Origin of the sequence: Aeromonas sp. EERV15 (assembly GCF_900079845.1) — a bacterium.
In the GTDB taxonomy this organism is placed as follows: domain Bacteria; phylum Pseudomonadota; class Gammaproteobacteria; order Enterobacterales; family Aeromonadaceae; genus Aeromonas; species Aeromonas sobria.
In genome coordinates this window covers 1-55273 of the sequence record NZ_FKKY02000005.1, presented here as the reverse complement: position 1 = coordinate 55273, position 55273 = coordinate 1, and the positions used below count along the sequence as shown (strand labels likewise).

Below are 55273 nucleotides of genomic sequence, written 5' to 3'. Positions count from 1 at the left end.
TCGGGGAGGGAGGTTGCTCCGGATCAGAGGTGCTGGCGCATCTCCTTGTCGATCTCCTCACGCAGGGCAATCAGCTTTTTGGCGTACTGCTGCAACTGCAGATCGCTCTCGCTCACCGGCTGCCACTGGGGCACCGGGGTCGGTTTGCCCTGCTCATCCATCGCCACAAAGATGATGATGCAGTGGGTGGTCTTGTGGCGCTCGGTGTCGGTGGGGTGGCGGCTGTAGACATCCACCGCCAGATGCATGCTGGTGGTGCCGGTGTGGATCACCTGAGCGTGCACCTCCACCAGCTGGCCAATCTGGATGGGGCGCAAAAAGCGGATCCCCCCCACATAGACGGTCACCGCATAGCCGCCACACCAGCCAGCGGCGCAGGCATAGCCCGCCTGATCGATCCACTTCATCACCATGCCGCCGTGTACCTTGCCGCCGAAATTGACGTCAGAGGGTTCGGCCAGAAATTGCAGGGTCAGTTCGCGATTGGGCACAGTCACATCCTTATTGCCTGAAAAGTTTCCCTGAGCTTTGCCCCATCGGGCAGCCCGGTCAAGGGTTCATCCCCGATTCAGGAGGGCAAGGTCACTATCTTGCTTTACGTATTCCGATTTCAGATTTCTTACCCGCAGGAGTGACACCATGAAACAGATGCTGGAACAGTTGCTGGGGGCAGGCAAAGGCTTGCTCAACGACGGGGGCGACAAGCGCAAGGGGCAGATGCAGGGGGCGCTGGCCGGTGGCGCGCTGGGTCTGCTGCTGGGCAACAAGAAGGTGCGCAAATATGGCGGCACAGCGGCTGCCGTGGGCGGCGCCGCCGCCCTTGGCGGACTGGCCTACAAGCTCTATCAGGATTGGCAGGCCAAGCAGTCGGACCCGGCCCAGCCCACCCATCCCATCAGCGCGCTGGAAGGCAATGCGCTGGATGCCCGCGCCACCCTGCTGGTGCGCGCCATGGTGGCGGCAGCCCGGGCCGACGGCCATATCGATGGCGCCGAGCGCCAGAAAATTCAGGAGTACCTGACCGAACAGGGCCAGAGCGATGCGGCCCGCTGGATTGACGCCGAGCTGGCCCGCCCCCTCGACCCCCACGCGCTGGCGCGGGAAGTGACCGACATGGAGCTGGCCACCGAGGTCTATCTCGCCTCCCTGCTTGCCATCGAAGTGGATCACTTTATGGAGCGCGGTTATCTCGACGAGCTGGCGCGCGCCCTCAAGCTCGATGACAACCTCAAAGGAAGCATCGAGCGGCAGGTGGCGCAGCTCAACGCCCCCGCCTGATATTGCTCACCGCCATGGATTGCCGATAACGCCCCGTAAGGGGCGTTGTTGTTTCTGCTACTTGTAAAAAGATACGGATGAGCCTCTGTTGATTGCGGGTCACAGCCTCTAAGATGGCGCAGGGTCACATCATCTTTGCAAGGAGCAACCGTTGGAGATACGCAAGGCAACCGAATTGGATATCGATGCCATTGTCGAGCTGAATCGGCAGATAGGAGAGATCCACTTTGAGCACTATCCCGAGGTGTTCTGCCCGCCATCACCAGAGGAGCGGGGTTTTTTACTGAGCGCCATCGGCGCAGAAGGGCGTCTATTCTGCGTTGCCGAGCAGGATGGCATGGTGGTGGGCTTTTTGACGGCGCGGATCGACATCAATGACTCTGTGCCGTTTCTCACCCGTGCGCCGATTTGCCGTATCGGCTCTGTGGTGGTGGATGAACAGCACCGCTCCCACGGGATTGGCAAGGGATTGATTGCCCATTGCGATGAGTGGGCCAAGGCCCGCGATGCCCAGCAAATCCGGCTGGAGGTGATGGCCTTCAACGAGCGCGCCCAAGCCCTCTACGAGGCGCTGGGGTTCCAGGTGCAGTCACAGATCATGGCCAGATGATCTGTTTGTTATGGCGAGCCAAGGCGCGTCGCTCCACAACCACAAAGGCCCGTTACGGGCCTTTGTTCGTCTCGCCAAGTTGAACGGAGATAAGTGAAGCCAGCCGGGTGAGGGCCTGCTCCAGCTGCTCGCTCCAGGGGTGGGAGCTGTTGAGGCGCAGGCAGTGGTTGTGCTGCCCCTGACTGGAAAAGAGCGCGCCGGGGGCCACTGAAAAACCGCTGCCAAGGGCTTGGGCGTGCAGGGCGCGGCTGTCGAGGTGGGCGGGAAACTCCAGCCAGAGGAAGTAGCCGCCATCGGGGGAGGAGATCCGCACTTCGCCCGGCAACAGCCGCAGCAGGGCGGCCCGCATCTGCTGCTGGCGCTGGGCCAGGGTGTGGCGCAGGCGGCGAAAGTGGGCATCCACCCCGCCCTGGCGCAGCATCTCGGCCAGTGCCAGCTGGCTCGGCACATTGGTGGAGAGGGTGGACATCAGTTGCAGCCGCTGCACCCGCTCGGCATGGGGCCCCGCCACCACCCAGCCGACCCGAAAGCCCGGCGCCAGACACTTGGAAAACGAGCTGCAGAGCAGGCTGTCGCCGCGCTGATCCCAGTGCCAGATCGGCTTGGGGCGCTCGCGGCCAAAGTAGACCTCGGCATAGACGTCATCTTCCACCAGCGGCACCCCGTGGCTGTTGAGCAGCGCCATCAGCCGCGCTTTGTGGCTATCCGGCATGGTGTGGCCCAGTGGGTGCTGCACATTGCCCATCAGCCAGCACGCCTTGACCGGCATGCGGGTGAGGGCGTCGGCCAGCAGGTCGAGATCGATACCCACCCCCGGGATCACCGGGATCTCCACCGCCTTGAGTTTCAGCCGCTCGATGGCCTGCAGGGCGCCATAGAAGGTGGGGGACTCCACCACCACCCAGTTACCGGGCTCGGTCAGCACCTGCAGGCTGAGGGAGAGCGCCTCCATGGCGCCGGCGGTGATGATGATCTCCTGCGGATTGACCGCCACCCCGTCGCTGGCGTAGCGCTGGGCGATGGCGCGGCGCAGTGCCTCGTTGCCGGGGGGAAGGTCGGCCACCGTACTGAAGGGATCGAGCTTGCGCATGCAGCTGGCCAGTGCCCGCCCGAGCTGGGGGTGGGGGAACAGGGTCGGGTCGGCCACCGACATGCCAAGGGGCACCAGCTCCCGCGACTTGCTCGCCTGCAACACCTCGAATACCAGATCGTTGATATCCACCGATCCGCTGTAGTGGGTCTGGCTCGGGGTGTGCTGCACCATCTTCGGCGAGGCCGCCTTGACGTAGTAGCCGGACTGGGGGCGGGCGAGGATCCGCCCCTGACTCTCCAGCAGTTGATAGGCCTGCAACACCGTCATGGGGCTGAGCCCGTGGGTCTTGCAGCTCTGGCGAATGGAGGGGATGCGCTCCCCCGGTTGCCAGATGCCATCGTCGATCTGGCTTTGCAGGCGGTCGGCCAACTGCTGGTAAAGGGACATGATCTGGATCAACTGTTATAGGTGTAATTCAATATAACTGCATCTGTTATAGGTGTCATGCTCCGTGGTGTACTTGTCAGACACGAAACGTGTAGAGCAAATACAACAAAAGAGAGTGACGCATGATCAATCCGGATGACGTGGTCAGCCTGTCTCGCCTGCAATTTGGCGCCACGGCTCTGTTCCACTTCCTGTTTGTCCCCCTCACGCTGGGGTTGTCCTGGATCCTGGTGATCGCCGAGTCGGCTTATGTGATGACCGGCAAGGTGATTTATCAGGACATCACCCGCTTCTGGGGCAAGCTGTTTGGTATCAACTTCGTCATGGGGGTCACCACGGGGATCACCATGGAGTTTCAGTTCGGCACCAACTGGGCTTATTACTCCCAATATGTCGGTGACATTTTTGGCACCCCGCTGGCTATCGAGGGGCTGATGGCCTTCTTCCTCGAATCGACGCTGGTGGGGCTCTTCTTCTTCGGCTGGGACAAGCTCTCCCGCGGCAAGCACCTGCTGGTGACCATGCTGGTGGCGCTCGGCTCCAACCTTTCGGCGCTGTGGATCCTGATCGGCAACGGCTGGATGCAAAACCCGGTGGGGGCCGAGTTCAATCTGCTGACCCAGCGGATGGAGCTGGTGGATATCGCCGCCGTGCTGTTTAACCCGGTGGCGCAGGTGAAGTTCGTTCACACCGTCGCAGCGGGCTATGTGGCGGCCTCCATGTTCGTGATGGGGGTGAGTAGCTGGTATCTGCTGCGCAAGACCGAGGTGCAGTTTGCCCTGCGCTCTTTCGCCATTGCCTCCGGTTTCGGGCTGGCGGCCATCCTCTCGGTCATCGTGCTGGGGGATGAGTCGGGCTATCGCACCGGTGAGGTGCAGAAGGTCAAGCTCGCCGCCATCGAGGCGGAGTGGGAGACCGAGCCTGCGCCAGCCTCCTTTACCCTCTTCGGCTTCCCGGATCAGAGTGCCGAGACCACCCACGCCGCCATCAAGATCCCGTATCTGATGGGGATCATCGCCACCCGCTCCATCGACGAGGCGGTGACCGGTCTCAAGGATATCAAGCTGCAGAACGAGGCGCGCATTCGCAGCGGCATGGTGGCGGCAGAGGCCCTCGACCAGATCCGGCGCGGTGATGACAGCCCGGCCAACCGCGCCCGCTTCGAGCAGCACGGCAAGGATCTCGGTTACGGCATGCTGTTGACCCCCTATGCCAGCAATATCGCCAAGGCCGGTGAGGCGGAGATCGCTAGGGCGGTGGATGACTCCATCCCGCCAGTGGCGCCGCTGTTCTGGGGCTTTCGGGTGATGGTGGGGCTCGGCGTCACCATGCTGGGGCTGATGGTGGTGAGCTTTGTCCAGCTCTGCCGCAACCGGCTGCAAAGCTCGCCACGGCTGCTCAAGACCCTGCTCTGGAGCATTCCACTGCCCTGGATTGCCATTGAGGCGGGCTGGCTGGTGGCCGAACTTGGCCGTCAACCCTGGACCATCAGCGATGTGCTGCCGGTCTCGGCCTCGGTCTCGTTGCTCCAGCCGGGCCAACTCTGGTTCAGCCTGATCGCCATCTGTTCTATCTACACCCTGCTGCTGGTGGTGGAGCTGTTCCTGCTGCGCCATGTGATCCGCAAGGGGCCCGCCATTCTCCATACCGGCCGTTACGCTGGTGAACAACCCGAACTTGCGAGGATCGCCTGATGGATTACGCAACCCTGAAACTCATCTGGTGGGGGCTGGTGCTCTTCATGATGGTCGCCTTTATCGTGATGGATGGCTTCGATCTTGGCATCGCCATGCTGCTGCCTGTGGTGTCGAAAGACGATGCAGATCGGCGACTGGTGATCAACAGCGTGGGGCCGGTGTGGGAGGGCAATCAGGTGTGGCTGATCGCCGGAGCCGGTGCTCTGTTCGCCGCCTGGCCGCTGGTCTATGCCGCCGCCTTCTCGGCGCTTTATATCCCCATGGTGGTGTTGTTGCTTGGGCTCTTTCTGCGCCCGGTCGGCTTTGACTATCGCAGCAAGCTGGCCGATCCGGTGTGGCGTCGCTGGTGGGATCGCGCATTGGTGGCCGGTGGTCTGGTGCCAACCCTGATCCTCGGCGCAGCCATCGGTCTGGTGATGGAGGGGCTGCCGTTTCGTTTCGACGAGGGGCTGCGGTTGCACTACGGGGCATTCAATTTCCACTGGGGCTGGCTGCTCTCGGTGCTCGCCACCGCGATATCTCTGTTGCTGCTCCATGGTGCCAGTTTTTTACAGGCCAAGGTGACGGGTACCCCCGCCTTGCGCTCACGGGGGCTGGCCATCTTGTTAGCCCCGCTGGTGACCCTCTGTTACCTGCTGGCCGGTTGGCATCTGGTGGAGCTGCCGGGCTATCAGCTGAGCGGTCTGGGCACTGCGCCCTTTGACCCCAATGCAGCTATCACTCCCTTGATGAAAGGGGTGATCCCCCAGAGTAATGGCTGGCTGCAGAACTATCTGGATTATCCGCTGCTGTGGCTGGTGCCGATCATCGGGGCGCTGGCGCCGCTGGTGAGCGGAATTGCCGCCTGGCTGGAGCGGGGCCGGATTGCGCTGCTGGCCAGCGGCCTGGCCTGCGCCACCATGCTCTGCTCGGTGGCCATCGCCCTGTTCCCCTTCGTGCTGCCCTCATCCCTTGATGCGGTCAGCAGCCTGACCCTGTGGGACAGCACCTCCAGCTACAAGACCCTGGCCATCATGTTCGGCATCGTGCTGGTGCTGCTGCCGGTCAACCTGGGCTACACCGGCTGGGTCTATCGGGTGGTGCGCGGCAAGCTCGACCGCGCCCGCATCAAGCGCGACAGCCATCAACTCTACTGACCATAAGGAGGACGCTATGTGGTACTTCACCTGGATTTTGGGCCTCGGCTTCGCCCTGCTGCTGGGGCTGTGCAACCTGCTCTGGCTGGAAGCCCGCTGGCAGGCGGACGAACGGGACGGCAACTGACAGCGGGGGGCTCGCGCCCCTCCCTACGGCCAGTGGCTGGCGCACCAACGCAACCACCGGCCCCTCTCCCCCTGTAAACGATACAAACGACACACTTTCAACCGACAACCAACCGACAGGTAATTGTGATGAAACAAAGATTGAAAGCGGTGGCGCTGGCCATCGGGTGCGCGCTGACCGTCGCCCCGGCCTGTGCCGAACCGGTACAACTGACGCCACTGGATAAAACCTTCACCCTGCAGGTGCTCGGCAGTGGTGGCCCCATCTCCGACGATCTGCGCGCCTCCTCCAGTGAGGTGATCTGGTGGAAGGGGAAATCCCGCATCCTGATCGATGCCGGTGGCGGCGTCTACCTGCGCTTCGGCCAGGCAGGGGCCAAGCTCGAAGAGGTCGATTTCATCGGCATCAGCCACTTTCACACTGACCATGTGACCGACCTGCCCGCCCTGCTCAAGGGGGCCTACTTCTTCGAACGCAGCGATCCGCTGGATTTGGCGGGGCCCGAGGCGGGGTCGGCCTTCCCCAGCATGAGCGGCTACTTTGATGCCCTCTTCAACAAGGAGAAGGGAGCCTATGCCTACCTGAGCGGTTTCAAGGATGGCAGCGATGGCCTCTTCCCCATCACCTTGCACGATGTGCCCTACCAGACACCCCAGCCCCACACTGTCTATCAGCAGGATGGGCTGACCATCACCGCGCTTGGCATCCCCCACGGTGACGTGCCCTGCCTGGCCTATCGCATCGAGAGCGCCGAGGGGACCATCGTCATCTCGGCAGATCAGAACGGCAGCAACCCGGCCTTTGTGCCGTTTGCCAAGGGGGCCGACATTCTGGTGATGCCGCTCGCCATCCACGAAGCGGCCGACCCGGTCTCCGCCTCGCTCCACGCCAAGCCGTCTGTGGTGGCCAAGATTGCCGCCGAGGTGAACCCCAAGCTGCTGGTGCTGAGCCACTGGATGGGGGTTGGCCTCAATCACAAGAAAGAGGCGATGGCCATCGTCAAACAGCAGTTCCACGGCCAGATCGTGGCTGCCCGGGATCTCTCCAGCTACCCCGTTTCATCCGTCAAGGAGTCCGCTCATGAGTAACTCAAGCAGCAACAAAACCACCGGCAAACTGACCCTCTCCATCGCCATGACCAGCCTGATTGCCCTGACCCCGGGGCTGGCGCTGGCGGCCACCCCGAGCGATGCGCCGGTCAAGGCCGCCACCAGCGAACAGCACGGCGGCAAGTGCGCGGCGGGCAAGTGCGGCACCGAGAAACGCTTCGAAAAGCAGGCTTTAGAGAGCGATCCGCAAGGTCGATTGGTGCGCGCCCGTGACGGCAAGTGCGGTGTGGCGGAGCAGGGAATTGATGGCGACAGATCCAGTAAGGGCAGCAAGATGACGGAGGGGGTATGCGGCCAATAAGCTCCCGCAGTCGGGGGATTGGGCTGCGCCAAGAGCATCTGGATGCGCTCTGCTCCGGCCCCATCTGCTCCGGCATCGACTTTCTCGAGCTGGCACCGGAAAACTGGATGGCCATCGGCGGCGCCAAGCGGGCGCAGCTGCATCAGCTGGCCGAGCGTTATCCGCTGGTGGCCCACGGGCTCAGCCTCTCCCACGGCGATTGTCAGCCCCTTAATCGCACCCTGCTTGGCCAGATCCGCACCTTTCTGGACGAGTTCGGCATCGAGATTTACAGCGAGCACCTGAGCTTTTCCCGTGATGACAAGGGTTATCTCTACGAGCTCTTACCGGTGCCACGGCAGTGGGAGAACATCCCCTATCTGGCCGAGCGGATCGAGCAGGTGCAGGAGGCGCTGGCCCGCCCGCTGGTGCTGGAAAATATCTCCTACTACCACGGCTATGACCACGAGATGCCGGAGGAGGGTTTTCTCGCCGAGCTGGTGGCGCGCAGCGGTTGCGAGCTGCTGCTCGATATCAACAACGTTTTTGTGAACAGCCGCAACCACGGTTACTGCCCCAAGCGGATGATCGCCGGGTTGCCGGGCAATGCGATCCGCTATTTCCATATCGCCGGCCATCTGGAAGAGGCAGACGGCACTTTACTGGATACCCATGGCAAACCGGTGTGCGAGGAGGTGGTGGCGCTGGCCCGTTATACGGTGCAGACCCATGGCCTGCGCCCCCTGCTGCTGGAGCGGGATCACCATCTGCCGTCGTTGCCTGAGTTGGAGGCCGAGCTGGCGTGGGTGCATGGCGCCTGTTGCGAAGCGCTCGACCATCAGGTGCGGGAGGTGCGCTATGGATAGACGGTTATCACTAATTAGCGCGGCCAAAGCGGCCCCGCAGCGGATGCAGCAGCAGACCGCCTGGCTGGCAAGCCGGGTGCGGCTGCCGCAGGATGGCATCGCCAGTCACTATGCCCGCAGCGTGCGTGCCAATGTGGCATCGGTGCTGGAGAGCGCCTTTGTGCTCACCCACGGCCACTGGGCGCCGGTGGACAGAGGGCAGCTGGTGGAGGGCTTTGTCATCGCGCACGGCGCCGAGGCCCCCGAGTTTCACCATATTGCCACCGAGTTTGTCCGCTATGTGCAGCATCGCCACGGCGAGGGCACCCTCAACTGGCCCAAGCAGCGGCTGGCGCTGCTGGAGTACGAGTGGGCCTGCCTCTGTGTCGAAATTGACCAAGGGGTGGTGCCGCCAGTGGTGCCGGGGGAGGAGGTGACGGCGGAGAGTCCGCTCGGTCTCAATCCCACCCTGCAACTGCTTGAACTCCCCTTTGCCATCCATCGCAGCGGCGTGGTGCCGACCCGGCAGGGCAACCACTGCTATGGCCTGTTTCGCAGCCCGGATCATCAGGTGGTGACCCAGCGGTTGCGCGAATGGGACGTGGCGCTGATCCAATTGCTGCAACAGCAGCCGGGGATCACCCGAGCGGCGTTCCAGCAACAGGTTCAACAGGTTCGCAGCGACTTTGATCTGACCGAGTGGGCGCGCCATTTTCACCGGCTGGGTCTGCTGACGCTGCCCGTTGGTGAGCGCCAGTCTGGCGCCCCTATGCCCTGACGTAGGCCCTCATTTAACAAACACCAAGGAGAATTCCCATGAACAACACCCTGATCCAGTGGTACGAGCGGGCGGTAGCCCAGTGCAAGCGGCTCGATTTTCTGGCCCTGCTGGCCATTCGCCTCTATCTGATTCCGGTCATCTATGTGGGGGCCCACTCCAAGGTGGTGGGCTTTGCCGGTACCGCCGCCTGGTTTGGTGCGCCGCTCTCGGAAGGGGGGCTCAACCTGCCGTTCCCGACTCTGCTCGCCTTTCTGGCGGCGGGCACCGAGGTGCTGGGCTGCATCTGCATCGCCCTTGGCCTCTTTACCCGCATCATGGCCATTCCCACCATCTTCCTGATGAGCGTGGCAAGCGCCATGGTGCACTGGAAGCACGGTTGGGACGCCATCGCCACCGGCAGCATGGAGGCCACAGTGCGCCTCAACGGCTTTATCGAGTGGCTGGCCGCCAACTTCCCCGGTCGCTACAACTACATCACTGAGCTGGGGGATCCCGTGATGCTCAACAACGGGATGGAGTTTGCCGCCACCTACTTCGTGATGCTGCTGGTGCTGCTGGTTTACGGCGGAGGTCGCTACGTCAGTCTCGACTACTGGCTCAAGCGGGCAGTGAACAAGGGGGACGTGGTTTCTCGCACGGCATAACAACCAACAAAAATAACAGAGCGTGAAAAGAGACGAGCGGCATAAGCCGCTCGTTTTTATTTGATGAAGGGAGGGGGAGTGCGGCCTGCTGGCGCTGCTTATGCCTGACAGGCGGCGAGCCGGACGGCTTCGCGCCGCTCGCTGACATGGGTCAACCCATAGGCCAGCAGCACGATAAGGGCGCCGATCCAGGGAGTGTGGATCAGGCCAAGGTGCTCCACCACCAGACCACCGACGATCGATCCCAGCGCAATGCCGACGTTGAAGGCGGCGATATTGAGGCCCGATGCCACATCCACCGCCTTGGGGGTGTGACGCTCGGCCTGCTGCACCACCAGCACTTGCAGGCCCGGCACGTTGCCGAAGGCAAAGGCGCCCCATACCAGCACGGTCAGTACCGCCAGCACCGGATGGGGTGCGGTGAAGGTGAGGGCCAGCAGCACCAGCGCCAGACCGGCAAACAGCAGCTTGAGGGCGGGTAGAGGGCCCATCTTGTCGGCCAGCTTGCCACCCCAGATATTGCCGACGGCGACCGATACCCCGTAGACCAGCAGGATCAGGCTCACCGCACCGGCGCTAAAGCCGCTCACCTGCTGCAGGATGGGGGCGAGGAAGGTGAAGGCCGTGAAGGCGCCGCCGTAACCGAGGGCGGTTTTGGCATAGACCAGCAGCAGCGGCTTGTTGGTCAGTACCGAGAGCTGCTCGCGGATGGTCGAGGCCGCCCCCTTGGGCAGGTTGCTCGGGATCAGCAGCAGGCTGCCCACCATGGCGATCACACCGAGCAGGCTCACTACCAGAAAGGTTTCCCGCCAGCCAAAGACCTGACCAATCCAGGTGCCAAGCGGTACGCCGGTCACCAGCGCCACGGTGAGGCCGCTGAACATGATGGCGATGGCGCTCGCCGCCTTCTCTTTGGCCACCAGCCCGGTGGCGATGGTGCTGCCCACCGAGAAGAAGACCCCGTGCGCCAGCCCGGTGAGGATGCGGGCCACAATCAGGCTCTCATAACCGGGGGCCTGCCAGGCCAGCAGGTTACCGGCGGTAAAGAGCGCCATCAGCCCCACCAGCAGCCACTTGCGCGGCACCTTGCCGGTGAGCGCCGTGAGCACGGGGGCGCCGATGGCTACGCCAAGGGCATAGAGGCTGACCAACAGGCCCGCCGAGGGGAGCGAGACATTGAGCTGCTGGGCGATGGTGGGGATAAGCCCCACAATCACAAATTCGGTGGTGCCTATCGCAAAGGCACTCAGGGTAAGGGCAAATAACGCCAGTGGCATAACAACTCCTTGGATAGGGACTCCCGATGGGAGAATGGCGCCAGTATGCAGGGGCAGTTTGTTGGCAAAAATGACGGTAACAGCAAATGACTTTTGATAAATAAGCATCAATGGCGGTGAGCCGCAGGGGGTCTCGTTACCCTCTGTGCGACCGCTAGTCAGTGATCGCCATCCCAGAGTGGAGTGGCTGTGAACCCTTTTGGGACTCGCTTAAGCTCCAGTACAAGATGGCCCGCATAGGATTGCCTTTGATGATCCCTCTTGTACCGGTCGTGTCACGGCCGTCTCTTGTTTGACAGGTAACATGATGAAATTAAACCGACTCTCCTCTCTTTTGCTGTTGTGCGGTGCCTTTGCGGTACAGGCTGGTCAGAGCGATCCCCTGTCTGCCTGGAATGACACGGCGGCCAAACAGGCGATCACCCGCTGGGTGACCAATGCCACCGATCAGCAGCAGGCCACGTTTATTCCCCAAGAGAAGCGCCATGTGGTGTTTGACAATGACGGCACCCTCTGGCCGGAAGCGCCCATGACCTATCAGCTGCAGTTTGCGATGGACGAGATCAAGCGCCTGGCGCCGGAACATCCGGAGTGGAAGGCCGATCCCATTGTCGCGGCAGTGCTGAACAATGACCTCAAGGCCGTGGCCAAATCGGGAGAGAAGGGGCTCGCCAAGCTGGTCGCCCTGACTCACAGCGACATGACCACCACCGAGTTTGCTGAGCGGGTCAGCCGCTGGATCAACAGCAGCAAGGAACCCCGCTTTGGCTGCCATTACGATCAGCTCGGTTATCTGCCGATGAAGCAGCTGCTGAACTACTTGCGGGACAATGGCTTCCAGACCTGGATTGTCTCCGGCGGCGGCGTCGACTTTATGCGAGTGATGTCCGAACAGATGTATGGCATCCCGCCCCAGCAGGTGATTGGATCCTTCACCCTCGGCGAGTTTGCCCTGACCGGGCAGGGCAGCGAGATCCGCAAGACCATGAACGGCGCCTTCTTTGATGACGGTAAGGCCAAACCGGCGGCCATCCACCTCTTTATGGGGCAGCGCCCGGTTGGTGCCTTTGGCAACAGCGATGGCGACGTGCCCATGCTGCAATACACCTCGACCAATCCGGATTACCACACCTTTGGCCTGCTGGTGCACCACACCGATGCCAAGCGCGAATATGCCTACGACAGCCATCCGCCAGCCAGCGGCAAGCTGATCGACGGACTGGCGCAGGCAAAAGCACGGGGCTGGGTGGTGGTCGATATGGAATCAGACTGGAATCAGGTGTTCGATCCCGCCCTCTGCCAGAACGCGCTCTGATTGCGGGGCTACGTTTGGCCTTAACCGGCCGGATAAACGTGAAGTAGGGCAAGAAGAGTGTGAAGCAAGACAAACAGACAGGGAGAGCATGATGCTCTCCCTGTTTAATTTGGCTTGCTGGCGAGCCAGCCTTTCTTTCGCGTTAGTCTCACGCCTTTCGCGTCAGTCCCACGCGGGGGCAAAGTCGGGATTGGCGCAGCGCTCGCCCCGATCCAGCGTGGCGATGGCGGCCATCTCCTCGCTGCTCAAGGTGATATCGAGGGCTGCCAGATTGGCGGCCTGATTCTCCCGCTTGGTAGAGCTCGGGATCACTGTCATGTCCTGCGCCAGCAGCCAGGCCAGCGATACCTGCGCCGCCGATACCCCGTGGCGCTGGCCAATCTCCATCAGCAGCGGCTCGCTCAGCACCTTGCCATAGGCGAACGGCATATAGGCGGTGACGGCGATACCGTGGGCTTTGCAGAACTCGACCACCTTGCGGTTTTGCAGCAGCGGATGAACCTCGATCTGCTGATGGGCGATGGCCCCCGGCCCCAAAATATCGATAGCCTGTTTGAGCTGGGCCACGGTGAAGTTGGAGACCCCGATCTCCCGGGTCAGGCCACGGGCCTTGGCCTCAGCCAGCTGCTCCAGATAGACCACCATCGGCACCTCATCCTTGGGGGAGGGCCAATGGATCAGCGCCAGATCCAGATAGTCAGTGCCCAGTTTTTCCAGGCTTACCTCCAGGCTCGGGATCACCTTGCCCGGGCCAAACTCGCTGGTCCACACCTTGGTGGTCAGGTAGATCTCGTGGCGGGCAACAGTGCTGCGGGTCAGCACGGCGCCGACCTCGGCTTCGTTGTCATAGATCTGGGCGGTATCGATATGGCGATAGCCCAGCTCCAGACCGTTGGTCAGGGTGGCAAGCAGCGGCTCGCCCTTCAGGCGGAAGGTGCCCAGACCCATGGGTGGCATATTGATCATCTCGTTCCTCAATGGGGTGGTGGTTGGCCCTTAGACGGGCTGAATGGAAAGCGGCTGATAGCGGCGAATGGTGCTGTCGGCAAACCAGGGCTCGGCCTTGGCAACAAATTCGGTAAAGTGGGGCTGGCCCTGATGGGCGGTGAGGGCAGCTTCGCTCTCCCACACCTCGTAGAGCATCCAGCTGTGTGGATTGTCCAAGTCTTGGTGCAGCTGATAGCGCTGGCAGCCCGCCTCTTGCAAGGTGGCCGCAATCAGCGGCTCAAGGGTGGCGCGAAACTGGGCGGCGAATTCGGGTTTGGCTTCAAGCTGGGCAATCACAATCACGGGTGATGACATCTGAACCTCCTTGGCAAAAACGAAGGGTCAGTATGCATGCCGTGACGTGATGGAAACAGTGCGCTGGTCGCAAAACAGTATTGAGGGGAGAGCAGCAATCCGGCAGCAAAAAATACACGGCGCAAGTGCCACTGGAGCATGAAATAAAAGGGAAAAGGGGCGGGCGTACCGCCCCGTATCATCAGGCGTGGGAAGGCTCTGACCAGACGGCAAACTCATTGCCACTGGGCTCAACGAAGTGGAAACGGCGACCACCGGGGAAGTCGAATCGTGGGCGGTTGATGGTGCCACCGTGTTGGCTCACCCTGGCTTGGGTCGCTTCAATATCTGCGCTGTAGAACACCAGCAGGGCGCCGCCCTGAGCTGTCTGACTGCACTGATCCGCCCGATAGAATCCGCCATCCAGCCCCTCATCGGCAAAAGCACAGTAGTCGGGGCCGTAATCGACAAATTGCCAGCCAAATAGGGCCTGAAAGAAGGCTTTGGTCGCCGAAAGATCCCGCGCTGCAAACTCCACATAGTGCAGTTTTTCATGGGCTTTCATTCAGTTCGTCTCCCTCATCAGCATCGGTGGGCTCAGCAAGTTGCTCCCACGGGGTCAGTTTAAGTTGCTTGTGCCGTAACCTGAGGACACTGGCCATAATGAGGCCGATTAATCCCGCAAAAAAAGCGGTTTGACGTAGAGCAAATAGCAGATCCATTCCCATGGGTTGCCAGCTGAAAAACCACAACAGTATGCTCCAGATCAGTCCAAGGCCGATGCCAAATACCAGAAAGTTGGTAAGCCAGCTCTCGTAATGTGGCGGTTTGACAGACCAACCCAGTTGGCGCAACAACCAGAACAAGGGGGGATTGTAGTTGGACTGCCATACCCCTTTGTTAGCCAGCTCCTGATGGGCGGCGGCCAGCCGTTCTTCAAATGTCATGGTATTCGTCCTTATGAAATGAGTGGTGCCATACGGTACTTTTCTGGCTGCATTGTACTGAAAAATCGTGAGCATGATGTGGGCTCGCGGTCACGTTATGTCTTTGTGGAAAACAAAAGGTGGCGCCACAGCGCACTTGCCAATCCCGAGCAGCTGCGCCTATAAAGGCCCATTACTCTTGTCCGGATAACAGCAATGAAGACCCATTCTGATGAACTGACCCTGTTTGTGGCGGTGGTGGAGGCGGGCAGTTTTCGCCAGGCGGCGGAGAACCTTGGCATGGATAACTCGGTGGTGAGCCGTGGCATCAAGCGGCTGGAGGAGAAGCTCTCCACCATGCTGCTCAATCGAACTACCCGCCGGGTCAGCTTGACCGAGGAGGGGAGCTGGTTCTATCTGCGGGCGGTGAAGATCCTGACCGAGATGAGCGAGGCGGAGGGACATCTGCTGATGCGCCGGGAGCAGCCGGAGGGGATATTGCGGGTCGATGCGGCCACTCCCTTTATCCTGCACCGGCTGGTGCCGATCATCGGTGAGTTTCGCCGCCGTTACCCCGCCATCGAGCTGCAGCTGCACAGCTCGGAGGGCTTTATCAATCTGATGGAGCGGCGGGTGGACATGGCTATCCGCATCGGCGAGCTGATCGACTCCTCCTTGCGTGCGCTGCCGTTGGGCCGGTCGCGGCTGCGGCTGCTGGCCTCTCCCGCCTATTTGAGCGAGCGCGGTACCCCGCGCCAACCGGCAGATCTGCTGAGTGGCCACGAGCTGCTCGGCTTTTTGCATCCCGATCACCTCAACCATTGGCCGCTGCTCAGTGCCGAGCAGGGGGATCGCTTTGCCATCACCCCCAGCCTGCGTGCCAGCAGCGGCGAAACCTTGCGCCAGCTGGCGCTAGCGGGGCAGGGGATCGTCTGTCTGTCGGACTTTATGACCGGGCCGGATCGGGCGAGCGGGGCGCTGGTGGAGGTGCTGGCGCGCAGCAACAGCGGTGCCTCGCGCCCCATCAATGCGGTCTTCTACTCCGATGCCCAGCGGGATATCCGGCTGCGGGTCTGGCTCGATTTTCTCAAAGAGCAGTTGGGCAGCCATACCCTGTAGCACAGGTTGGTTTGTGCGGTTTGTTTGAGCGGTTCGTCGCTGCGGTTTGCTAATTGAAGAACAAGTCGCTCATTCGCCGTAGCCAATCAGCATCAGCCAAGCGGCGGATAAACCGACGGCCGACTTGAGGGTCGGCCGCCGGTTCGGGAAGGTGTGCGAGGTGAAGCGGAGTTAGCGGGGCAGCTTGCCCCAGACCCGGCTGAGCAGGGCGCCGCCGATCACCGGTGGAATGGCCAGCAGCAGGGTCCACTGCCAGGAGAGGCCGCCTACTGTGGCCGCCAGTACGATGCTGATGAGTACCACCAGTTGGGCCACCATCATCAGGAAGGTGCCTTCGCGGGGGGTCAGTGTCTCTTTTTGAGCGGTGGTCGGTTTCATGGCGATATCCCTTTGTTGAGTCTGATATCACTAAGCAATGGCCGTTCCATATTTTTTTAGGTTAATTATCAATAGGTTGCACTATTACTCGTCATTCCCGTTTCGAGAGCGCAGGCAAAATGATTTGCAAAATGAAAACGCCACCGGAAGGTGGCGTGTTGGTTATTGAGAGGGAGAGGGGAAGAGTCGGGCCTAGCCAATCCGGTATTGGCGGATCTGCTCGTCGATGGCCTTGGCCAGTTCGAACAGTTCGCGACTGGCGACATTGCTCTCCTCGGCGTGTTCCCGCTGGTGTTCGGCCACCATGGCCAGCTCATCCAGCGCCGTTCTGGCTTGCCCCATCTGCTGATTCTGAGATTGCGCCAGCGCGCTGATCCCGTTGATCTCTAAGGCTGTCTGGTTGATCTGGCTGGTGGCATCAACCAGCACCTCTCTGGCCTGATTCATCCGGTTGTATCCCTCTTCGCTCAGGGTGCGTGAATCCGCCATCGAGCTGCTGGCCTGCCGGGTTCCCTCCTGCAGCCGCAAGATAAGATCCTGTACATCCTTGGTGGCGGTCTGGGTGCGTACCGCCAGCTGGCGTACCTCGTCGGCGACGACCGCAAAGCCCCGTCCCATCTCCCCCGCCCGGGCCGCTTCGATGGCCGCATTGAGGGCCAGCAGGTTGGTCTGGTTCGAGACATCGCGGATGAGGTTCATGATCTGGGTGATGTTGTTGCTGTCCTTGACCACCTCTTCGAGCAGGGTAGAGGAGCTGCCGATGCTGCTGCGCAAGGAGTCGAGCTGAACGGCGCTCTGGGTCACATCCTGTTCGATGCTGAGCATATGGTCGGCTATGCGCCGGGTCACCTCGTTGACCCCTTCAGAGCGGCTGGCGATCTGCTCGGCATTGCTGCCGATGGTGGCGACCACATTGGTCAGCTCCTGAATGCTCTGGGCCTGCTGGCACGCTTCCCCTGCCAGAGCCTGCGCCTGATGGAGGGATTGCGAGGATTGGGCCGAGAGGGCGCTACCCGACTGCTGAAAGCGGGAGAAGCTCTGGTTCAGGCTCTGGATCAGCCGGTTGAAGCTCTGGGCCATCAGCCCCAATTCCGACTCGTCGGAGAAGTCGAGGCGGGTCGCCAGATCCCGATCGGCGGTGATGTGGTGCATGCCATCCGCGGCTTGCCGGATGGGGCGACTGATGGAGTGGGCCAGCCAGGCCGACGCCAGCATCGCCAGTCCACCAATAGCCAGCGATACCATGATAATGAGCTTGCGGGAAGCGAGCAGCCCCTCTTCCAGCTCGGCGCCATTGATCTCGCCGATCAGCAACCGGTTGAGGGTGGGGATGTAACGCACCGCGATGAGGTAGGTTTGCCCCTCCAGCGTCAGTGCTTGCACGGCCACTTGATCCCGGGCGTTGGGGGTGAGCCGTTTGACGGTATCGAGGAAGGATTGCTGGTGGTGGGCGGCTCCTTCCTGCTCTTGCTCGGGGTGGATTTCGATCTTGCCCTCCATGTCCGCCAGATAGACCTGCCCGCTCTTGCCGATCCGGTAGCTGCTAATGAGCTTGCTCAGGGCGCTCATGTCGATGGAGGTGCCCGCCACCGCCAGGGTCTTGCCCTCACGGGTGACGGCGGTGTTGATATAGAGGGAAGCGCGCTTGTCAAAGTCGGAGATATCGAGGTTCAGCTCATAGGGTTTGCTGCGTTTGAGAAAGCCGTAAAACCACTCATCTTTCGGGTCTGATCCGTTCAGCGCTTTCTGGGCGGTAGGGCCGCCGCTGAAGTTGAGCAGGGTATTGGTCTGGCGAGGAGCGATAAAGACGTTGCCGCCGATCCGCCGCTGCAGATCCTGAAAGTAGCGCTCCATCTCGGGCCACTGCGCCTCGGGCATCCCCTGGGCCAGCCAGTCAATGACGAAGCTGTTGCTGGCCAGCGCCTGCGCCTCGGTCAGGTGCTGGATCAGCTGGGCGGTTAGCTGGTTGGCAATCCGATCCACACTGCTTGGCAGCTCATAACGCTCCACCCGCTGCTGGGCTTGCGTGTGGGAGATCTGCTCGAGGATCAAGGTGATGCAGCTGATGGCGATGGCCATCAGAATGGCTACGCCGGAGAGGATCCGTGTGCGGATCCCGAGCCCCGACCAGAGTGAGTGCAGTGTAAAACGGTGTATCGCCCTCTCCATATCCCTCTCCTGTCATAAATCAGGTCGCATATGCGACCCAGAAGATGATTATAGATAGATAAGTCAATTGTGTTGCGTTGGGGATTGGTAACAGGTCGCAGCAGCAAAATGTGGCGGTATCAGCACGAGGGAAGGGGAGTGACAACATCAAGGGCGCAGGCAAAAAGAGAGGCCGACATCGCTGTCGGCCTCATTAGTTATGTATGTCAAAGGGGAGTCGGTTGCCCGATCAATCCTCTTCAGCCCAGCGGCGTGAACGCTCAACCGCTTTTTGCCAGCCGTGGTAGCGCTTGTCGCGATCGGCGTGATCCATCTGCGGGATGAACTCGCGATCCACACTGAACTTGTCTTGCAACTCGTCAGAGCTCTTCCAGAAGCCAACCGCCAGACCGGCCAGGAAGGCGGCGCCCATGGCGGTGGTTTCGATGCGGGTCGGACGTACCACCGGGGTGTGCATCATGTCGGACTGGAACTGCATCAGGAAGTCGTTGGCCACGGCGCCGCCGTCTACCTTCAGCGCGGCCAGCTTGATGCCGGAGTCCTGCTGCATTGCATCCAGCACATCGCGGCTCTGATAGGCGATGGATTCCAGCGCGGCACGGATGATGTGGTTACGGTTGGCGCCACGGGTCAGACCGACCATGGTGCCGCGAGCATACGGATCCCAGTAGGGCGCACCCAGACCGACGAAGGCTGGCACCAGATAGACACCGTTGGTGTCGCCCACTTTGGAGGCGAAGTAGTCGGTATCGCGGGCATCGTGAATGAGTTTCAGCTCGTCACGCAGCCACTGGATGGTGGCGCCGCCCATAAACACCGCACCTTCCAGCGCATAGTTCACTTCCCCTTTCGGGCCGATGGCGACTGTGGTCAGCAGACCGTGGCTGGAACGAACCGGGGCGGTGCCAGTGTTCATCAGCAGGAAGCAGCCGGTACCGTAAGTGTTCTTGGCCATCCCTTTTTCAAAGCAGAGCTGACCAAACAGGGCCGATTGCTGGTCACCGGCAATACCGGCGATGGGGATGCGGGAGCCGCCGCCACGGGTGGTGTAGCCGTACACTTCGGAAGAAGGTTTGACCTCTGGCAGCATGGACATGGGGATGCCCAGCTCGTCCAGCATCTTCTCGTCCCACTTCAGGTCGCGGATGTTGTAGAGCATGGTACGGGAGGCGTTGGTCGGGTCAGTGACGTGCACTTCGCCGTTGGTCATCTTCCACACCAGCCAAGTGTCGATGGTGCCGAACAGCAGCTCGCCGTTCATTGCCTTCTCGCGGGCACCTTCAACGTTATCCAGAATCCATTTGATCTTGGTACCGGAGAAATAAGCATCCAGCACCAGACCGGTATTTTCGCGCACGTACTCTTCCAGGCCGCGCGCCTTGAGCTCTTCACAGATGGCGGCGGTGCGGCGGCACTGCCAGACGATGGCGTTGTAGACGGGCTTGCCGGTGGCTTTTTCCCATACCACTGTGGTTTCACGCTGGTTGGTGATACCGATGGCGGCGATCTCTTCGCTGCGCAGGCCGGTCTTGGCCAGCACTTCGGTAAAGACGGAAGATTGGGTCGCCCAGATCTCCATCGGGTCGTGCTCTACCCAGCCCGCTTTCGGGTAGTGCTGGGTGAATTCGCGCTGGGAGGTGCCGACGATGTTGGCATCCTGATCAAACACGATGGCGCGGGAAGAGGTGGTACCCTGGTCCAGAGCGACGACATATTTCTTTTCTGCAGACATGATGTTCTCCACGTTTCTATTTTCCACGTTGTTACACGTTGGAGGGGGCCGCTCTTATGCGGCAGCCTCTTCTTTGGCGGTTTGGGTAGCAGCTTGCTCGGCGGCGGCAACACGGTTGCCCGGCACACAGGGAGCCAGCACTTTGACATACAGAGCGGTACCAATCTGGGCGCCAACGATGGGGCCAAGGATCGGAACCCAGAAGTAGGGGTTGTCACGACCACCGGTCAGGGCAACATCACCCCAGCCAGCAAAGAACGCGAACAGTTTCGGACCAAAGTCACGGGCCGGGTTCATGGCGAAACCGGTTAACGGGCCAAGGGAGGCACCGATCACCGCGATCAGGATCCCGATCAGCAGGGCGGCAGCGAAACCTTTGGGTGCGCCGTTGTTGTTGTCACCCAGCGCCATGATGCCCAGCATCAGGACGGCAGTGATCACCAGCTCGACCGCGAAGGCTTGCATGTTGTTCAGTAGGGGATTGGGGTAGGTGGAGAAGATCCCGGCGGTGCCAAGGCTCTCGACGCTGCCGCGCACCACGTTGTGGGTCACTTCCCACTGGGTGAAAAGGTTACCATACAAGAAGTAGACAAGGGCCGCGAAGCAGAAGGCACCGGCGATCTGGGCGATGATGTAGGGCACTACCTTGCGCTTGTCAAAGCCAGCGAAGGTCATCAGCGCCAAGGTCACGGCCGGGTTCAGGTGGGCACCTGAAATACCGCCGGTCACATAGATGGCGATGGCGACACCCAGACCCCAGGTAATGGAGATTTCCCACTGCCCGAAGTTGGCGCCTGCCAGCACCAGTGCGGCCACACACCCGACGCCGAAGAATATCAGCAGGCCGGTTCCGATAAACTCGGCGATGCATTCGCCAAGCAGGGTATTGGGTCTTTGTATGCTCATACGTTTGTTCCTTATATCCACCCAGAGTTGAAGTGATGTTCTGTTTTGTTGTTTTTCAGGCCGAGCAATGATTCCGAAAACGTTTTTTCTTGTTTTTCGAGCTAGCGCAAACGTTATGCTCGTTTTCGCTCGTTATCGGACGTGACAGAAAATAACCCTTCTCGCGGATTTCACCATCCCCCCGCCATAGGAAATGTGGACAAGATCCCACTCATTGCTAAGGAAATGTGACGTAAAGCAACTTGAAAAAGGGTTAATACCCCTTAGGTGGTAGCTCAAACCCTTGTGGCATAAGGGCTGGCGCTTGCTGAGTAACTGCTCACTTGGAGCTTTTATTTGTAATAAAAATGCAATATTTGAGCCTTCATCACAGATTGAATGTTCACTTGTGAGCACAATAGGCTCGCTTACGAATCAGTGGACTCACATGGTTCGTGGTTATGATCAGGGCATCCTCAACCGCCCATAACAACAATAAGGAAGCAGAACATGCTTAGTCTCTTCAAGCCTGCGGCGCACATCGACAGGCTCCCGGCTGACAAGGTCGATCCCTTCTACAAGCGCATGCGTTGGCAGGTGTTTTTCGGGATCTTCTTCGGTTATGCCGGTTACTACCTGGTACGGAAAAACTTCAGTCTGGCGATGCCTTACCTGATCGAGCAGGGATTCTCTCGCGGTGATTTGGGTCTGGCCCTCTCCGGTGTCTCTATCGCCTATGGTCTGTCCAAGTTCCTGATGGGCAACGTATCTGACCGTTCCAACGCCCGTTACTTCCTCTCTGCCGGTCTGCTGTTGTCGGCCGGTATCATGTTCATGATGGGTACCATGCACTGGGCAACCTCCAGCATCGCCATCATGTTCGTGCTGTTGTTCCTCAACGGTTGGGCACAGGGCATGGGCTGGCCACCTTGCGGTCGCACCATGGTGCACTGGTGGTCACAGAAAGAGCGTGGCGAAGTGGTTGCGGTCTGGAACGTGGCGCACAACGTGGGTGGCGGCATGATTGGTCCGCTGTTTATCCTCGGGATGGGCTGGTTCAACGACTGGCGCAGTGCCTTCTATGTGCCTGCTGCGGCCGCTGCGGCCATCGCAGTGATCGCCTTCTTCGTGATGCGTGATACCCCGCAATCGGTCGGTCTGCCTCCTATCGAAGAGTACAAGGACGACTATCCGAAGGATTACAACGCGAGCCACGAGCAGGAGTTTTCCGCCAAGGAGATCTTCGTCAAGTACGTGCTGCACAACAAACTGCTGTGGTACATCGCCATTGCCAACGCCTTCGTTTACCTCATTCGTTACGGTGTGCTGGACTGGGCGCCTACCTACCTGAAAGAGGCCAAGCACTTCACTGTTGATAACTCCTCCTGGGCTTACTTCCTCTACGAGTGGGCCGGTATTCCGGGCACCCTGCTGTGTGGCTGGATCTCTGACAAGATGTTCCAGGGCCGCCGTGCTCCGGCCGGTATCCTGTTTATGGTACTGGTGACTGTGGCCGTGCTGGTCTACTGGCTCAACCCGGCCGGCAACCCCACTGTGGATATGCTGGCGCTGGTGGCCATCGGCTTCCTGATCTATGGTCCGGTCATGCTGATTGGTCTGTATGCCCTTGAGCTGGCACCGAAGAAAGCAGCCGGTACTGCGGCAGGTTTCACCGGTCTGTTCGGTTATCTGGGGGGCGCTGTGGCAGCCAACGCCATGCTGGGCTATACCGTTGACCATTTCGGCTGGGACGGTGGCTTCATGGTATTGACCGCCTCTTGCGTGGTTTCCATCATCCTGCTGGCGATGACCCTCAAGCACGAGAATATTGCCGTTGCGGCCAAGAAAGCGGCTGCCGGTAAGGCATAAAACGTGATCCTCAGCTTATTGATCCCAAAGGGGATCAGGTAAACTGCCAAAAGGCCCCGCACCTGCCGGGGCCTTTTTTCGTTTCATCATCGGAGTGCAAGCGTGAAGCAAACCCAACGACATCTGGAGATCCTGGACGTCCTGACGCGGCAGGGCTTTGTCTCGACCGACGATCTGGTGACCCATTTTGATGTCAGTCCCCAGACTATTCGCCGGGATCTGAACGATCTCGCCGAGCAAAGCAAGATCCGGCGCCATCATGGCGGTGCCTCCCTGCATTCGAGTACCGTCAATACCGCCTACAGTGCCCGCAAAGTGATGCAACTCAAGGAGAAAGAGCGCATTGCCCGTGAGGTGGCGGCCAATATTCCCGACGGTTCATCGCTCTTTATTGACATTGGCACCACCACCGAAGCCATTGCCCGGGCTCTGCTCGATCACCGGGAATTGCGGGTGGTGACCAACAACCTCAACGTGGCCAGCATTCTGACGGCCAAGGATGACTTCACTGTGATCATCGCCGGTGGCGAGATCCGCAACCGCGATGGTGGCATCGTGGGGGAGGCGACCCGTGACTTTATTGGTCAGTTTCGCATGGACTATGGCGTCATCGGGATTTCGGGGATCGACAACGACGGCTCCCTGCTCGATTTCGATTACCACGAGGTGAAGATCGCCCAGGCCATCATTGCCCACTCCCGTCAGGTGTTTCTGGCTGCCGACCACACCAAGTTTGGTCGTAACGCCATGGTCAATCTGGGTAATCTCAACCAGATCCACGCCCTCTTTACCGATCAGGAGCCACCGGAAAGCCTGACGCGATTGATGGAGCAACACCAGATCGCCTGTCACATCTGCTGATCGTGGTGTGAACCAGCGCTGTGCCGGTCGCCCGTTCGGGCGGCCTCCTTTCTTTATTGTTTCTCTCATTACATCCCTTTCTGGGTATTGCTAAAACCCGTATTCAATCTGGTTTTTTTGGCTATTAACTCGCCGATTTCAGCCCGCCACCTGTTGCTCACCTGACGAGCCCCCTTTGCCGCCTCTGGCGGGCTGTGGCGATCACACTTTCGTTAAAAAATGTTCGTTTGTTGTATTTTCATGTTCTAAAATGAGCGAAATCAAACATTGCTGTTATAGCAATCATAAAAATGAAAGTAGGTGAACATGAGCGAACATTATGATCTGGTTGTCGTCGGTGGCGGCATCAATGGGGTCGGCATCGCAGCCGATGCGGCAGGACGGGGCCTCAAGGTTGCCCTGTTTGAGGCGCAAGATCTCGCCTCTGCCACCTCGTCCAACTCCAGCAAGCTGATCCACGGTGGTTTGCGCTATCTCGAACATTACGAATTCCGGCTGGTGAAAGAGGCGCTGGCGGAGCGTGAGGTGCTGCTCGGTATGGCGCCGCATATCGCCCGCCCCATGCGTTTTCGCCTGCCCCATCGCCCGCACCTGCGTCCAGCCTGGATGATCCGCGCCGGCCTGTTCCTGTATGACAATCTGGCCAAGCGCGACAAGCTCAAGGGGAGCTGCGGTGTGCGCTTGCTGCCGCAAGATGGCTTGGTCGCCGGCATCAACAAGGGGTTTGAATACTCGGATGCCTGGGTCGACGACGCCCGGCTGGTAGTGCTCAATGCCATGATGGCCCGTGACAAGGGTGCCGATGTGCAGACCCGCACCCGCTGTATCAAGGCGGTGCGCGGTTCCAAACACTGGACCCTGACTCTGGAGCGGGAAGGGGGCGAGCAGTTCACCGTCACCTGCCGTGGTCTGGTCAATGCGGCCGGCCCCTGGGTCAAGACCTTCTACGACGAGAGTCTGCAAGAGAAATCCCCTCGTGGCATTCGCCTGATCAAGGGCAGCCACATCATAGTGCCGCGCATCCATGAGCGCGAAGAGGCCTATATCCTGCAAAACGAGGACAACCGCATCGTCTTCGTCATCCCTTATCAGCAGGACTATTCGCTGATTGGCACCACCGATGTGGAGCATCACGGCAGCCCGCGGGAAGCGAAGATCAGCGAGGCCGAGATCACCTACCTGTGCAAGGTGGTCAACGCCCACTTCACTCGCCAGATCGCCCCGAAAGATGTGATCTGGACCTATGCCGGGGTGCGTCCGTTGTGCGATGACGAGTCAGATTCACCGCAGGCGGTGACCCGCGACTATACGCTCGAACTTTCTGGCGAATCGGACGGTGCGCCGCTGCTCTCGGTGTTTGGCGGCAAGCTCACCACCTATCGCAAGCTGGCTCAGGCCGCCTGCAACAAGCTCAAACCCTGGTTTAGCCAGATGGGGGATGACTGGACTGCGACCAGCCGTCTGCCCGGCGGCGAGTTTGACTGCACTGTGCGCGAGCTGGCTCGCGCCTTTGCGCTGGAGTTTGACTGGCTCGACGATCGCAGCGCCCTGCGCATTGCCGAAGCCTATGGCGCCCATGCCCGTCTCTGGCTGAAAGAGGATCGCGGTATTCACTTTGGTGGCGGTCTCTACGAGTCGGAAGTGCGTTATCTCATCGAGCGGGAGTGGGCCTGTTCACTGGACGATATCCTCTGGCGCCGCAGCAAGCTGGGGCTGCGCCTGAACGAGTCAGAGCAGCAGATGCTGAACATCTGGCTCGACCAATATCATCACGCCCTGCGCAAGGCGAGCTGATGAGTGACGGTGGGTAGTGCGCTGCTGCCCACCGCTATCCACCGCAAATATGCAATAAACCTCTGATAGAACAATTCCCTACACACAATAATAACGAGCATCACATATGAAAAAACTCGCCGTTTCCCTCATCGCCTTGAGCCTTGGGGCATCCCTCTCATTACCCGTATTTGCTGCCGATGAAGGCAAGGTGGTGATCGCCCACCGTGGTGCTTCCGGCTACCTGCCCGAGCATACCCTGGAGTCCAAGGCGCTGGCCTATGGCATGGGGGCCGACTATCTGGAGCAGGATCTGGTGATGACCAAGGATGACCAGCTGGTGGTAATGCACGATCACTTCCTCGATGGCATCACCGATGTGGCCGAACGTTTCCCTGGTCGTGCCCGTCCGGACGGGCGTTACTATGTGGTGGATTTCACCCTGGCCGAGGTGCGCTCCCTGCGCATGACCGAGCCGTTCCAACTGGTGGATGGCAAGCAGGTGCCGGTCTATCCGGCCCGCTTCCCGCTCTGGAAGTCGGACTTCAAGATCCACACCTTCCAGCAGGAGATCGAGATGATCCAGGGGCTCAACAAAAGCACCGGCAAGCACATCGGCATCTATCCCGAAATCAAGGCCCCCTGGTTGTTCCGTCACGAGGGCAAGGATATTTCCAAGGCGGTGCTGAAGGTGCTCAAGGAGTACGGCTACACAGGGAAAGATGACAAGGTCTATCTGCAGTGCTTCGATGCCGATGAACTCAAGCGCATCAACAGCGAGCTGATGCCCACCATGGGCATGGATCTGAAACTGGTGCAGCTGATGGCCGAGACCGACTGGAACGAGACCATGGTCTATGACGCCAAGGGTAAGGCGACCCCCTACAACTACGACTGGATGTTCAAGCCGGGAGCGATGAAAACCATCGCCAGCTATGCCGAAGGGATAGGCCCCTGGAAGCCAATGATCGTCACTGAGCCGGGCACCTTGGGCAAGCCGGTCTTCACCGGCATGGTGAAAGAGGCCCACGCGGCGGGTCTGAAAGTTCACCCCTATACCTTCCGTCAGGATGAGGGGCAGATCCCGGCCTATGCCAGGGACTTCACCGACCTGCTCAATATTTTCCTTTATCAGGCCGATGTGGACGGGGTGTTCAGTGACTTCCCCGACAAGGCGGTGGCCGTCATCAAGGCCCATGAAGGGGCGGCTAAATAACCGCCAGGCGCCATTTGAATGCAAAGCGAGGCCCATGGGTCTCGCTTTTGTCTTTCATACCGGTTATTGAAGTGTGCGCCCTGTCAGAAAATAGCCAGATCACGTCATGGTGTGCCGGATCTGCATCATTTTACGCAGTTTTTACCTAGCAGACCGCTGGCATGAAATCGGCAGAGCGGTTAGTCTAGCGGCGTTGAAGCAACCCCAAGAGGTACAGATGAAAACCGTATTGCGTTTTAGCCTGCTGGGCGCCTTGTTGTTGGGTGGCCATGCCTTCGCCGCCGAGCCGAAAAAATTTGATATCAGCATGTTCCCAGCCGCTGACGTGAATCAGGAACGTGTGGTGATCCGCCTGCCTGAAGTCGAGAAAGAAGCCGACATGATGGTCGAGCTGCAGGTTGGCAAAAAGATGATGGTTGATTGCAACGTGCCCCGTTTTGCGGGCAACCTTGAACAGCACAGCGTGAAAGGCTGGGGCTACAACTACCTGAAACTGGGTAAGATCTCTGATCCCATCAGCACCCTGATGATGTGCCCGGAAAATCAGCAGAAAGAGACCTTCGTCCAGATTTATGGTCAGGGTTTCTTTGTGAACTACAACTCCAAACTGCCGTTCGTGATCTATGTGCCGCAGGAGTATGACGTGCGTTACCGTTTGTGGCGTGCCGATAACCTGGCACAACCGGCCATGATTGAATAAGTGCATGTGAACCTGAAATGACATTGGCATCGCTGATGTGATAAATAAAGCGCCGTATGGCGCTTTATTTTTACCTGAAAATCCAGAAAGTGGCCGTGTCGGATGGCGATGAACTTACATAAGCCTGTTATTTATCAACGATTTTTGTGTGTTCTGCCACAAAATCGGCGCAAGCTATGGGGCAAATGGACTTCGATAAAAGATATTTATTAATATAGTGAGAAAATTGATTTTGCACTCGGCGATGGCCTGATGATACTTGCCCGCAAAGGTCAAACTAACCAGAAAAAGAGCACTATGAGCTTCGAATCAGACAAGCGTTTCAATGACTTCAAACATTTTCCCCGTGGCCTGCGTCGCAGTGGTGAATTCACTGTGGCCGAAGCGGACAGTCTGGAAAAATATGGTTCAGCCATGCTGGCACTCTATCAGGGCACGCAGATCGCCCGTGACGATGTCGAGACGGCTTTCGTCGAGCAGGTCAAATCCGGCGCAGCAGGCACTAATCCCCACGCCAAGGTATGGTTCAAATACCTCAAGGTGATCGGTCCCAAGCGGGTGCATCGCCTCTGTACCGTGGTCGGCGGTGCCAACGAAGAGAGCAGTGGCGGCGCCAGTTTTGATGTCGGTGGCGGTAGCGGCAGTGGCCGCAGCAGTGACGAGTCCATGGATTAATGGATACCGAGCTGCTTCGGACTTTTATCGAGGTCAGCAAGACCCGGCACTTTGGCAGGGCGGCAGAAAATCTCTACCTGACCCAGTCGGCGGTCAGTTTCAGGATCCGCCAGCTCGAGCAGCAATTGGGTGTCAGTCTGTTTGCCCGTCATCGCAACAACATTCGCCTGACCGCTTCCGGCGAGCGTTTGTTGCCTTATGCGGATGCCATCTTGCACACCCTTGGCCGTGCCAAGCAGGATGTGGCGCTCTCGCCAGGGTTCAGCCAGCAGTTGGCCATCGGTGCTCCCGCGGTTTTCTGGGAGCTCGATTTCAACGACTGGCTCAATCACATCTATGCGCTGGCGCCCGGGTTGGCGGTGCGGCTGGAAACGGCCTCTCGCGAACACCTCTGCCGCCAGTTGCTGGAGCGCTCCCTCGATCTGGCCCTGCTCTCCGAGCCCACCAAAATTGACGAGATTGCCCTGCATCCTATTGGTGAGCTGGTGTTCGAGCTGGTGAGCCGTGATCCGGCGGCCAATGCCGATAACCTGATGCAGATGCCTCATATCCACCTCGATTGGGGCACCAGCTTCGAGCCACAGCCGAGCCGCCTGCAGAGTCTGCAAAAGACCCCGGTGCTGCACTCCAGCTCCGCCAGCATGGCATTGCAGTTCGTGCTGGCCAACGGTGGCGCCGCCTATCTGCCCCGGCGGATGGTCAGTCCCTTCCTCGAGCAGGGGGCGCTTCATCTGGTTGAGGGTGGCCACGCCTTGAGTCGTCCGCTCTATCTCGCCTATCTGGAAAAATCCGATCGGCGGGAGCTGATTGATCAGTTGTTGACCCTGCCACTGGGTTGGCACGATGCCGAGCTGCGGCTCAATATCGAATAAGCGTCGCACCGTTATCAAGCAAGAGCCCACCACCATGGTGGGCTCTTCTGTTAGGACACAATTGCAGGGAGCAAGGTCACGTAATTGGCGCGGAAGGCTTGGCGTCATCAGCGGGTAACGGTACCTTTTCAGGCTGTTTATCCGATTGGCTGTTTACAGGGATGGATTGCAATTGATCGACTTTAGTCACCCCGAATGGCGGGCGTTGGCGCAGCAGTTGCTGGAACACGCGCCAGCGGTGATCCGTGGCCGTCAGTGGCAGCCGCTGGTGGGCTTGCTCAGGGACAACCAGCTGCTGCTGGCGGTGGGCCAGCATCGCTATGAGCTGACCCCGGCCGGTCGGCGCTATCTCACCCGCGAGCTGATGCTGGCCGAGATAGCGACCGCCCCCCCTGAGCCCGAGGAGTGGCTGCATGCTCAGGGCTGGCAGCTGGGGGAGCTGGTCAACGAGCGGGTGCTGGCTGCGCTCTATCGCAAGTCAGATGTGAACTTCTCCCCCAACGAGCAGATCGACTTCGAGGACAAGGGGATTCGGCTCTGTGCCGATCAGCTGTTGCGCTTGCGCGCCGCCCAGCCGTTCAGCCTCTTTTTCAGCGGTGGTACTCTGATCGATGCAGCGCCCTGGTTACAGGCGCTGGGGGAGGTAGCCCTGCCGGAACGCACTCTGGCGAGTCTTGGCAAGATCCTGTGGGGGGAGGGGAGTATCGAGCGGGTGATCACCACCGACAGCGTTGGCGCCTTTGCCGAGCTTCCCGTTGATGCTGGCACCTTGCTGGTGTTTGCTCCCTCAACGGCCCCCCTTGCCTTGCAGCAGGTGGTGGCCGCCTTGCCGCCCAATGTGCTGTGGAGCCATCTCACCGCCCTCGACCCTGCCGGGGTGGATCGACTGCAGGCGCTGGCCCAGCGGCTCGGCCGTCCGGCCAGTTGGTGGTTGCCCCGTGATCTGGCACCCATCCTCAGCGCGTATGCCCAGCCCTTGGCGGATCCTCGGCCCTGGGAACCGAGCCGGATCCCCAAGTCATTGTTAGCAGTTTGTAGCGGTTTGGTTGAGTCCAATAGTGGCTTGTCGGCCGAGGTGTGCGCATTGGCGCCAGCCTGGCATGCGGTTGGTTGAAATTGGCCTGTAAGCGAGCCAAAAAGCGGTTTTCCCCCGTTGAACGCGATGATATAAAGAGTTGACGAAGCGCTTGCCATTGGCCGAATTGTGCTTCGCTTGCCAACATGTTCAGTCATCCAATGCACTCAACGGAATACAGGGAATACCATGTTTGAAAAGGTTGTTGCCGCCCCAGCGGATCCGATCCTGGGCCTGACCGAAGCCTTCCGCGCTGACTCTCGCAGCCACAAGATCAATCTGGGGGTCGGGATCTACAAGGATGAGACCGGTGCCACCCCAATCCTTCACTGTGTCAAGAAAGCCGAGCAGAAGCTGCTGACTGACGAGAAGACCAAGAATTACCTCGGTATTGAAGGCAATATCGAATATGGCCGCATCGTGCAGCAACTGCTGTTCGGGCAAAATTCCGCGCTGGTCGCCAGCGGTCGTGCCAAGACCGCCCAAGCGCCGGGCGGTACCGGTGCCCTGCGCATCGCCGCCGAATTCGTGGTACGCAATGGTCTGGCCAAGACCATCTGGATCTCCGATCCCACCTGGGCCAACCACGTCAGCGTATTCCAGGCTGCGGGCCTGACCGTCAAGTGGTACAAGTACTACGATGCGGCCACCAAGGCGCTCGACTTCGCCGCCATGCAGGCCTCGCTGGCTGAAGTGCAGCCGGGTGAGCTGGTGCTGCTGCACGGCTGCTGCCACAACCCGACCGGTATCGACCCCACCAGCGATCAGTGGCGCGCACTGGCCAAGCAGAGTGCTGCTGCTGGCTGGCTGCCGCTGTTTGACTTTGCCTATCAGGGTTTTGCCCGTGGTATCGAAGAGGATGCCGAAGGTCTGCGTATCTTCGCCGAGTGCCATGACGAACTGCTGGTGGCGAGCTCCTTCTCCAAGAACTTCGGCCTCTACAACGAACGGGTCGGCGCCTTCACCCTGGTCAGCGCGACCAAAGAGATCGCCGACGTGGCCTTCACTCAGGTCAAAACCGTGATCCGCGCCAACTACTCCAACCCGCCGTCACACGGCGCCGCAGTGGTCACCGCGGTGGTGAGCGATCCGGCTCTCTATGCCGAATGGGTCGAAGAAGTGGCCGCGATGCGGGTGCGTATTCGCGAGATGCGCGAGCTGCTGGTAGAGAAGCTGGCTGCCCTCGGCGTGAGCCAGGATTTCAGCTTTATCCGCGAGCAGAACGGTATGTTCTCCTTCTCTGGTCTCTCCAAGGATCAGGTTGCGCGCCTCAACAGCGAGTTTGCCATCTACATCGTCGGTTCCGGCCGGATCAGCGTGGCCGGTATTACCCGCGCCAATATTGATCCCCTGTGCGAGGCGATCGCCAAGGTGCTGTAACCGCATTGCCTTGTGCTTTGGCACTATGCGGCTCTTTGCGGCACTATGCCATGAAAAAGCCCGTCACCTTGGTGACGGGCTTTTTTGATCGCCAATCAATGGAAAGGACAATTTAGTGGTGGCGAGCGCCTTGCCACAGTTTGCGCAACTGCAGTAGCAGAGCGGTCAGGGCGCCGCCGCTCAGGGCGGTCAACACCGCCAGCAGCAGGCTGCCGAGCAGGAATGGAGGCACCAGGGTCACCGCCTCCTGCTCCAGCCAGTGGAGGGTCCAGCTAAGGTGGAAAGGCTCCGGCGTCTGGTGCAGCACCAGACAACCGGTGCGATAGGCGTAGAGATACATGAACGGCAAAGTCAGCGGATTGTTGAACCAGACCGCCAGCAGGGCCAGCGGCAGGTTGAGGCTGAACGCCAGCGCCAGTCCGACGGCGATGAGCGAATGCATCGGGATGGGGATCCAGCAGGCGAAGATCCCGGCCGCTACCGCGCCACTGAGGGCTCGGGAGCCCCCTTGCCACAGCGCGGGTGCCAGCAACCTCTCACCAAACAGCGCAAACCATTTTTGCTGGCGCAGGGTGTCGGGGTCTATTTTGAAGCGGGCAAACCAACGACTCAGCATGCGCGGGCCATCTTGCGCTTTTGCCACTGGCGCACCGTGCTGATCCGCCAGAAGGTGCGGATCAGGGTGTAGCCGATGAGGGAGCTCAGCAGGGCCAGTATCAGCGATCCCATCAACAGCGGCGGCGCTATCGTCCCCAGCACCGAGACCAGCCAATCCCAGGTGAACTCAATCTCGATCTGCTGCGCTGAATGTCCCAGCAGCTGGCAACCGACCAGATAGGCGCCATAGAGCAAGGGCGGCATGGTGAAAGGGTTGGAGAGCCAGACCAGCGCCACTGACAGTGGTAAGTTGACCCGAAACAGGATGGCACCCCCGGCGGCCAGCAACATCTGGCAGGGCAGTGGCACCCAGGCCATGAAAAGGCCAACTGCAAATGCCCCTGCAGCAGAGCGTCGATTGAGATGCCAGAGATTGGCGTCGAGCAGCAGTTTGCCGAACAGTCGCAAGTGCTTGTGTTCTTTCAGGGTTTGTTGATCGGGCATCCAGCGTTTTATGAGTCGTTTGGGCATATTGAAACCTTGCTAAATACTTATCCCATGGATCTGCGTCTATTGTCGTTTGCCCTGGGGGCAAGCTCCTCACTGCTCTGGCCATGGTTACCTTCACTCGCATGGGGGGGCCTGTTGCTGTCCCTGCTGGTTCCCCTTGCATATTACCGCGCCTGGCGGCTGCTGTTTCTCCTGCTTGGTATCCTCTGGATGCAAGCCAACCTTGCCTATCGGCTGACGTGGTTGAACCAGCTTGGAGAGCAAACAAGCCACATCATAACCGCGCAGCTGCAAAGTGCAGAGCCCGAGGGGGATAAATTTGTCCGGCTGCTGCTGCGGATGAGCACCCTTGACGAGCAACCGCTGACACCTGAGCCCCTGATCCGGGTCAATGTCTATCAGGCATTGCCCGCCATGACAGTGGGCAGCCGGATCACCCTGGTCACTTCGCTGAAACCGGCCCATGGTCTTGCCAACGAGGCGGGGCTGGATGGGCGGCGTCTGCTGCTGGGCAAGGGGATCACCGCGACCGGCAACCTGCGCCGGGTGATCGCCATTGAGCCAGTGGCCGCGGGCTGGCGTGAACGCTGGTTGGGAGCGGCGACCGAGAGTTGGCGCTCGCTTAACCATGCGCCCTTGCTGGCAGCCCTCACTTTTGGCGAACAGAGTGGCATCACGGATGCCCAGTGGGAGCTGTTTCGCGGCAGCGGCCTGACTCATATCATCGCTATTTCAGGGCAACACATCGCGCTGGTGGCGGTGCTCGGGTGGTGGCTGGGGCGCTTGTTTGGCCTGCGTGGCGCCATTGTCACGTCCCTGCTGTTTGCCGCCGTCTATAGCGCACTGGCAGGATTTGCGGTGGCCACCGAGCGGGCCCTGATCATGGTGCTGGTGTGGAGTGTGCTGCGCTGGAGCCGGCGGGAGTGGCCTGCCTGGCGCATCTGGTTGTGGGCCTTTGTGGTGCTGACCCTCTGGGATCCCTTCGCCCTCTATTCGGCCGGGTTCTGGCTCTCGTTTCTGGCGGTGGCCATTTTGCTGCTGGTGGGATATTTCCACCACAAGCCCGGGCTGTGGCAGATCCAGCTCTGGTTGCTGCTCGGCCTGTTGCCACTGCAGTTGGCGCTATTTGAGGGGATAGCGCCGCTGGCCATGGTGATCAACCTGCTGGCAGTGCCGCTCTTTTGTATTGCCATCATACCGCTGGCGTTGATTGGCGTGCTGCTGGCGCCGCTCTCCACCTCGCTCGCCTACGGCCTGTTCTGGTTGGCGGATCTGGGGCTGGGGTGGGTGCTGGCCACCTTGAGCTGGCTGGCCGGTCAGTTGCAACTGTGGTGGCCACTGCCCGGCTGGTGGCTGCCGCTCTGTGCCCTGCTGTTGCTGCTCTGGTTCGGTTGGCAGTGGCGCCCCGCCCGCTGGCTGTGGTTGCCGGGCGCCCTTGCGCTGGTGTTGGCGTGCTGGCCTGCACCGGCCCGCTGGCAACTGCGGGTGCTGGATGTGGGACAGGGGTTGGCGGTGCTGATCAGCAAGGGCGATCGCGCCATCCTCTATGACACCGGTGATCGCTATCCCGGGGGCTACAACATGGCGGATGCGGTGATCTTGCCCCAGTTGAGCCGTCTGGGCATCAGAGTGATCGATCGTCTCATCATCAGCCACAAAGATCGGGATCATGCCGGTAATCGCAAGAGGCTGCTCAGCACCATGCCGGTGCGTCATGAGACCTCATCTTATCCCTTCAGCGAGGGAACCACCCTCTGCCAGCTCGGTCAGGCGTGGTCATGGCAAGGGTTGCAGTTTCGCGTGCTCTGGCCCGAACACCCCGGCGGTGGGCGTAACAACGATGGCTGCGTGGTACGCATCAGCGATGGCGAGCACAGCATATTGCTGAGCGCCGATATCGAACGGCAAGCCGAACAGCGACTGGTGGCCCTGGAGGGGGAGGGGTTGGCCAGCACCCTGCTGGTGAGCCCCCATCATGGCAGCCGCAGCTCTTCCACCCCACCGTTTGTGGCGGCGGTGGCGGCCCGAGAGGTGGTCCATAGCGCCGGTTTCAGGAACCAGTGGAACTTTCCCCGTCCCGAGGTGGTGGCCCGTTATCAGGATGCTCGCCAGTGGATCACCGGTCAGCAGGGGGCGATATTGGTTGAACCAATAGCCGGCGGCTTGCGTGTCACGGCCGAGCGTGATGATGGCCCCTGGTATCGGCGCAGTGGCGACTGGTGGCGGCCGAAGCGGTGGTTTGACCAATAAATAGTCACTTCCGGTGTGGATGGCGGTCATATCCAAGGCGGCACTTGGTGGAAACCCAAGCTTTGGCTAGAATGGCGCGTCATTTCCATTACTAACGGCTATTCATGCAACAAGAAACCTCACAAGAGAGCTGGCCAGTATTCAAACGCCTGCTCGGCTATGTCCGGGACCGCAAGCTGGGCCTGGTTGGTGGCATCATCGGGATGCTGGGCTATGCCGCCGTGGATACCACCTTCGTCTACTCCATCAAACCGTTGATCGATCAGGGCCTCAATGGCAATGACAGCAGCGTATTGAAATGGATGCCTTTCTTCGTTCTCGGCATTGTGGCCCTGCGCGGTTGCGCCGCTTTTCTCTCCAACTATTGCATGGCCTGGGTCGGCAACCATGTGGTGATGCGGCTGCAGCAACAGGTTTTTAGCCACCTGATGGCGATGCCCATGAGCTTCTTTGACCGCCAGAATACCGGCAACTTGCTCTCCAAAGTGACCTATGACGCGGGCCAGGTATCCTCTGCTGCCAGCTCAACTCTGGTGTCGCTGGTGCGAGAGGGGGCGACTGTGGTCGGCCTGCTGGGGCTGATGTTCTGGCACTCCTGGCAGCTGTCAGTGATCTTCCTGGTGGTGGGCCCTGTGGTGGGGATCCTGATCGGTCTGATCAGCCGACGCTTTCGCCAGATCAGCCGCCATATTCAGCAAGCGGTGGGAGACATCACTACCTCCACCGAGCAGATGCTGAAAGGTCATAAAGAGGTGCTGATGTTTGGTGGCCAGCAGGTGGAAGACAAGCGCTTCTTCACGGTCAGCAACCGGATGCGTCAGCAGACCATGAAGATGGTCGCGGCCGATGCCATCGGCAGTCCTATCGTCCAGATGGTGGCCTCGGTCGCGCTGGCGACATTCCTCTATGTGGCGACCATCGACAGCGTCAAGGCGACCCTGACCGCCGGTACCTTTACCGTCATGGTCACCTCCATGATGATGCTGCTCAAGCCGCTGAAAAGTCTGACTGACGTCAATAACCAGTTCCAGCGCGGTATCACCGCCTGTCAGAGCCTGTTCGGCCTGCTCGATTCCACTCCGGAAGAAGATTCAGGGACCCGCACTCTGGCACGCGCCCGCGGCGAAATCGAGTTTCGCAACGTCACCTTTAGCTACCCGACCAAAGAGACACCGGCGCTGCACAATGTCAGCTTCAAGGTCGAGGCGGGTAAATCGGTGGCGCTGGTGGGCCGCTCCGGCTCCGGCAAGAGCACCATCGCCAGCCTGTTGACCCGTTTCTACGATATCGAGCAGGGCGAGATCCTGCTCGATGGCATCAACATCCGCGAATACAAGTTGAGCGAGCTGCGCAAGCAGTACGCGCTGGTCTCCCAGCATGTCCACCTGTTCAATGACTCGGTGGCCAATAACATTGCCTATGCCGCCGAAGAGCGCTACAGCCTGGACGAGATCCAGCAGGCGGCCCGCATTGCCCATGCCGATGAGTTTGTCCGCAAGATGCCGGAAGGTTACGACACCGTGGTGGGCGAGAACGGGGCATCGCTGTCTGGTGGCCAGCGCCAGCGTATCGCCATCGCCCGCGCCCTGCTGCGCGATGCACCTGTGCTGCTGCTCGATGAGGCGACGTCGGCGCTCGATACCGAGTCAGAGCGCCACATTCAGGCTGCCATCGACGAGCTGTGCAAAGCGCGCACTTCGCTGATGATCGCCCACCGTCTCTCTACCATCGAGAAGGCGGACGAGATCCTGGTGATCGACGAGGGTCATATCGTTGAGCGCGGCAACCATGAAACCTTGATGGCCATGCAGGGTACCTATGCCCAGCTGCGGGCCATCCAGTTTGGGAGCGCTTCACTGGGAACCAAGGCCTAATGCTGCAACAGCTCTGGTACGGCAAGAGTGGCTGGCGCTGGTTGCTGGCCCCTTTCGCCCTGCTGTTCGCCATCATCAGCGGCACCCGCCGCTACGCCTATCGCCACGGCTGGCGCAAGGGGTATCGCTCCTCCTTGCCGGTGATTGTGGTGGGCAATATTTCGGTGGGTGGCAACGGCAAGACCCCGGTAGTGGTCTGGCTGGTGGAGCAGCTGCAAGCCCGTGGCTATCGCCCCGGGGTGGTGAGCCGTGGTTATGGTGGCAAGGCGCCCCATTACCCTTATCGGCTGGATGAGACCAGCACCACGGCGCAGGCGGGAGATGAACCCGTGTTGATCGCCCGACGTTGCGGTTGCCCGGTGGTGGTCGCACCGAAACGGGCCGATGCGGTACGGCTGCTGGAGCAAAGTGGTGAGGTGGATATCATCATCACCGATGACGGTCTGCAGCACTACGCGCTGGCCCGGGACATCGAGCTGGTGGTGGTGGATGGCGCCCGCCGTTTTGGCAATGCCTGTTTGCTCCCCATGGGGCCGCTGCGCGAGCCGGTCACCCGTTTAAAGCGGGTTGACGCCATCATCTGCAACGGTGGCGAGCCGGGCAAGGGTGAGTACCCCATGCAACTGGTGGCCGATGCTCCGCGGCGGGTGCGCGACGATGCACCGCTGGCGGTGCCACTGTCAGGCGCGGTCGATGCACTGGCAGGTATTGGTCATCCCCCCCGTTTCTTTGCCACCCTGGAGGGATTGGGCTACGCACTGGATCAGCAGGTCGCTTACGGGGATCACCACCCCTTCGATCGCACCGAGCTGGTGGGTCGCTTTGCCGCCAAGCCGCTGCTGATGACCGAAAAGGATGCGGTCAAATGTCGCTCGTTTGCCCTCGATAACTGGTGGTATCTGCCGGTCAGCGCCCAATTGCCGGCCCCCCTGCTCGATACCCTGCTGCAGAAATTGAAATTGGTGAAAGCACCCAATGCGGGTGCCGGGATATAACATATCGGATTGCTCGACATCATAGCTGGCCGGGTTGTGTGGCTGGCTCGACATCGTTGAAGGAGTATCGTTTTGGCATTAGATATCAAGTTGCTCGACATCATCGCCTGCCCGGTCTGCAAGGGTAAGTTGCACTACAACAAAGCCGTTCATGAGCTGGTTTGCCGCTTCGACAAGCTGGCCTATCCGCTGGAAGAGGGGATCCCGGTGCTGTTGGAAAACCGCGCCCGCCTGCTCAATAGCGATGAGCTGCCATCATGAGTTTCGTGGTCGTCATTCCAGCCCGCTATGCGTCAACCCGTTTGCCGGGCAAGCCGCTGGCGGATATCCATGGCAAGCCTATGGTGCAACATGTAGTTGAAAAAGCGCTGCAATCTGGCGCCGACCGTGTGATTGTCGCCACTGACGATGTCCGGGTGCAGCAGGCGCTACAGACCACCGGCGTTGAGGTGTGCATGACCTCACCGGATCACCAGTCCGGCACCGAGCGTCTGGCCGAAGTATGCCGTCACTACGGCTTCGCTGCCGATACCATCATCGTCAACGTGCAGGGGGATGAACCACTCATTCCGCCCGCCATCATTCGTCAGGTGGCGGACAATCTGGCCGCCGCCACGGCACCCATGGCCACGCTGTCTGTGCCGATCAAGGATGCCGAAGAGGCGTTCAATCCCAATGCGGTCAAGGTAGTGACTGACAAGGATGGCTACGCCCTCTATTTCAGCCGCGCCAGCATTCCCTGGGATAGGGACCGATTTGCCAAGAGTCACGAGCTGATTGGCGGCCACTATCAGCGCCATATCGGCATCTACGCCTATCGCGCCGGATTCATCCAGCGTTATGTGGACTGGGCACCGAGCGTGTTGGAGCAGGTCGAGGCGCTGGAGCAGCTGCGGGTGCTCTGGTATGGCGAGAAGATCCACGTCGCCCTGGCCCTTGAAGCCCCGCCGGTAGGGGTAGATACCCAAGCCGATCTGGAGAAGGTGCGCGCATTGTTGGCCAAGTGATGGCAACGACACGCAGATAAGGAACAACGGTGTCGCCAGACACCGTTTTTTGTTTTTAATATTTATATAATTATTTGATTTTAAACATCAATAACGGGTTTTCTCAAACTTTTGGCGGACATGGTTTGCCAATGCGACGAGTTTGGTTATGATGCAAGACGCCCTGTTAACCCTAACCGGGCGGCAAAAACGAGATAAAAAACGGGGTGTTTGGGTGATAAATGTATTCCTGGTCGATGATCATGAGCTGGTGCGTACAGGGATAAGACGCATTCTTGAAGACGTGCGCGGGATCAAGGTGGTGGGCGAGGCACAGAGCGGGGAAACCGCCGTTGCATTTTGTCGCCAACACCATCCGGATGTGATCCTGATGGACATGAACATGCCGGGCATTGGTGGTCTGGAGGCGACCCGCAAAATTCTGCGGATCCGCCCCGATGTACGCATCATAGTGCTGACCATTCACTGCGAAAATCCGTTCCCTACCAAAGTGATGCAGGCGGGTGCTGCGGGTTACCTGACCAAGGGGGCAGCCCCTGACGAGATGATCCAGGCGATCCGGCTGGTGCACTCCGGTCAGCGTTACATCTCCCCGGAGATCGCCCAGCAGATGGCCCTCAGCCAGTTTGCCTCGGCGGATGAGAATCCCTTCAAGTCCCTCTCCGAGCGCGAGCTGCAGATCATGATGATGATCACCAAGGGACAGAAGGTGACCGATATCTCCGAGCAGCTCAACCTGAGCCCGAAGACGGTCAACAGCTACCGCTATCGTCTGTTCAGCAAGCTGGACATCAGTGGTGACGTGGAGCTGACGCATCTGGCCATTCGCTATGGCATGCTGGATGCCGACACCCTGTAACCGGGTGGCGTGAGGCCTCAAAGGCGGCGGGTGCCGCCTTTTTGCTTTTCTGCCCCTTTGCTTTTCAGGCGGCGGGGGCAGTATGCTCTGCCCGTCAATTTTTGCCTTTGTGTGAGCCGAGTAGCTGATGACCCTCTCTCCCGATCCCCTCTTCGACAGCAAAGCGTTTCTGAGCGCCGTGACCCATCAGAGTGGCGTCTACCGCATGTATGACAGCGGTGGCACCGTTATCTATGTGGGCAAGGCCAAGGATCTGAAAAAGCGGCTCGCCTCCTACTTTCGCACCAACGTCGACAGCATCAAGACCCGCACTCTGGTGCGCCAGATCGCTGATATCCAGGTCACAGTCACCCATACCGAGACCGAGGCACTGATCCTCGAGCACAACCTGATCAAGCAGTATCAGCCCCGTTACAACGTGCTGCTGCGGGATGACAAATCCTATCCCTGGATCATCATCACCGCGCACCTGCATCCGCGTATCGGTGTCCATCGCGGTGCCCGCAAGGTGAAGGGGGAGTATTTCGGGCCGTATCCTTCCGGCGGCGCGGTGCGCGAGAGCCTGCACCTGATGCAGAAGATCTTTCCGGTGCGCCAGTGCGAGGATGCGGTCTACGCCAACCGCAGCCGTCCCTGCCTGCTCTATCAGCTCAAGCGCTGCGCGGGCCCCTGCGTACCCGGGCTGGTGAGCGAAGCTGAATATGCCCAGCAGGTGGAGTTGGCCAAGCTGTTTCTGGCGGGCAAGAACCAGCAGGTGATTGGCGAGCTGGTGGGCAAGATGGAGTCCGCCAGCGGCGATCTGCGCTTTGAAGAGGCGGCCCGCTATCGGGATCAGATCCTGGCGCTGCGCCGCGTCACCGAGCAGCAGTCGGTGAGCGGCAACGTGCTGGACGAGCTGGATGTGGTGGGGGTCGCCTTCGAGCAAGGGGCCGCCTGCATCCACGTGCTATTTATCCGTCAGGGCAAGGTGCTCGGTTCGCGCAGCTACTTCCCGAAAGTGCCGGCCGATACTCCGCTCGATGAGGTGGTGCAATCCTTCCTGCTGCAGTTCTATCTGTCGGGGCAGGGGGGGCGGCAGATCCCCAGTGAAGTGCTGCTCGATGTAGCCCTCGAGGATGAGAGCATCATCGCCGAGACCCTGAGCCAGACCGCTGGCTACAAGGTGCGGGTGGTCAGCCGCACCCGCGCCGAGCGGGCTCGTTTTATCAAGCTCGCCTCCATCAACGCCGAGACTGCGCTGCGCTCCCGTCTGGCCCACAAGAGCACCCTCATCGCCCGCTACGACCAGCTGGAGGAACTGCTGGAGCTGGAGCGTCCTATCGCACGCATGGAGTGTTTTGATATTTCCCACACCATGGGGGAGCGCACGGTGGCCTCTTGCGTGGTGTTCAACCGCGAGGGGCCGCTCAGCTCCGAGTATCGTCGTTTTAATATCGACGGCATTACCGGTGGCGATGACTATGCGGCCATGGAGCAGGTGCTGGAGCGCCGTTTTGGCAAGCTGCAGGAGCAGGACAAGGTGCCGGACGTGCTGTTTATCGACGGTGGCCTCGGCCAATTGCGCCGCGCCGAGGAGATCCTGGCGCGCCAGCTGGAGTTTCTGGGTGGCAAATATCCGCTGCTGGTAGGGATCGCCAAGGGTGTGACCCGCAAGGCGGGGCTGGAGACGCTGATCATGGGGGAGAGCCACGAAGAGCTGCACTTGCCGGCAGATATGCCCGCTTTGCACCTTATCCAGCATATTCGCGATGAATCCCACCGTTTTGCCATTACCGGTCACCGGGCGCGGCGCGCCAAAGCTCGCACCAGCAGCAGCCTGGAGGATATTCCCGGGGTAGGCCCGAAGCGGCGTCAGGCGCTGCTCAAATACCTTGGCGGCCTGCAGGAGGTGAAAAAGGCGAGCGTGGACGAGTTGGCCAAGGTGCCCGGTATCAGTCAGGAGCTGGCTCAGACCATCCATGATGGCTTGCACAGTGCCTGACCCGCTGTTGGCCCCTCGTTGGCGCCAGAGGATATCGCTAACTCCTTGATGCACAAGAGCCGTGACGCGGGGGGGCCGTAAATGCCATAATGGCCTCGCATCTTGAGAAGATTGATGGATTAACAAGACCGAGACGAGCGCCAGTGCGATTGCATCGCAAATCGGCTTTGGCGCACTGTGTAGCGACGTACAAGAAGTGGCTGAAAATAATGACAAACATACCTAACCTGTTGACGTTTTTCCGGATTTTGCTCATTCCCGTCTTCGTCATCCTGTTTTATCTGCCTTATCAGTGGTCCTATCTGGCGGCCGCCCTCGTCTTTATCCTGGCCGCTGCCACCGACTGGTTTGATGGCTACCTTGCACGCAAGCTCAATCAGTCCACCGCCTTTGGTGCCTTCCTTGACCCGGTTGCTGACAAAATCATGGTCGCCGCCGCGCTGGTGGTCATCGTCGAACACTACAACACCATCTGGGTGACCATCCCCGCCATGACCATGATTGGCCGCGAGATCATCATCTCCGCCCTGCGCGAATGGATGGCTGAACTGGGCAAACGCTCCTCGGTGGCGGTCAGCTGGATTGGCAAGTGGAAGACCATGATCCAGATGGTGTCGCTCACCGGCCTTATCTGGCAATACAATGTCTGGATGGTGTGGCTCGCCTACGTGATGCTCTATGTCGCCACCGTGCTCACTTTCTGGTCGATGTTCCAGTACATGAAGGCCGCCTGGGGCGATCTGACCCACCATGCCAAGCTGTGAGTCACCCGCGCCGCAAGGTGAGGTTTCCGCTGATTTGAAACAGGAAACGGCCAAAGGCGCTAAAACTGTTCAAAAAGGGCAAAAAATGCCCGAACGATCAGGTAATTAAATATTTCTGGTTGACTGGGCGAGGAACATCGCTAGAATGCGTCCTCGTAGTCAGGCAGTCAGCCAGACCAATGCGGGAATAGCTCAGTTGGTAGAGCACGACCTTGCCAAGGTCGGGGTCGCGAGTTCGAGTCTCGTTTCCCGCTCCAAATTCAGACAATAGAGAGCCAACTCTCTTTTGCATGGCGCGTTAGCAAAGCGGTTATGCAGCGGATTGCAAATCCGTTTAGTCCGGTTCGACTCCGGAACGTGCCTCCATATTGACAAGCCCGCCACGCGGACTTGATACCGATTGCGGTGCCCGAGTGGTGAAATCGGTAGACACAAGGGATTTAAAATCCCTCGCTTTTCGAGGCGTGCCGGTTCGATTCCGGCCTCGGGCACCAGTTATTAAGTAACAAAATCAAAAAGTTACGAAAGGCCACTAGAAATAGTGGCCTTTTTGTTTTCCTCAGTGTCCACATTTGATCCACACAGGTTTATTCCGGTAGCTCTTCCAGCTTCACTTCGAGTTGCAGGCGGTTGGTGTATCCCTGATCGGTGAGGTCGTGCACCACCTGGGTGAGTAGCCAGTCTGCCTCGTCGATTTGTGGTTTGAAGCCCCTGACTGTGGTGGGTTGTTCCGGGTAGAGTTCGGGGCGACCTTTGGCCAGGGTGATCTGAAACTCGGCCACGCCGCGCTGTAGCTTTTCCCACTCAGCCCGGGCTGCCCGCATGGCGTTGCTTTGGCTGGCGTAAACGTGGCGCAGTTCCTTGACGTTCTCACTGTCGCCAACAAGCAGCTCACGTTCTTCTTTGTTTGACACTACTCCCGGCGGTAATGGCCGTTCCTCCTTTGGTTTTGTTTTTCGCTTGCGCTTTACCTCGACTTTTTTCTTTTCGGCAGCTTTATCGTCTTGCCAGTAGGCTACAACGCCGGTGTAGGCGTCGCGGTCGGCGACCGAGAAGCGGTGCTGATCGCCGTCCTGGCGGGTGATGGTGATGGCAGGGAGTGGCTTACCGCTGGCGGTGGTGCCGTTGCCTGCTTTGATGAACATCAGGCGGCCAGATTTGACGGTGGCGATGGCATCCTGCTCGGTCGCCAAGCGGGTGAGAAAGGCCAGATCGCTCTCGTTGGTCTGGTCGATGTGGTCAATCACCATCCCCTTGAAGGCTTCGCCGACGCTTGGGGTCAGGCCATAGCGGGCGGCCAGCTGCTCGACAATGGCGCCGATGGTCTCAAAGTGCCAGCTGCGCTCGCGCAGTTTGTTCATCTCACCGCTCAAGTCAGCCGACTTGCCCCTGATGGTGAGTACATCCGGCGCGCCACCATGCTCCACCTCGTCAATTTTGAAGGTGCCTTTATCGACCAGGGCGCCGCCTTGCCAGCCGATGCTGGCTTGCAGGGTGGCCCCACGGCGCGGCATGGCCAGTTTGCCGTCGCTGTCATCGAGGGCGATCTCGATGGTGTCGGCAGAAAAGCCCCGGTTATCGGTGATGGTCATGTGCATCAGGCGCGGGCGCAGGGTTCCCGAGATGTCAGAACCATCTACCCGCACCTGATAGGCGGGGGCCGGATGCAGCTGGATCATGGCATCCAGCTGGCTGGTGATGCCAAGGTTTTCAGCCAAGCGGGTACCGAACTGGTCGAATGCCCCCATCAGAGCAGCCCCCCGAGTTTGCCGCCCACGGTATTCATCAGCTTGCCTAGCCCTAAGCGACCGAGTAGGTTGCCCGCGGAGCGGCCGAGCAGGGTGTTGCCGAGGGAGCTGTCGTTGTCATCGACCCGTTTTAGCTTGATGCTGAACTCGATTTTTCGGGCGCTGCCATCTTGAAAGAACTCGCTGCGGGTGGTGCTGATCCCCTCTATCACGAATGAGCCGCGCATCACGCCATCCCCCTGGATCAGGGGGAATGCTTGGCCGCTGTCGCCCATGCTATTGAGCATGTCGAGGGAGACTGGCCCGCCGGTGAGCTCTGGATAGAGCACCCCGCTCAGGGTGCTGAGCTCGTCATCAGGCCCGAGGTACTGATATGAGGGGCGGGCGCCGACCCGGTTATTGCCCGGGTGGCGCCATGATTTTTCGTCTTGTTGGGATTGGGGGGCCACAGTCGAGCGCATAAACACGAACCAGCCCAGGGTCATCATCATAGTGGTTGCTCCTTAGTTGCGGTCGGTCAGGGAGGCACGGCCACTGGCGGCGGCCTGCCGGTCGCGCTGGTCTAGCCGCTGGTCAATCTTACGAACGAGATCATCAGGTGTTTCACCTGGCCGCTGCACGATGGTCCAGTGATGACTGGTAGTGGAGTTTCCGCCCTTGGCCGCGACTGGTTTGGGGACCGGTGTTGGCGCAATGCGAGGGCCGTAGCTGTAACTGCCAGCGAGTGCTGTTGTAGAGGTCAACTAAATCCGGACACTAGGTTAGGCCGAATCTCGGCTTCTGCTGGCGGTATCCCGTCATTGTGTTGATGTGGACGCCCCCAGTTGTAGGAATCCATCAGGTAATAGCTGATATCCCGCTTCGCTTCCCGCAGACTCACGTATCCCGTTGCCGGGAGCCACTCTGACTTCAGGCTTCTGAAAAACCGCTCCATCGGGGCGTTATCCCAGCAGTTACCACGACGACTCATGCTCTGGGTCATGCGATAGCGCCACAGTCGTTGCCGAAATGCCCGACTGCCGTATTGGCTGCCCTGGTCGGAGTGAAACAGCACGCCTGATGGGCAGCCCCGCTGCTGATAGGCCATCTCCAGCGCTTTTATTGCCAATTCTGCATCAGGTTTGTCAGACATCGCCCAGCCCACGACCCGTCGGGTATGCAGGTCGAGCACCGCTGCCAGATAATGCCAACGACCACCGACCCAGACGTAGGTGATATCGCCACACCACACCTGATTGGGTTGCGGAGCATCAAATTCGCGGGCCAGCAGATTGGGAATATCCGGTCGTTCAGACCGTGCCACCTTATAACGGTGTGCACCCGGCTGCTTGGATGCCAGCCCGGCTTCCTTCATCAGGTTACGTACTTTGAATCTACCAATCTGATGCCCCAACTCCCGCATCATCGACATCAAGGCGCGGCTGCCTGCCGAGCTCCTGCTCTCTTTAAACAAACGGCGCAACTCGCTGCGCTGTTGCATGCGCTCACGGTTAATCGCTCGCCTGCGAGCCAGATAATCGTAAAAACAGGAAGTGGGAACATCGAAAGCGCAGCAGACCAGGGTGATGGGGGCTTGCTCTCTTAATTGATCTATCAGCGCGTACGTATGAACTCGTCCGTCATCAAGAGAGCCGTAGCCTTTTTTAGAATGTCCTTTTCGCGCTCCAGCCGGTTGATACGGGCTTCCAGCTCCTGGATTTTCTGCTGCTCCGGAGTCAGCGCTTTGCTGATAGGGGTGGTGCCGGTCCGTTCTGACTGAAGCTGCTGCACCCAGCGGCGCAGTACGGTTTCACCGACATCCAGTGAACGGCTTGCTTCGGGGACAGAATATCCCTGGTCGAGCACCAGGGATGCGGCTTCGAGTTTGAATTCGGCAGTAAATGAGCGACGTAATCTTGTCATTGAACACCTCAGGTCATGGTGGCGACTGTACCACCTAAAATGGTGTCCGGGATGATTAGACCACTACAAGTTGCATCTGGCGGTAGACCCGGTGAGCCACGATATCGTGGCGGCGGAAGTCTCGCTGGACAATATCCATGATGCCGAGGTGTTGCCGACTCTGCTCAATCCACTGCGGCGCAAGCTGGGGAGTGTTTATGCGGATGGCGCCTATGACAGCAAAGCCAGCCATCAGCTTATCTTGCGTAAAGGGGCGACAGCCTGTATCCCGCCTCGCAAGAACGCGGGGTTATGGGAAAAGGGACATCCGAGAAATGAGGCTGTGCTGGTGATGCGCAAGGAGGGGCTAGCGCACTGGAAGAAGATGTCGGAATATCACCGGCGCTCGCTGGCAGAGACGGCGATGTATCGGTTCAAGCAGTTGCTTGCGGGGAAAATCAGTCTGCGTAACTACAACGGCCAAGTGGGAGAAGTCATGGCGTATGTCAGAGCCATAAACAAACTGCATACCCTTGGTCTACCTGTCAGAAAGCCCCGAGTGTAGCGGTCAGCTGGGGCTGGGGAAGTTGTGGCTTGATGGTTGATTTGGGACACAACGCCGCGTGCTGCGCAAAGCGGCCAAGCAAAGGAAGCTCTTCCTGACCGATGATGTGGTGCTAAAAGTTGCGTTCCTCGCGACACAGCAAGCCTCCAAGAAATGGACCATTCCGCTCCAGAATTGGAAGCTTGCCCTGAATCGCTTTAATATCGAATTCAGTGATCGCCTGAACGGTCACCTGTAATGGAGTGGTCAGTTACATAAAATTATTTACAGACTCTCCTCTTGTGAAATATGCACACGTCCTGTGGGAACTCCAATGGTCTTGGTTGAGGCTCTAGTGAGCCATCAAAGAGTTTTTCAAAAATCAGAATCCATCTCTCTGCTTGCTCGGCACTCATCATCAGGAATGCTTGTTGATTATGGATGTCATCAAAATCAAAATACAGCCCTGTATTCTTTGCCGCCTCAATATTTGCATCTGATACCGCTATATTATTAAATGCTTTATCAGATATGGAAGCGATAGTATTTTGTGCTAGCCCCACGGCACCACCATTATTGATATTAGTGGACTGCAATGCAACATTTACATCTGGCTGAAAAAATCTGACATTTTTGATCTTATTCAATGGATAAAGCATGACTTTGGTATCTGTAGGCTGCCAAAGATCACCCTCAATTAGGGCTATTTTTTTATCTTCAACATCCACAGCCAAGCCGCTATAGGGGCTCCGACAAAAGTAGTCTACTTTTTTCAAACTACCGATTGTTTCACGCATGTAATGTGAAAGTCCAGTATTAAGTAGTTTTATATTACGTCTAGCTGAGCGAAGGATAAGTCTGTGTGTGACAAAGACTAATATTACGAAAGTACAAATTAATATTCCACCAATATAGTCATCGTCAATGCCAAATAACATGCTCGCAGGGAAGGCAAGGAAGGGTGTTAAAAAGAAACATCCCATCACATAAGGAACCATTTTGCCCTTTTCTGCATCTTCGAATGATTCCGCCTCACTTTCCGTTAACGTGCCTAGTATATCAACGATTTCTTGGTTTAATATGTTCCCACTATTTTCTTCCATAATTTATCACCTACTTTTTGTGCGTTATTGAAATGATGTAGTCACATAATCATGCATTAAATATGATGCTGTAATTATCCATGACACTCAACCAGCTTCAAGCGCTGATATTGCATCGGAGGTGTTGCCACCACAGACCTCAATTCAACCTGCATACTCTTAAGGTCAAACCGATGATTAAAGCGAAAGCAATATACCGCCAAATGCCTTGGCATATTTTTAGCTCCGAGCGTATGGCAACCCCCCTGCAACTAGTTCTTCATATTTCCTATCATCGTATTTACCCAGTTGAATAGCCAATACAAGTTGTATCCGATGACTATGCCTAGATGCTCAGAGCTGGCCTAGATGGCCGTTTTGAAGCTTGAAGCATGCCAATCCATCACATATCACTGTGCTACTTCGGTGCCATAATTTTTGAAAAACTCAAACAAGCTGTAGCCTTTCTGTAATTTTGGCCATGCTCTCGCACCTCAATGACTGTAAGTAAGATCTGTATAGTTTGTGGTGACTGCTAATCATGGATAATCAGAAACACTTTAAGGAAGACGCATTTTACTTAAAAATCTTGCGCATTCCCGCGTTGAGCTGGCGATCACCGTCCTCAGCATCACGGTCTTGCATCAATTTGATCGAGACCTCGTTGGTACCTATGGTATAGGTTGCGCTGTAATCACCACACATGCTGTCGGTTACACATTCAAAAAACGGCACCGACTTATCTTTTATTGTACGGACGATCACCGGTTTGACTTTCAAGATCTTGGTCGCCTGACTGACTAATTCCTCGAAGTCTGCCTTGGCCTGTTTGACAGAAGCAACGGAGTCGTCTTGGTACAATGCCATGGTACCGCCGAAGGAGAGCACTTTATGTTGGTAGACCGCATAGTAATACTCACCCGTAGTTGGTCGTCCTAGGAATCCCTCGCCCGCCTTCGGTTTGCCGCGAAAGTCTTCATCAATATCACTGCGCCAGTCATAGCGTATCAGACCATCGTTGACCACTTGGAGCGTGGTGATGGGCAGGTCGACTGTCAGGGTTTTGAAGCCCGTATTTGCGGCAATGGCCGGTGAGGCAATGAGACTGACCGCATAGCAGAGTGCAGAGAGCTGCAGGGTTTTATGGGTCAAGGTGACACCTCATGTAGATAATTGGTTTATGTGGAGTGTTGATACTCATCCGCCCACTGGATAGGTTTACTCTGGCTATTGAATATATCTCGTTCAGCCTCGTCCTGTGTAGTTCCCCAACTGGGAGGCCATAATTCCTCATTCGTAATTGCACCAGTTAGGTGAACCTTAACAATTGAATTTTGCCACCTGATTAGATGATGCTCTCAGTTTATATACTAACAAGTGGCATGATTAGGAAAAAAATCTAATTGTTTAATTTAGACTAATTTGTTATGGGTAATAAAAACTACTGGCCCAACATGTTTTTCATCAAGTTGGTAGCCATTTTTTGCTGGGCTGCGATTGCATTTTTACATTCATCTGAATTGGCATCTTTACCTTGTGCAATTTTCAAGGTGCACTCTTGCAGTGTTTCATTCAGTAATTTCGGATCTTTCATAAAATCCTCAACTGAGGTCGGTCCACAAGCAGTAAGTAATATAGTAAATGGAACCACTAACAGTAACTTATTCATTTTTATTTCCCCCAAAATAAAACTACAGTAAAAATTATGACATCAAACTACAAATGGTTTTACGAAAAATTATAAAGTATGTGGTAATGACATTTCAGATTTCTTGATGGACTCTTGGGCATCTTCGATATCTTTTGGTTCGGTCTTCATTTCAAAGTCAGCCTGACCCCAGATTAGACCGAAGCGGGTATAATGGCGAACATAGTAGACCTTTCCATTTTCAGTTTCGATATCGATCTTATTGTTTCCAAACTCGCTGTTGGTTTCCAGATACACAGTTTTTCCAGCATCAACCTTGAGCAGGTAAAAGTGCAGATTTTCGGATTCACCCAAAGGATTTCCATCGAGAAATAAGTCAATGTTAATACGGCGACCAAGCCAGCCATCTCGGTAAATATAAACGTGGGCTTTTCCTTCAGCAGGAGGTGAGAAGCTTTTGGCTTCATTGACGACAGCCTCATCGGTGACGGTTGGTACTGAGGAACATCCACCAACCATCATGGCGCAGAGCGCCAAGAAGATCATTACAAACGTATTACGCATTTTTTATTTTACCCATTGTGCTGAAAGTTTATTGATGTTTTTGATTATTATTTTGTTGAGCATCTGATACTGATGTTTCTTTTGCTACAGGATTGTCTGTGAGTGCGATGACGTTTTCAATAGGGTCTTTGAATAATTTTTTATAACTATTCGCCGGTTAATTGTTTTGCACCAATCAATGAAAAAATACCCAACTATATCAATTGCTTATGTATCCGTATTTTATCGTGGAGGTAATGTGACTTTTGTCACATTACCTGTTTGTCAAGATATGTGGTTAGCGAAAGATGGAGAGAGCTTGATGCTCTCATGCTTTGTCCGATGGGCTTTAAAGTCAGAACTATCAGGCGTAATGCCCCCACAAAATGCGTGAAATCAGGCATTTCATGTAAACTTGAAGCCCTTATAAATCAATCATATAAATTTTCCATCAACTCACTCTTGGCTTTTAAAATCCCTCGACGTTCGCGTCGTGCCGGTTCGATTCCGGCCTCGGCACCAGTTATTAAGTAAAGCAATCAAAGAGTTACGAAAGGCCACTAGAAATAGTGGCCTTTTTTGTTTTTGCCGAAATGGTGGTGATTTCAAACCACAACTTCTTTCGCCAGCGTACTGGGCGTTTTTTCGGAAATAGGTGTTGTTAAATTGATGCCAGAAAGAGAAAGCCCCGCGAGCGGGGCCTGGTCAGTTGCGGGGTGATGCTGTTACTTCTTGAGGTGTTTTCTGATGGCCTTGCCAGTGGTGCCGACTGCTTTCACTGCCCGTTTCAACTGGACCTCGGTGCACTCGAAGGTCTTGATCCACAGCTTCATCTCATAGGGGTCGTTGATGTTGAGCTTCTTGGCATCAAGGGGATGAGCGATGGCGTTAGTGTCAGGCATGCAAACCTCAACTTATTGAAATAGTTGGCGAGAAAGAAGTTTCTGCCTGGGCGCATCATCCTCTATATCGGCAAGGCGCAGGGTGACGGGGGTCACACAACCCTTGCCCGGCTGCGGATAAGGGGCCGCTACTTGCGGTTATGTGAGCGGCCACGGCTAATTGCAGCTACGGTTCGCGCCTGATATGGCGCGAACCGTGGGTTGTGAACAACTACCTTGTGAACCGCGAGGTGTGAACGTTAGGGCGCAGCAGTGAGTTGCTCGCCAGTGTGATAGGGCAAGGCGGGGCCGAGGCGGTATCAGCCCTCTGGCAGCGCCCGCACTTCGAGGTGCTGCTCGCCGGGGTGGCAGACCAGCACCGAGCCTTGTTCGAACCAGTCCCCCAGCACGATGCGGCGGGCAGGTTGACCGTCGAGGGTGAAGTCGTGGATGGCGGGTCTGTGGGTGTGGCCGTGGATCATCACCCGGCAGTGGTGGGCGCGCAGCATCTCGTCGACGGCGGCCGGGGTGACATCCATGATGGTCTGGCGTTTGACGGTTTTCTCCATCCGGCTTTGGCCACGGATCTTGTGGGCGATGGCCTGACGGCGGGTCAGTGGCAGCCGCAAGAACAGCCAGCGCAGCCACTTGAGCTGGGTGATGCGGCGATACTTTTGATATCCCTCATCTTGGGTGCAGAGCAGATCGCCGTGACTGAGCAGTACCCGTTCGCCATAGAGGTCGATGATGCAAGGGTCCCCCAGCAGGGTCATGCCCGCCTGTTTGGCAAACTGCTGGCCCAGCATAAAGTCGCGATTACCGTGGATAAAATAGATGGGCACGTTCTGCTGGCTCAGTGCCAGCAAGGCTGCCGCCACCTGGTGATGCAGCGCATTGGGATCATCATCGCCAATCCAGAATTCGAACAGATCCCCCAGCACATAGAGGGCATCGGCGCCAACGGCGTCGTGCTCAAGAAAGCGCACCAGTGCGGCGGTCATATCGGGCCGCTGGGCACACAGATGAATGTCACTGATAAAAAGAGTGCTCATGATAGGGGATTCGGGTTCTCTGTAGTGGTCGGTTGAGGGCAACCAGTGGCGAAGTGGGGGGCGGTGCGTGGGCGGGCCGCCGGGTCGAGTTGAGCCTGCCGGGCCACGGGCAGTGAACACACGGGGTTAGTTTGCCAGATCACGGTCGCCAGGTCTTTTCCTTCAAGGGTCAGCAACGCCTGATAGGGATCGCCAGCCAGACTGAGCAAGGTGCACATCGCCGCTTCCCCTTTTAATCCTTCATCAAGACGAAGGCGCCGCACCTCCCGATAGAAAGGCTCACCAAAGCGTTGCAGCAGGGCGGCCATCAGGGTGAGGTGGCGCCAGCCATGTTGCGTCTCGATGGGGGCGGGGGTGACGTAGAGCTCCACCGACCAGCTGGCGCTGTTCTTGCCAGCAGCGCGCTTGTCGCAACCGGGAAAGGTGCGCTCCAGTAGCCAGACATTGTCGCCCTTGTCGCTTGCTTGCCAGCGATCCTTATTCAGGAGTGCGGCGTTTAGATGCAGGGAGTTCGGGAGCGCGGTAAGGCTTGCCGCAAAGGCTGCCGGATCAGGATGTTGGCAGAGGATATCGAGATCGCTGCCCGGCCGATCCAGCCCGATGGCCAGGGTGCTCACCAGCGCCATATCGCTGCAGTGCGCAGCCAGCTCATCCCACAAACCTGCTGTCAGCAGGGCATGGGCTGCCCGTTGGCGCGGATTGCCGTGGGCCAGATAGTCGAGGCGGCGCCAGTTCGGGCTAGCAGTTGGGGACGCAGATGGAAAAACTGCGGCCGGGGCCGCAGTTTCATCCGTGCCGAGTTGGCAAAGATCAGTCAGCAAGGGTCACCTTGGTGATCACTACATCTTCGCTCGGGACGTCTTGATGCATACGGCCGTAGTTGCCGGTCTTGACGCCCTTGATCTTGTTGACCACATCCATACCTGCGGTCACTTCACCGAATACGCAGTAGCCGAAGCCCTGAGTGGTGGCAGATTTGAAATCGAGGAAGTCGTTGTTGTTCACGTTGATGAAGAACTGGGCGCTGGCAGAGTGCGGCTCGCTGGTGCGGGCCATGGCGATGGTGCCAACCTTGTTGGAGAGGCCATTGGCCGCTTCGTTCTTGATCGATGGGCGGGTATCTTTCTCATCAAAGCCAGGAGCATAGCCGCCGCCCTGGATCATGAAGCCGTCGATGACGCGGTGGAAGATGGTGTTGTCGTAGTGACCGTCACGGCAGTATTGCAGGAAGTTGGCCACGGTTTCCGGGGCTTTTTCAGCATTCAGGGTCAGAGTGATGTCGCCGTGATTGGTGTGCAGAGTAACCATGAGTTGTCCTTTGATTCTTTTGCGCAAAAAATGCGCGAGCAGGGGGTATGGCATAAAGTGGTGGCAATTCTAGCCCATCAGCGGCGGCGGGCATAGCCCTTCACAGTCCTTCACTTACTCCTTCCCATCGCCATGCAGATACCCCGGCGATGAGCCCTGTAAAGAGCATGTTTGGCGCCAGCACAGTGATAGCAGGCGGGATCTGGCTCGTTTTCTGCCATTGAACGGGGTATTATGACCAACCATTTTACTCACAGGCAGTGGCTAGAAGATGCTGAAGATATACAACACACTCACTCGTCAAAAAGAACAATTCAAACCTATCCACCCGGGCAAGGTGGGCATGTATGTGTGTGGCGTCACCATCTACGATCACTGTCATATCGGCCATGGCCGCACCTTCGTCTCCTTTGATGTGGTCGCGCGCTACCTGCGTTATAGCGGTTACCAGCTCAACTACGTGCGTAACATCACCGATGTGGATGACAAGATCATCAAGCGCGCCGCCGAGACCAACGTCACCTGTGACGACCTGACCGAGCGCTTGATCTGCGACATGCACGCCGACTTCGACGCCCTCGGCATGGTGCGCCCGGATATCGAACCGCGCGCCACCCAGCACATCGAAGAGATCATTGAACTGGTGGAGAGCCTGCTCGCCAAGGATCACGCCTACGTGGCGGATAACGGCGATGTGATGTTTATCGTCGAATCCTACGCTGACTACGGCAAGCTCTCTGGGCAGGATCTGGAGCAGCTGCAAGCCGGTGCCCGCGTTGACGTGGTCGATGCCAAGCGCAACCCGCTCGACTTCGTGCTGTGGAAGATGTCCAAGCTGGGCGAGCCGACCTGGGAAAGCCCCTGGGGCCCGGGTCGTCCTGGCTGGCACATCGAGTGCTCCGCCATGAACTCCAAGCACCTTGGCAACCACTTCGACATCCACGGCGGCGGCTCCGATCTGCAGTTCCCACACCACGAGAACGAGATCGCCCAGTCCTGCTGCGCCCACGGTGGCGACTACGTCAACACCTGGATGCACAGCGGCATGGTGATGGTGGATAAAGAGAAGATGTCCAAATCCCTTGGCAACTTCTTCACCATCCGCGACGTACTGGCTCACTACGACGCCGAAACCGTCCGTTACTTCCTGATGTCTGGCCACTACCGCAGCCAGCTCAACTACTCGGAAGATAACCTGAAGCAAGCCCGCGCCGCGCTGGAGCGGATGTATACCGCCCTGCGCGATCTGCCGCTGGCCCCTGCTGCCGGTGGCGACGAGCAGGTGGCTCGCTTTAAAGAGGCGATGGACGACGACTTCAACACCCCGGAAGCCTACTCCGCCCTGTTCGATTTGGTGCGCGAGATCAACCGCCAGAAAGCGGAAGATATCACCGTTGTCGCTGGCCTCGGTGCCCGTCTGCGCGAACTGGGCGCCGTGCTCGGTATCCTGCAACAGGATCCGGACGCCTTCCTCAAGGGTGACGAAGCGGATGACGAAGTGGCCGAGATCGAGCAACTGATCGCCCAGCGCAATCAGGCCCGTGCCGACAAGAACTGGGCCGCCGCCGACGCCGCCCGCAACCGTCTCACCGAGATGGGCATAGTGCTGGAAGACAGCGCTGGCAAGACCAGCTGGCGCCGTGCCTAAGGCCGGTTGCCCTGTTGCCACCAACAGGTGGAGCCAATAAAAAAACCGCAGCCTTCAAAAGGCTGCGGTTTTTGTTTGTGGCTTTTCCTTCGACACCTCTTAAGCCTCGGTGGTCTGCGCTCTGATCCCTTCTCCCCTTGCGGGAGAGGGCTAGGGGGGGCTAACGTCATCTCCGGTGGCAAGTCGTTCACCGTTTGGATGGCATGGCTTTGCCATCATCCCTTATGGCGCTCCTGACCCGTTGAACTCGACTCGGCGGTTTGCAGGGGGAACAAATACCGTGCCCGTTTGTGAGTTTAGTGTTCATGTTGATCGCCTATCAAGATGCGGATATCGAACAGTGAGATGGACTGGCGAAATAGGGTTCTAGTTTAGGTGGGCGCATTATTTGGTAAGTAGAAATAAAAACCGCAGTTCAAGACTGCGGTTTTATAGCAATAATGCAATGGATAAGCTTGAAGTGCTCTATGGTTGACTGATGAGTGGCGTTGTTGCCCAAATTGATGCAGCTTGAATGGAACTAACTGAGGGCGCGGTGATCTGATCACCACCACCCTCTTCAAGTCTGCATCATGGGCACGTCGCTTCACCCCATCACTAACTGGCCTCAA

The 55273-nt window shown here is 58.4% G+C and carries 55 protein-coding genes, 3 tRNA genes and 3 pseudogenes; 35 read left to right on the top strand and 26 right to left on the bottom strand.

The genetic code is table 11. The features are described 5' to 3' along the window. Positions 1-23 precede the first annotated feature (23 nt). Complete coding sequence (locus BN4575_RS05785) at positions 24-491, bottom strand: acyl-CoA thioesterase (protein WP_021230653.1); 468 nt, start codon at positions 489-491, stop codon at positions 24-26. Positions 492-639: 148 nt separating this feature from the next. Here BN4575_RS05785 and BN4575_RS05780 point away from each other — a divergent pair, with 148 nt between their 5' ends. Next, the gene (locus tag BN4575_RS05780; protein ID WP_068977493.1) at positions 640-1278 is read left to right on the top strand and encodes a tellurite resistance TerB family protein; all 639 of its coding nucleotides are present in this window, start codon (positions 640-642) and stop codon (positions 1276-1278) included. 151 nt (positions 1279-1429) lie between these two features. Further along, on the top strand, positions 1430-1888 hold the full coding sequence (locus BN4575_RS05775) for a GNAT family N-acetyltransferase (protein ID WP_068977492.1): 459 nt from the start codon (positions 1430-1432) through the stop codon (positions 1886-1888). A 52-nt stretch (positions 1889-1940) separates the two neighbouring features. On the opposite strand, the gene BN4575_RS05770 is transcribed toward BN4575_RS05775, so the two are convergent. Beyond that, complete coding sequence (locus BN4575_RS05770) at positions 1941-3368, bottom strand: aminotransferase-like domain-containing protein (protein ID WP_068977589.1); 1428 nt, start codon at positions 3366-3368, stop codon at positions 1941-1943. A 122-nt stretch (positions 3369-3490) separates the two neighbouring features. Between BN4575_RS05770 and BN4575_RS05765 the strand changes: the two genes are divergently transcribed. The 8 genes from BN4575_RS05765 to BN4575_RS05730 all read left to right on the top strand — a co-directional run bounded on the left by BN4575_RS05765 (position 3491) and on the right by BN4575_RS05730 (position 9987). After that, on the top strand, positions 3491-5062 hold the full coding sequence (locus tag BN4575_RS05765; RefSeq protein WP_068977491.1) for a cytochrome ubiquinol oxidase subunit I: 1572 nt from the start codon (positions 3491-3493) through the stop codon (positions 5060-5062). Continuing rightward, positions 5062-6201: a cytochrome d ubiquinol oxidase subunit II gene (gene cydB / locus BN4575_RS05760; protein ID WP_068977490.1), complete on the top strand. Its 1140-nt coding sequence runs from the start codon at positions 5062-5064 to the stop codon at positions 6199-6201. The genes BN4575_RS05765 and cydB overlap by 1 nt, the downstream gene beginning before the upstream one ends. 16 nt (positions 6202-6217) lie before the next feature. Then, positions 6218-6328 (top strand): cytochrome bd-I oxidase subunit CydX, encoded by a 111-nt coding sequence (cydX, locus tag BN4575_RS05755; protein ID WP_005337572.1) that lies wholly within the window; start codon positions 6218-6220, stop codon positions 6326-6328. A gap of 128 nt (positions 6329-6456) precedes the next feature. Continuing rightward, the gene (locus BN4575_RS05750; protein WP_068977489.1) at positions 6457-7416 is read left to right on the top strand and encodes an MBL fold metallo-hydrolase; all 960 of its coding nucleotides are present in this window, start codon (positions 6457-6459) and stop codon (positions 7414-7416) included. Then, the gene (locus BN4575_RS05745; protein WP_068977488.1) at positions 7409-7738 is read left to right on the top strand and encodes a hypothetical protein; all 330 of its coding nucleotides are present in this window, start codon (positions 7409-7411) and stop codon (positions 7736-7738) included. The genes BN4575_RS05750 and BN4575_RS05745 overlap by 8 nt, the downstream gene beginning before the upstream one ends. Then, positions 7726-8583, top strand: a complete 858-nt coding sequence (locus BN4575_RS05740; RefSeq protein WP_068977487.1) for a DUF692 domain-containing protein — start codon at positions 7726-7728, stop codon at positions 8581-8583. The genes BN4575_RS05745 and BN4575_RS05740 overlap by 13 nt, the downstream gene beginning before the upstream one ends. Beyond that, positions 8576-9340: an HvfC family peptide modification chaperone gene (locus BN4575_RS05735; RefSeq protein WP_068977486.1), complete on the top strand. Its 765-nt coding sequence runs from the start codon at positions 8576-8578 to the stop codon at positions 9338-9340. The genes BN4575_RS05740 and BN4575_RS05735 overlap by 8 nt, the downstream gene beginning before the upstream one ends. A 38-nt stretch (positions 9341-9378) precedes the next feature. After that, positions 9379-9987: an HvfX family Cu-binding RiPP maturation protein gene (locus BN4575_RS05730; RefSeq protein ID WP_068977485.1), complete on the top strand. Its 609-nt coding sequence runs from the start codon at positions 9379-9381 to the stop codon at positions 9985-9987. Positions 9988-10085: 98 nt separating this feature from the next. On the opposite strand, the gene BN4575_RS05725 is transcribed toward BN4575_RS05730, so the two are convergent. Continuing rightward, a complete protein-coding gene (locus tag BN4575_RS05725; RefSeq protein WP_068977484.1) occupies positions 10086-11264 on the bottom strand; it encodes an MFS transporter in 1179 nt (392 codons plus the stop codon). A 307-nt stretch (positions 11265-11571) separates the two neighbouring features. Between BN4575_RS05725 and BN4575_RS05720 the strand changes: the two genes are divergently transcribed. Continuing rightward, complete coding sequence (locus BN4575_RS05720) at positions 11572-12579, top strand: HAD family hydrolase (protein WP_068977483.1); 1008 nt, start codon at positions 11572-11574, stop codon at positions 12577-12579. A 162-nt stretch (positions 12580-12741) separates the two neighbouring features. Here BN4575_RS05720 and dkgB read toward each other — a convergent pair whose 3' ends face one another. From dkgB to BN4575_RS05700, 4 genes are all read right to left on the bottom strand, one after another. Further along, the gene (gene dkgB / locus BN4575_RS05715; RefSeq protein ID WP_068977482.1) at positions 12742-13545 is read right to left on the bottom strand and encodes a 2,5-didehydrogluconate reductase DkgB; all 804 of its coding nucleotides are present in this window, start codon (positions 13543-13545) and stop codon (positions 12742-12744) included. A gap of 30 nt (positions 13546-13575) precedes the next feature. Next, entirely contained in the window at positions 13576-13881 is a 306-nt protein-coding gene (locus tag BN4575_RS05710) for a putative quinol monooxygenase (RefSeq protein ID WP_068977481.1), read from the bottom strand. 181 nt (positions 13882-14062) lie between these two features. After that, entirely contained in the window at positions 14063-14425 is a 363-nt protein-coding gene (locus BN4575_RS05705) for a VOC family protein (RefSeq protein WP_068977480.1), read from the bottom strand. Continuing rightward, positions 14412-14807, bottom strand: coding sequence for a DUF6404 family protein (locus tag BN4575_RS05700; protein ID WP_068977479.1), 396 nt, complete (start codon positions 14805-14807; stop codon positions 14412-14414). The genes BN4575_RS05705 and BN4575_RS05700 overlap by 14 nt, the downstream gene beginning before the upstream one ends. A gap of 195 nt (positions 14808-15002) precedes the next feature. Here BN4575_RS05700 and BN4575_RS05695 point away from each other — a divergent pair, with 195 nt between their 5' ends. Then, on the top strand, positions 15003-15905 hold the full coding sequence (locus BN4575_RS05695) for a LysR substrate-binding domain-containing protein (protein ID WP_068977478.1): 903 nt from the start codon (positions 15003-15005) through the stop codon (positions 15903-15905). 171 nt (positions 15906-16076) lie between these two features. On the opposite strand, the gene BN4575_RS05690 is transcribed toward BN4575_RS05695, so the two are convergent. The 4 genes from BN4575_RS05690 to BN4575_RS05675 all read right to left on the bottom strand — a co-directional run bounded on the left by BN4575_RS05690 (position 16077) and on the right by BN4575_RS05675 (position 21090). Then, on the bottom strand, positions 16077-16283 hold the full coding sequence (locus BN4575_RS05690) for a hypothetical protein (RefSeq protein WP_068977477.1): 207 nt from the start codon (positions 16281-16283) through the stop codon (positions 16077-16079). A gap of 192 nt (positions 16284-16475) precedes the next feature. Beyond that, positions 16476-18452, bottom strand: a complete 1977-nt coding sequence (locus BN4575_RS05685) for a methyl-accepting chemotaxis protein (protein ID WP_068977476.1) — start codon at positions 18450-18452, stop codon at positions 16476-16478. 229 nt (positions 18453-18681) lie between these two features. Then, positions 18682-20184, bottom strand: coding sequence for a glycerol kinase GlpK (gene glpK, locus BN4575_RS05680; RefSeq protein ID WP_068977475.1), 1503 nt, complete (start codon positions 20182-20184; stop codon positions 18682-18684). Positions 20185-20238: 54 nt separating this feature from the next. Further along, positions 20239-21090, bottom strand: a complete 852-nt coding sequence (locus BN4575_RS05675) for an MIP/aquaporin family protein (protein WP_068977474.1) — start codon at positions 21088-21090, stop codon at positions 20239-20241. Between the two features lie 489 nt (positions 21091-21579). On the opposite strand from BN4575_RS05675, the gene glpT reads away from it, so the two are divergent. The 9 genes from glpT (at position 21580) to BN4575_RS05630 (ending at position 31490) form a co-directional block, all read left to right on the top strand. Next, a complete protein-coding gene (glpT, locus tag BN4575_RS05670; protein ID WP_068977473.1) occupies positions 21580-22938 on the top strand; it encodes a glycerol-3-phosphate transporter in 1359 nt (452 codons plus the stop codon). Between the two features lie 102 nt (positions 22939-23040). Continuing rightward, the gene (locus BN4575_RS05665) at positions 23041-23799 is read left to right on the top strand and encodes a DeoR/GlpR family transcriptional regulator (protein WP_068977472.1); all 759 of its coding nucleotides are present in this window, start codon (positions 23041-23043) and stop codon (positions 23797-23799) included. Between the two features lie 306 nt (positions 23800-24105). Continuing rightward, positions 24106-25593: a glycerol-3-phosphate dehydrogenase gene (gene glpD, locus BN4575_RS05660; RefSeq protein WP_068977471.1), complete on the top strand. Its 1488-nt coding sequence runs from the start codon at positions 24106-24108 to the stop codon at positions 25591-25593. A gap of 106 nt (positions 25594-25699) precedes the next feature. Then, a complete protein-coding gene (gene glpQ / locus BN4575_RS05655) occupies positions 25700-26788 on the top strand; it encodes a glycerophosphodiester phosphodiesterase (protein ID WP_068977470.1) in 1089 nt (362 codons plus the stop codon). Between the two features lie 217 nt (positions 26789-27005). Then, on the top strand, positions 27006-27488 hold the full coding sequence (gene eco / locus BN4575_RS05650; RefSeq protein ID WP_042018918.1) for a serine protease inhibitor ecotin: 483 nt from the start codon (positions 27006-27008) through the stop codon (positions 27486-27488). A 297-nt stretch (positions 27489-27785) separates the two neighbouring features. After that, positions 27786-28163, top strand: coding sequence for a DUF413 domain-containing protein (locus BN4575_RS05645; RefSeq protein ID WP_068977469.1), 378 nt, complete (start codon positions 27786-27788; stop codon positions 28161-28163). Further along, positions 28163-29035 carry an HTH-type transcriptional regulator HdfR gene (gene hdfR / locus BN4575_RS05640; protein ID WP_068977468.1) on the top strand — a complete coding sequence of 291 codons (873 nt, stop codon included), beginning with the start codon at positions 28163-28165 and terminating at the stop codon, positions 29033-29035. Before BN4575_RS05645 ends, hdfR begins: the two co-directional genes overlap by 1 nt. A gap of 172 nt (positions 29036-29207) precedes the next feature. Next, the gene (locus tag BN4575_RS05635; protein ID WP_068977467.1) at positions 29208-30149 is read left to right on the top strand and encodes a hypothetical protein; all 942 of its coding nucleotides are present in this window, start codon (positions 29208-29210) and stop codon (positions 30147-30149) included. A gap of 150 nt (positions 30150-30299) precedes the next feature. Continuing rightward, the gene (locus BN4575_RS05630) at positions 30300-31490 is read left to right on the top strand and encodes an amino acid aminotransferase (RefSeq protein WP_068977466.1); all 1191 of its coding nucleotides are present in this window, start codon (positions 30300-30302) and stop codon (positions 31488-31490) included. A 112-nt stretch (positions 31491-31602) separates the two neighbouring features. On the opposite strand, the gene BN4575_RS05625 is transcribed toward BN4575_RS05630, so the two are convergent. Together BN4575_RS05625 and BN4575_RS05620 are read right to left on the bottom strand one after the other, a co-directional pair. Next, positions 31603-32106 carry a DUF2062 domain-containing protein gene (locus BN4575_RS05625; RefSeq protein ID WP_042018923.1) on the bottom strand — a complete coding sequence of 168 codons (504 nt, stop codon included), beginning with the start codon at positions 32104-32106 and terminating at the stop codon, positions 31603-31605. Further along, complete coding sequence (locus BN4575_RS05620; protein WP_042018924.1) at positions 32100-32618, bottom strand: DUF2062 domain-containing protein; 519 nt, start codon at positions 32616-32618, stop codon at positions 32100-32102. Before BN4575_RS05620 ends, BN4575_RS05625 begins: the two co-directional genes overlap by 7 nt. A 27-nt stretch (positions 32619-32645) precedes the next feature. Here BN4575_RS05620 and BN4575_RS05615 point away from each other — a divergent pair, with 27 nt between their 5' ends. The 11 genes from BN4575_RS05615 to BN4575_RS05565 all read left to right on the top strand — a co-directional run bounded on the left by BN4575_RS05615 (position 32646) and on the right by BN4575_RS05565 (position 42821). After that, positions 32646-34847: a DNA internalization-related competence protein ComEC/Rec2 gene (locus BN4575_RS05615; RefSeq protein WP_068977465.1), complete on the top strand. Its 2202-nt coding sequence runs from the start codon at positions 32646-32648 to the stop codon at positions 34845-34847. Between the two features lie 104 nt (positions 34848-34951). Then, the gene (gene msbA, locus BN4575_RS05610) at positions 34952-36721 is read left to right on the top strand and encodes a lipid A ABC transporter ATP-binding protein/permease MsbA (protein WP_042018926.1); all 1770 of its coding nucleotides are present in this window, start codon (positions 34952-34954) and stop codon (positions 36719-36721) included. Further along, on the top strand, positions 36721-37716 hold the full coding sequence (lpxK, locus tag BN4575_RS05605) for a tetraacyldisaccharide 4'-kinase (protein WP_068977464.1): 996 nt from the start codon (positions 36721-36723) through the stop codon (positions 37714-37716). The genes msbA and lpxK overlap by 1 nt, the downstream gene beginning before the upstream one ends. Before the next feature lie 72 nt (positions 37717-37788). Continuing rightward, the gene (locus tag BN4575_RS05600; protein ID WP_042018929.1) at positions 37789-37977 is read left to right on the top strand and encodes a Trm112 family protein; all 189 of its coding nucleotides are present in this window, start codon (positions 37789-37791) and stop codon (positions 37975-37977) included. Then, positions 37974-38723: a 3-deoxy-manno-octulosonate cytidylyltransferase gene (gene kdsB / locus BN4575_RS05595; protein ID WP_068977463.1), complete on the top strand. Its 750-nt coding sequence runs from the start codon at positions 37974-37976 to the stop codon at positions 38721-38723. The genes BN4575_RS05600 and kdsB overlap by 4 nt, the downstream gene beginning before the upstream one ends. 214 nt (positions 38724-38937) lie before the next feature. Beyond that, the gene (gene uvrY / locus BN4575_RS05590; RefSeq protein WP_042018933.1) at positions 38938-39582 is read left to right on the top strand and encodes a UvrY/SirA/GacA family response regulator transcription factor; all 645 of its coding nucleotides are present in this window, start codon (positions 38938-38940) and stop codon (positions 39580-39582) included. Positions 39583-39709: 127 nt separating this feature from the next. Further along, positions 39710-41563 carry an excinuclease ABC subunit UvrC gene (gene uvrC / locus BN4575_RS05585; RefSeq protein WP_068977462.1) on the top strand — a complete coding sequence of 618 codons (1854 nt, stop codon included), beginning with the start codon at positions 39710-39712 and terminating at the stop codon, positions 41561-41563. 209 nt (positions 41564-41772) lie between these two features. Next, on the top strand, positions 41773-42327 hold the full coding sequence (gene pgsA / locus BN4575_RS05580) for a CDP-diacylglycerol--glycerol-3-phosphate 3-phosphatidyltransferase (RefSeq protein WP_042018936.1): 555 nt from the start codon (positions 41773-41775) through the stop codon (positions 42325-42327). A 181-nt stretch (positions 42328-42508) separates the two neighbouring features. After that, positions 42509-42584, top strand: a tRNA-Gly gene (locus BN4575_RS05575). A gap of 35 nt (positions 42585-42619) precedes the next feature. Then, positions 42620-42693 (top strand) — tRNA-Cys (locus BN4575_RS05570). Positions 42694-42734: 41 nt separating this feature from the next. After that, positions 42735-42821, top strand: a tRNA-Leu gene (locus BN4575_RS05565). Positions 42822-42914: 93 nt separating this feature from the next. Here BN4575_RS05565 and BN4575_RS05560 read toward each other — a convergent pair. The 3 genes from BN4575_RS05560 to BN4575_RS05550 form a co-directional block, all read right to left on the bottom strand. Next, positions 42915-44075, bottom strand: coding sequence for a phage late control D family protein (locus BN4575_RS05560; RefSeq protein ID WP_068977461.1), 1161 nt, complete (start codon positions 44073-44075; stop codon positions 42915-42917). Further along, positions 44075-44566: a phage tail protein gene (locus BN4575_RS05555; protein WP_068977460.1), complete on the bottom strand. Its 492-nt coding sequence runs from the start codon at positions 44564-44566 to the stop codon at positions 44075-44077. The genes BN4575_RS05560 and BN4575_RS05555 overlap by 1 nt, the downstream gene beginning before the upstream one ends. 248 nt (positions 44567-44814) lie before the next feature. After that, positions 44815-45977, bottom strand: a protein-coding gene (locus BN4575_RS05550) for an IS3 family transposase (protein ID WP_139424871.1) whose coding sequence is annotated in 2 segments (ribosomal slippage) — positions 44815-45722 and positions 45722-45977 — 1164 coding nt in all. Because the reading frame shifts where the segments join, the coding sequence is not laid out codon by codon here. Positions 45978-46044: 67 nt separating this feature from the next. Between BN4575_RS05550 and BN4575_RS21185 the strand changes: the two are divergent. Both BN4575_RS21185 and BN4575_RS05535 read left to right on the top strand, forming a co-directional pair. Then, positions 46045-46521 (top strand): annotated as a pseudogene (locus BN4575_RS21185) (IS5 family transposase); the annotation flags it as partial. Between the two features lie 58 nt (positions 46522-46579). Next, positions 46580-46759, top strand: a pseudogene (locus tag BN4575_RS05535) (hypothetical protein); the annotation flags it as partial. 22 nt (positions 46760-46781) lie between these two features. On the opposite strand, the gene BN4575_RS05530 reads toward BN4575_RS05535, so the two are convergent. The 9 genes and pseudogenes from BN4575_RS05530 to BN4575_RS05500 all read right to left on the bottom strand — a co-directional run bounded on the left by BN4575_RS05530 (position 46782) and on the right by BN4575_RS05500 (position 53014). Further along, positions 46782-47603 (bottom strand): hypothetical protein, encoded by an 822-nt coding sequence (locus tag BN4575_RS05530; RefSeq protein WP_068977456.1) that lies wholly within the window; start codon positions 47601-47603, stop codon positions 46782-46784. Positions 47604-47677: 74 nt separating this feature from the next. Continuing rightward, positions 47678-48002, bottom strand: a pseudogene (locus BN4575_RS21180) (IS1595 family transposase); the annotation flags it as partial. 156 nt (positions 48003-48158) lie between these two features. Next, complete coding sequence (locus BN4575_RS05525) at positions 48159-48734, bottom strand: hypothetical protein (protein ID WP_068977455.1); 576 nt, start codon at positions 48732-48734, stop codon at positions 48159-48161. 289 nt (positions 48735-49023) lie between these two features. Next, the gene (locus tag BN4575_RS21645; protein WP_068977454.1) at positions 49024-49251 is read right to left on the bottom strand and encodes an EexN family lipoprotein; all 228 of its coding nucleotides are present in this window, start codon (positions 49249-49251) and stop codon (positions 49024-49026) included. Positions 49252-49320: 69 nt separating this feature from the next. After that, a complete protein-coding gene (locus tag BN4575_RS21175) occupies positions 49321-49794 on the bottom strand; it encodes a DUF2846 domain-containing protein (protein WP_083221001.1) in 474 nt (157 codons plus the stop codon). 704 nt (positions 49795-50498) lie between these two features. Beyond that, positions 50499-50675 (bottom strand): DUF3606 domain-containing protein, encoded by a 177-nt coding sequence (locus BN4575_RS21170; RefSeq protein WP_082186713.1) that lies wholly within the window; start codon positions 50673-50675, stop codon positions 50499-50501. Between the two features lie 299 nt (positions 50676-50974). Then, positions 50975-51706: a UDP-2,3-diacylglucosamine diphosphatase gene (gene lpxH, locus BN4575_RS05510; protein ID WP_068977452.1), complete on the bottom strand. Its 732-nt coding sequence runs from the start codon at positions 51704-51706 to the stop codon at positions 50975-50977. Continuing rightward, positions 51703-52527 carry a DUF4269 domain-containing protein gene (locus BN4575_RS05505; protein WP_068977451.1) on the bottom strand — a complete coding sequence of 275 codons (825 nt, stop codon included), beginning with the start codon at positions 52525-52527 and terminating at the stop codon, positions 51703-51705. Before BN4575_RS05505 ends, lpxH begins: the two co-directional genes overlap by 4 nt. Next, the gene (locus BN4575_RS05500; RefSeq protein WP_042018948.1) at positions 52517-53014 is read right to left on the bottom strand and encodes a peptidylprolyl isomerase; all 498 of its coding nucleotides are present in this window, start codon (positions 53012-53014) and stop codon (positions 52517-52519) included. The genes BN4575_RS05505 and BN4575_RS05500 overlap by 11 nt, the downstream gene beginning before the upstream one ends. Positions 53015-53285: 271 nt before the next feature. Here BN4575_RS05500 and cysS point away from each other — a divergent pair, with 271 nt between their 5' ends. Further along, positions 53286-54662, top strand: a complete 1377-nt coding sequence (gene cysS, locus BN4575_RS05495; protein ID WP_068977450.1) for a cysteine--tRNA ligase — start codon at positions 53286-53288, stop codon at positions 54660-54662. Positions 54663-55033: 371 nt separating this feature from the next. On the opposite strand, the gene BN4575_RS22285 is transcribed toward cysS, so the two are convergent. After that, positions 55034-55273: hypothetical protein (locus tag BN4575_RS22285; RefSeq protein WP_218060763.1), on the bottom strand; the 240-nt coding region annotated here is incomplete at its 5' end.

Excerpts from the sequence above, each read along its gene's own strand:
- BN4575_RS05780 (WP_068977493.1), top strand. The coding sequence starts at position 640 with ATGAAACAGATGCTGGAACAGTTGCTGGGGGCAGGCAAAGGCTTGCTC.
- BN4575_RS05770 (WP_068977589.1), bottom strand. The coding sequence starts at position 3,368 with ATGTCCCTTTACCAGCAGTTGGCCGACCGCCTGCAAAGCCAGATCGAC.
- BN4575_RS05765 (WP_068977491.1), top strand. The coding sequence starts at position 3,491 with ATGATCAATCCGGATGACGTGGTCAGCCTGTCTCGCCTGCAATTTGGC.
- cydB (WP_068977490.1), top strand. The coding sequence starts at position 5,062 with ATGGATTACGCAACCCTGAAACTCATCTGGTGGGGGCTGGTGCTCTTC.
- cydX (WP_005337572.1), top strand. The coding sequence starts at position 6,218 with ATGTGGTACTTCACCTGGATTTTGGGCCTCGGCTTCGCCCTGCTGCTG.
- BN4575_RS05750 (WP_068977489.1), top strand. The coding sequence starts at position 6,457 with ATGAAACAAAGATTGAAAGCGGTGGCGCTGGCCATCGGGTGCGCGCTG.
- BN4575_RS05745 (WP_068977488.1), top strand. The coding sequence starts at position 7,409 with ATGAGTAACTCAAGCAGCAACAAAACCACCGGCAAACTGACCCTCTCC.
- BN4575_RS05740 (WP_068977487.1), top strand. The coding sequence starts at position 7,726 with ATGCGGCCAATAAGCTCCCGCAGTCGGGGGATTGGGCTGCGCCAAGAG.
- BN4575_RS05735 (WP_068977486.1), top strand. The coding sequence starts at position 8,576 with ATGGATAGACGGTTATCACTAATTAGCGCGGCCAAAGCGGCCCCGCAG.
- BN4575_RS05730 (WP_068977485.1), top strand. The coding sequence starts at position 9,379 with ATGAACAACACCCTGATCCAGTGGTACGAGCGGGCGGTAGCCCAGTGC.
- BN4575_RS05725 (WP_068977484.1), bottom strand. The coding sequence starts at position 11,264 with ATGCCACTGGCGTTATTTGCCCTTACCCTGAGTGCCTTTGCGATAGGC.
- BN4575_RS05720 (WP_068977483.1), top strand. The coding sequence starts at position 11,572 with ATGAAATTAAACCGACTCTCCTCTCTTTTGCTGTTGTGCGGTGCCTTT.
- dkgB (WP_068977482.1), bottom strand. The coding sequence starts at position 13,545 with ATGATCAATATGCCACCCATGGGTCTGGGCACCTTCCGCCTGAAGGGC.
- BN4575_RS05710 (WP_068977481.1), bottom strand. The coding sequence starts at position 13,881 with ATGTCATCACCCGTGATTGTGATTGCCCAGCTTGAAGCCAAACCCGAA.
- BN4575_RS05705 (WP_068977480.1), bottom strand. The coding sequence starts at position 14,425 with ATGAAAGCCCATGAAAAACTGCACTATGTGGAGTTTGCAGCGCGGGAT.
- BN4575_RS05700 (WP_068977479.1), bottom strand. The coding sequence starts at position 14,807 with ATGACATTTGAAGAACGGCTGGCCGCCGCCCATCAGGAGCTGGCTAAC.
- BN4575_RS05695 (WP_068977478.1), top strand. The coding sequence starts at position 15,003 with ATGAAGACCCATTCTGATGAACTGACCCTGTTTGTGGCGGTGGTGGAG.
- BN4575_RS05690 (WP_068977477.1), bottom strand. The coding sequence starts at position 16,283 with ATGAAACCGACCACCGCTCAAAAAGAGACACTGACCCCCCGCGAAGGC.
- BN4575_RS05685 (WP_068977476.1), bottom strand. The coding sequence starts at position 18,452 with ATGGAGAGGGCGATACACCGTTTTACACTGCACTCACTCTGGTCGGGG.
- glpK (WP_068977475.1), bottom strand. The coding sequence starts at position 20,184 with ATGTCTGCAGAAAAGAAATATGTCGTCGCTCTGGACCAGGGTACCACC.
- BN4575_RS05675 (WP_068977474.1), bottom strand. The coding sequence starts at position 21,090 with ATGAGCATACAAAGACCCAATACCCTGCTTGGCGAATGCATCGCCGAG.
- glpT (WP_068977473.1), top strand. The coding sequence starts at position 21,580 with ATGCTTAGTCTCTTCAAGCCTGCGGCGCACATCGACAGGCTCCCGGCT.
- glpD (WP_068977471.1), top strand. The coding sequence starts at position 24,106 with ATGAGCGAACATTATGATCTGGTTGTCGTCGGTGGCGGCATCAATGGG.
- glpQ (WP_068977470.1), top strand. The coding sequence starts at position 25,700 with ATGAAAAAACTCGCCGTTTCCCTCATCGCCTTGAGCCTTGGGGCATCC.
- eco (WP_042018918.1), top strand. The coding sequence starts at position 27,006 with ATGAAAACCGTATTGCGTTTTAGCCTGCTGGGCGCCTTGTTGTTGGGT.
- BN4575_RS05645 (WP_068977469.1), top strand. The coding sequence starts at position 27,786 with ATGAGCTTCGAATCAGACAAGCGTTTCAATGACTTCAAACATTTTCCC.
- hdfR (WP_068977468.1), top strand. The coding sequence starts at position 28,163 with ATGGATACCGAGCTGCTTCGGACTTTTATCGAGGTCAGCAAGACCCGG.
- BN4575_RS05630 (WP_068977466.1), top strand. The coding sequence starts at position 30,300 with ATGTTTGAAAAGGTTGTTGCCGCCCCAGCGGATCCGATCCTGGGCCTG.
- BN4575_RS05625 (WP_042018923.1), bottom strand. The coding sequence starts at position 32,106 with ATGCTGAGTCGTTGGTTTGCCCGCTTCAAAATAGACCCCGACACCCTG.
- BN4575_RS05620 (WP_042018924.1), bottom strand. The coding sequence starts at position 32,618 with ATGCCCAAACGACTCATAAAACGCTGGATGCCCGATCAACAAACCCTG.
- BN4575_RS05615 (WP_068977465.1), top strand. The coding sequence starts at position 32,646 with ATGGATCTGCGTCTATTGTCGTTTGCCCTGGGGGCAAGCTCCTCACTG.
- msbA (WP_042018926.1), top strand. The coding sequence starts at position 34,952 with ATGCAACAAGAAACCTCACAAGAGAGCTGGCCAGTATTCAAACGCCTG.
- lpxK (WP_068977464.1), top strand. The coding sequence starts at position 36,721 with ATGCTGCAACAGCTCTGGTACGGCAAGAGTGGCTGGCGCTGGTTGCTG.
- kdsB (WP_068977463.1), top strand. The coding sequence starts at position 37,974 with ATGAGTTTCGTGGTCGTCATTCCAGCCCGCTATGCGTCAACCCGTTTG.
- uvrC (WP_068977462.1), top strand. The coding sequence starts at position 39,710 with ATGACCCTCTCTCCCGATCCCCTCTTCGACAGCAAAGCGTTTCTGAGC.
- pgsA (WP_042018936.1), top strand. The coding sequence starts at position 41,773 with ATGACAAACATACCTAACCTGTTGACGTTTTTCCGGATTTTGCTCATT.
- BN4575_RS05560 (WP_068977461.1), bottom strand. The coding sequence starts at position 44,075 with ATGGGGGCATTCGACCAGTTCGGTACCCGCTTGGCTGAAAACCTTGGC.
- BN4575_RS05555 (WP_068977460.1), bottom strand. The coding sequence starts at position 44,566 with ATGATGATGACCCTGGGCTGGTTCGTGTTTATGCGCTCGACTGTGGCC.
- BN4575_RS05530 (WP_068977456.1), bottom strand. The coding sequence starts at position 47,603 with ATGGAAGAAAATAGTGGGAACATATTAAACCAAGAAATCGTTGATATA.
- BN4575_RS21645 (WP_068977454.1), bottom strand. The coding sequence starts at position 49,251 with ATGAATAAGTTACTGTTAGTGGTTCCATTTACTATATTACTTACTGCT.
- BN4575_RS21175 (WP_083221001.1), bottom strand. The coding sequence starts at position 49,794 with ATGCGTAATACGTTTGTAATGATCTTCTTGGCGCTCTGCGCCATGATG.
- BN4575_RS21170 (WP_082186713.1), bottom strand. The coding sequence starts at position 50,675 with ATGCCTGACACTAACGCCATCGCTCATCCCCTTGATGCCAAGAAGCTC.
- lpxH (WP_068977452.1), bottom strand. The coding sequence starts at position 51,706 with ATGAGCACTCTTTTTATCAGTGACATTCATCTGTGTGCCCAGCGGCCC.
- BN4575_RS05500 (WP_042018948.1), bottom strand. The coding sequence starts at position 53,014 with ATGGTTACTCTGCACACCAATCACGGCGACATCACTCTGACCCTGAAT.
- cysS (WP_068977450.1), top strand. The coding sequence starts at position 53,286 with ATGCTGAAGATATACAACACACTCACTCGTCAAAAAGAACAATTCAAA.